We start from the raw sequence: 55,596 nt of genomic DNA, 5'->3' as shown, positions 1-55,596 counted from the left end.
CTCGGTCACGGCGGTGCTGGCGCTGCGGCAGGCCCTGCACGGGACCGGTTCGCGGGTGGAGCTGGCCGGGGTGGCGGTGATCGCGCTGATCTGGGTCGCGTTCCTGTGGGTGGCGCACGTACGGGTCCGGGAGCTGGCCGGGGCACGGCCGGCGGGGCTGTCGCCCCGGGTGGCTCTGGGGGCGGTGCTGTGCTCGGTGGGCCTGGCGGTGTTCGCGATGGCGGTCATCGTCTGAGGCGGGTGGCCGGCGGCCGGGTGGCCAGGCGGCCAGGTGGCCGGGCCGTCCGGACAATGCGATGGCCCTACGGTCCCATTAGGGCCGCGCCACGGGGACGGAACGGGCGAACCCGGAGGTTCCGCACTAGCCTCGGCCGCATGACGACCCTGCACCAGGAACACCCCACGCACGCCCACGAGCACGGCCCCGGCTGCGGGCACACGGCGGTCGAGCACGGCGACCACCTGGACTACGCGCACGACGGCCACCTGCACCGGCAGCACTCGGGGCACTGGGACGAGTGCGAGACCTCCGAGCACGCCCCGCACGAGGGGCACGACCACCGGCACGGCGAGGGCTGCGGGCACGACGCGGTCCCGCACGGCGACCACCTCGACTACCTGCACGACGGACACCGGCACGCCGGGCACGACGGCCACTACGACGACCACTGACGGTCCGCGGCCACCCCCGGCCGTCCCGGCCCGCCCCCGCTCTCCCCGGCCCGGCCCCCGGCTGACAGGATGCTGACCGCCTGTCACAGCGATCCGGGGAGAGCGTCCATGACCGTCGAAGAGCCGTACGTCGTCCAGCCCGCGGCCGGGGTGCACGCCTACGTCCAGCCCGACGGGGGCTGGTGCCTGAACAACGCCGGCTGGATCAGCGACGGCGGGCGCACCCTGCTCGTCGACACCGCCGCCACCGAGCGGCGCGCACTGGCCCTGCGCGAGGCCGTCGCGGCGTCCGGGGTGCCGCTGCCCCGGACCGTGGTCAACACCCACCACCACGGCGACCACACCTACGGCAACGCCACGTTCGCCCCCGAGGCCGTGATCGTCGGCCACGACAACGCGCGCGCCGAGCAGCTCGCCGCCGGGCACCAGCTGGAGCTGATCTGGCCCGCGACCGACTTCGGGGCGATAGAGATCACCGCCCCCGACCTCACGTACTCCGACCGGCTGACGCTGCACGTCGGGGACACCGAGGTGCGGGTGATCCACCCGGGCGTGGCGCACACCACCGGGGACTCGGTCGTGTGGCTGCCCCGCCAGCGGGTGGTGTTCACCGGCGACCTGGTCTTCGCCGGCGGCACCCCGTTCCTGGCGATGGGCTCCCTCGCCGGTTCGCTGCGCGCGCTGGAGCTGCTGCGCTCGCTGGGCGCGGAGACGGTCGTACCGGGGCACGGGCCGCTGACCGACGCCTCCGCGTACGACGCGACCGAGCGCTACCTGCGGTACGTGGCCCAGCTGGCCGGGGAGGGCCGGGAGAAGGGGCTGACCCCGCTGCAGGCGGCGCAGGGGGCGGACCTCGGGGAGTTCGCGGCCTGGCGGGAGAGCGAGCGGCTGGTGGCCAACCTGCACCGGGCGTACGCCGAGCTGGCCGGGGAGCCGGAGGGGGCGCCGCTGGACATCATGGCGGTGCTGCGGGACATGACGGTGATGAACGGCGGGACGCCGATCCTGTGCCACGCGTGAGCTGAGCGAGGCCGGCCGGAGGGATTCTTCCGGCCACCCCCTGGACGGCATACCGACTGGTCGGCATGATGGCCCCGGACCGAGAATCCCGTCGTCGACTCGTACGGAGGCGCGCGCCATGACCCCAGCCGAGACCCCAGCCGATCCCCGAGGCCTCGATCTGCGGAGGCTGCGCGGCCATCTGGACGCCGCGCGGCCCGGGCTCACGGCGGGGCCGCTGAGCGGCCGGCTGATCGAGGGGGGCCGGTCGAACCTGACGTACGCGGTCACCGACGGCACCTCCCGCTGGGTGGTGCGGCGCCCGCCGCTGGGGCACGTCCTGGCCACCGCGCACGACATGCGCCGCGAGCACCGGGTGATCTCGGCCCTGCACGGGACGGCCGTGCCGGTGCCCGAGCCGCTGCTGCTGTGCGAGGACGAGGAGGTGCTGGGGGCGCCGTTCTACGTCATGGAGCACGTGGACGGGACCCCGTACCGGACCGCCGGGCAGCTCGCTGAGCTCGGCCCCGAGCGCACCCGGCGGGCGGTGCTGGGCCTGGTGGACACCCTGGTCGACCTGCACGCGGTGGACGCGGACGCGGTGGGCCTGGGTGATTTCGGCCGGCCCGAGGGCTTCCTGGACCGGCAGCTGCGCCGCTGGGGGAAGCAGCTCGCGGCCTCCCGGGGCCGGGAGCTCGCTGGGATCGACGAGCTGCACGGGGCGCTGGGACGGGCCCTGCCGCACTCCCCCGCGCCGACCGTGGTGCACGGGGACTTCCGGCTGGACAACGTCCTGATCGGCGGGCCGGACGACACGGTCCGGGCGGTGCTGGACTGGGAGATGTCCACGCTGGGCGATCCGCTGACGGACCTCGGCCTGCTGGTGATGTACAGCTCCGACCTGGGCCTGGCCGATTCCCCGGTCAGCACGACGAGCGGGGCGCCCGGCCACCCGGCGCCCGCCGAGCTCGTCGAGCGGTACGCCGCCCGCTCGGGGCGGGACACCGCGTCGATCGCCTGGTACACGGCCTTCGCCTGGTTCAAGCTCGCCGTGATCCTCGAAGGCATCCACTACCGGTACGTGCTCGGGCAGACGGTCGGCGCGGGCTTCGACCGGATCGGCGAACTCGTCCCGGTCTTCATCGAGCACGGACTGACCACCCTCCAGGAAGGCTGAGGAGCCGCACGGCATGGACTTCGCATTCGACACCCGGACCGAGGAACTCCGCGGGCGGCTGCTCGCGTTCATGGAGGAGTACGTCTACCCGGCGGAAGCCGTCGCCGCCGAGCAGCGCGCACGGCTGGCCTCGCCCTGGGACACCCCGGCCGTCTTCGGTGAACTGAAGGCCGAGGCGCGCCGCCAGGGGCTGTGGAACCTCTTCCTTCCCGATGCCGAGTACGGTGCCGGGCTGACCAACCTCCAGTACGCCCCGCTCGCCGAGATCACCGGCCGCAGCCCGCACCTGGCGCCGATGGCCACCAACTGCGCGGCCCCGGACACCGGGAACATGGAGCTGCTCGCGCAGTTCGGCGACGAGGCGCAGAAGAAGCAGTGGCTGGAGCCGCTGCTGGCCGGGGAGATCCGCTCCGCCTTCGCGATGACCGAGCCCGAGGTGGCCTCCTCGGACGCGTCGAACATCGAGACGCGCATCGAGCGCGACGGCGACTCGTACGTGGTCACGGGGCGCAAGTGGTACATCTCGGGAGCGATGAACCCGGACTGCAAGGTCTTCATCGTGATGGGCAAGACCGACCCGGACGGCGCCGATCCGCGCCGCCGGCAGTCGATGATGCTGGTCCCGCGCGACACCCCGGGCGTGGAGGTGCGCCGGGCGATGACGGTGTACGGGTACGCGGACCACGACCACGGCGGCCACGCCGAGGTGGTCTTCGACGGGGCCCGGGTCCCGGCGGGGAACCTGATCGGCGGGGAGGGCGCCGGCTTCGCCATCGCCCAGGCCCGGCTCGGTCCGGGCCGGATCCACCACTGCATGCGGCTGATCGGGATGGCGGAGCGGGCCGTGGAGCTGATGTGCCGGCGCGCGGTGGCGCGTACGGCCTTCGGGAAGGAGCTGGCCGCGCAGGGCGTCGTGCAGAACTGGATCGCGGACGCCCGGGTCACCATCGAGCAGCTGCGGCTGCTGGTGCTGAAGACGGCCTGGCTGATGGACACGGTCGGCAACCGGGGCGCGCACACCGAGATCCAGGCCATCAAGATCGCGACCCCGCGCGCGGTCGTGGGGATCCTGGACCAGGCGGTGCAGTTGCACGGCGCGGGCGGGGTCAGCCAGGACTTCCCGCTCGCCGAACTGTGGGCGGCGGCGCGGACCCTGCGCCTGGCGGACGGGCCGGACGAGGTGCACCAGCGTTCGCTGGCGCACCGCGAGCTGCGGCCGTACCGGGTCTGACCCGGCCGCGCGCCGCGGGGCATGCCCTGCGGCGCGCGGCGGGCGGCACCCGGTGCGGGTTCAGCGCGACCGGTGGGGACGCGCGGAGTCGGACACCGCGTGTGAAACCGTCGACGGCCGTCCGTCGGCCTCCCGTGGTCCCGGAACCGGATCGGACGTCACGACGGATCACGCGCCGGCGGAGCTGCGGGAGGCCGTGGAGGGGCCGGACGCCGTGGGGAGGCCGGACGCCGCCGCGATGACCTCGTCCAGGACCTCGCGGGAGCGCAGGAGGTCGCCGATCATCCGGTCGATGCGGTCCCGTTCGCCGGACAGTTCGGCCACCAGGGCCGGGGTGGCGCGCACCGAGGGGCCGCCGTCCTCGTCGCGCATGCAGGGCAGGATCTGCCTGATCCTGGAGCTGTTCAGGCCGGCCGCGTAGAGCTCCTGGATCCGGATGACCCGGTCGACGGCCCGCTCGGGGAAGTCCCGGTGGCCGCCGGGCGTCCGGTCGGACGCCAGCAGGCCCTGCTCCTCGTAGTAGCGCAGCGAACGCTCACCGACCCCGGTGCGCGCCGCCAGTTCACCGATCCGCACGGCCACCTCCCGGGCTCCCGCCCTTGAACTTGACACCGGTGTCAGGTTCTACGGTACCGGCATGACGCAGACACGACAGACCCCCGCCGCATCCCGCCTCTTCGAACCCGCCCGCCTCGGCGGCCTGGAGCTGTCCAGCCGCCTGGTGATGGCCCCGCTGACCCGCAATCGCGCCGGGGCCGACGGGGTGCCCGGAGAGCTCATGGCCATCCACTACGCGCAGCGCGCCTCGGCCGGCCTGATCATCGCCGAGGGCACCACCCCGAACGCCGTCGGGCAGACCTACCCGCACATCCCCGGCATCCACACCCCGGCCCAGATCGCCGGGTGGCGCCGGGTCACCGACGCCGTGCACGCCGCCGGCGGGCGGATGTTCCTCCAGCTCCAGCACGGCGGCCGGGTCGGGCACCCCGCCACCAGCGGGCACGTACCGCTCGCCCCGTCCGCCGTGCGCTTCCCGGAGCCGCTGCAGACCCCGGGCGGGCTCCGGGAGGGCGTCACACCCCGGGTGATGAGCGAGGAGGACGTCCGCTCCACCATCGCCGACTTCGCGAGCGCCGCACTGGGCGCCGTCGAGGCGGGCTTCGACGGGGTCGAGGTGCACTCGGCCAACGGCCACCTGCTCCACCAGTTCCTCGCCGGGAACACCAACCTGCGCACCGACGCGTGGGGCGGGTCCGTCGCGAACCGGATCCGGTTCCCCGTCGAGGTGGTCCGGGCCGTCGCCGAGGCCGTCGGGCCGGAGCGGGTCGGCGTACGGATCTCCCCCGGGACGAACGTCAACGGCGTACGGGAGGACGACACCGAGCTGCTCTACCCGGCGCTGGTCGCGGCCCTCGCGGAGGTGGGGCCGGCCTACCTGCACCAGGTCCACGCCGACCCGGACCAGCCCCTCTTCGCCGAGATCCGCAGGGCCTGGCCCGGCACCCTGATCGCCAACCCCCGGCTCTCCCACGAGGAACTCGCCGCCGACGCGGGCCGGCCGGCGGGCGAGCGGCTGCTGGCCGCGGGCGCCGACCTGGTCGCGCTGGGGCGGGGCTTCCTGGCCAACCCCGACCTGGTGGAACGGCTGCGCACGGGCGCGCCGCTCAACGCGCTCCGCCCGGAGTTCCTGATGCACGTACAGGGGGCCGAGGGCTACAACGACTACCCGGCGCTGGCCCCCGCCCTCGCCTAGGGGCGCAGGGAGCGCAGCAGTAGGTCGGCGAGGTGGTCGGCGACCTGGTGCGGGGTGAGCGGGCCGTCCGTGCGGTACCAGGTGGACAGGTGGTGCACGGAGCCGAAGTAGTAGTCGACCACCAGGTCGGCGGGCGTGGCCGTGGCGAAGACCCCGCCGCGCATGCCTTCCTCGACCAGGGCCCGGAACCGCTCGTGGTAGCGCCGGCGCTCGGCCCGTACCTGCTTGTACTTCTCGGGGCTGAGCTGGTGCATCGACCGGAAGAAGATCATCGCGTCGTCGAGGTTCTCGATGGTGGTGACCACGACGTCGGCCGCGGCCGCGCGGAGCCGCTCCTCGACGGGGGCGTCGGAGTCGGCCACGGCGTCGAGCCGCTGCTGCTGGAGGCGCAGCATCCGCGCGTACACCTCGTGCAGCAGGTCGTCCTTGGAGCCGAAGTAGTGGTAGAGGGCGCCCTTGGTCACCCCGGCCGCCTCGACGATCTCCTGGACGGAGGTGCGGTCGTAGCCGCGTTCGGCGAAGAGCCGGGTGGCGACGGCCAGCAGCCGCTGCGGCACCGGGGTCTCCCGGTTTCCGTCCTCGGGGCCCTCGGTGGTCCTGGCGGCCATGGCGCTCGCCTTCCTCTCCTGATCCTCCGACTGTTTTCAGCCGCGGTCGCGCAATTCTCGTCGCAGGATCTTGCCACTGGTGGTCTGCGGAAGGACAGGCAGGATCTCGACCTGGCGCGGGTACTTGTACGCGGCCAGGCGGTCGGCGCAGTACGCGGCGAGTTCCGCCGGCTCGGCCGAGGCCCCCGGCCGCAGGCTCACGTACGCCTTCACCGTCTCCCCCCGGTAGGGGTCGGGCACGCCGACCACGGCCGCCTCGCGTACGGCGGGGTGGCTGTAGAGCACGTCCTCCACCTCCCGGGGCCAGACCTTGAACCCGGAGGTGTTGATCATGTCCTTCTTGCGGTCGACGACGTAGAGCCAGCCGTCGGGGTCCATGAACCCGATGTCCCCGGTGCGCAGTTCGCCGTCCGGGAAGGCGGCGGCGGTGGCGTCGGGCAGCCCCCAGTAGCCGGGGACGACCTGCGGCCCGCGCACGGCTATCTCGCCGGTCTCCCCGAGCGGGAGCTCGGCGCCGTGCTCGTCGAGGATCCGTACGAGGGTCTGCGCGCCGGGGACACCGACGGAGAGGGTGCCGGTGGCGGGGTCGACGGGCGCTTCGAGGTGGGCGGGGACCGAGGCGCAGGGGGCGGTGCACTCGGTGAGGCCGTAGCCGTTGCGCAGGTAGAACCCGTAGGAGGCGCGGAGGCGTTCGACGAGGGCGGGCGGGAGGGGTGCGCCGCCGGAGGAGAGCACCTGGAAGGAGGCGAAGTGGTCCCGGGTGGCGTCGGGGTGCGCGGCGAGGGCCGTGAAGGCGGTGGCCGGGCCGATGGCGTAGGCGGGGCGGTGTTCGAGGAAGGCGTCGAGGACGACCCCGGGGTGGAAGCGGTGCGTGAGGACGAGGGTGCCGGCGTTGACGAAGCAGGCGGCGAGCTCGCAGACCAGGCCGGTGATGTGGAAGAGCGGGGCGAGCGCGAAGTACCCGGCGCCCTCGGGGACGGGGTGGCCGGTGACCTGCCGGGTGGCGTTGTAGGTGATCGCCCCGTGCGGGTTCATGGCGCCCTTGGGGGTGCCGGAGGTGCCGGAGGTGTAGCTGATGAGGGCGGTGTCGGCGGCGGCGAGCCGGGGATCCGCCGGAGCGGGGTGCCCCTGCCGGGCCACGCCGACCAGATCAGCGGCATCCGGCCCCGCCGGCGTTCGAGGCGCGGGGGTGCGGGGGCGGAGCCCCCCGGCTTGTGGAGCCGCGCCGGCGACTGAGGCGGGAACGGTGGAAGGGCGGGTAGGGGACGGCTCCGCGCAGCGGGACCCGGCGGCCGGGAAGGCCCGGGGGTCGTTGCGGGTCTGGAAGTCGGTGGGCCGGGCCGTCAGGACCGTGCGGACGGCGGAGTCGGACACCGCCTCGCGCAGGTACTCCTCCCACGCCCCCGCCCCGCACACCAGCGCCACCGCCCCGGAATCCCGCAGGACGTGCCCGGCCTCCCCCGCCTTGTACATCGGGTTCACCGGGACGACCACCGCCCCGGCCTTCCACGCGCCCAGCACCGCGAGCACGAAGTGCGGGGTGTTCTGCAGCATGACCGCCACCCGGTCGCCCCGCCCGACCCCCCGCCCCGCGAGGTACCCGGCGAGGGAGTCGGACAGCGCGTCGGCCTCGGCGTAGGAGATCCGGCCGTCGAAATACGCGAGGGCCGTGCGCCCCGGCGCCCGGGCCGCGGCGGCCCGGAAGGCGTCCGCCACGCTCGCCGGCGGCGTCACCGGATCCAGCTGGGCGGGGCTGAGCCGGCCCAGCCACGGCCGGGCGGCGTACGGCGACCCGGAGGGGGCCGTCACGAGCCCTCCCACTTGCGCTGGAGGCGGTTCATTCCACGCAGCCACCGCTCGGGGTCGCTCGCGCGGGCGGCGTGGAAGTCCGCCACCTCGGGGTGCGGGAGGATCAAGAACCGGCCCTTCTCCATGCCGTCGAACAGTGCTTCGGCGACCGTTTCCGGCTCGATCGCGGTCGGCGCCAGGACCAGCTCCCCCGCCGAACCGGAGGCGGTCAGCATGTCGGTGCGCACCCCCTGCGGGCAGATGGCGTGGACCTGGACGCCCCGGTGGCGGTAGGTCAGCGACAGCCATTCCGCGAAGGCGAGGGCACCGTGCTTGGTGACACTGTACGGGGCCGCTCCGATCATGGTCAGCAGCCCGGCGGCGGAGACCGTGGACACGAAGCGGCCGCTGCCGCGCTCCAGCCAGCCGGGCAGCAGGGCCCGCGCGGCCCGTACGTGCGCCATGACGTTGGTGTCCCAGGCGGCCTCCCAGACGGCCTCGTCGGCGAAGGCGTCGCCGCCCGAGGCGAGTCCGGCGTTGGCGCAGTACACGTCGACCGTGCCGCCGAGGGCCTCGCGGGCCTCCCCGACGACCGCGGAGGCGTCGCCGGGGACGGCGATCGCCCGGGCTCCGGTCGCGGCGATGGCCCCGGCCACGGAGGCGGCCTTGGCGGCGTCGAGGTCGTTGACGACGACGGTGGCCCCCTCGGCGGCGAAGCGGTGGGCGAGGGCCGCGCCGATGCCGCCGCCCGCGCCGGTGACGACGACTCGCTGGTCCTGGTACGCGCTCGCGCTCACGTGGGTCACCTTTCGTCACTGCCAACTGCCGACTGAAGACCGCCGGCCGGAGCGGCCGGATCCCGGCAGACTAACCAGTCGGTATGTGACGGCGGAAGGGGTGCGGGCCCTAGCGTGGCGGGATGACGCTGTCGCGACGCGGGGTGCTGGGGATGGCGGGGGCCGTGGGGGCCGCGGGGGCCCTGGGGGGCCCGGCGGCGGGCCCGGCGGCCGCCGACGGACGGGTGCGCACCGGCTTCGAGCGGCTCGCCGCCGACGGGTACGCCGAACTCGCCGGGCAGCGGATCGGGGTGGTCACCAACCCCACCGGGATCACCGCCGACGCCCGCCACCTGGTCGACGTACTGCACGCCGACGAACGGGTGGACCTGGTCGCGGTGTTCGGGCCGGAGCACGGCTTCCGCGGGACGGCGCAGGCCGGCGGCTCCGAGGCGGCCGGCCGCGATCCGGCGACGGGGCTGCCGGTGTACGACACGTACGGCAGGAGCGGGCAGCGGCTCGCGGACGTGTTCACGGCGGCGGGCGTCGACACGGTCGTCTTCGACATCCAGGACGTCGGGGCGCGCTTCTACACCTACATCTGGACCCTGTACGACTGCATGCGCGCGGCCGCGCTCGCCCGCAAGGCGGTGGTGGTGCTGGACCGGCCCAACCCGGTCGGCGGGCGGCGGGCGGCCGGGCCGGTACTGGAGCGGGCGTACGCGAGCTTCGTGGGCCGGGAGCCGATCGCGCTGGCGCACGGGATGACGGCGGGCGAACTGGCCCTGCTGTTCAACGGGGAGTTCCTGAAGGGCGCCGGCCCCCGGCTGGGGGTGGTGGCGATGTCGGGGTGGCGGCGCGGGTCCTTCTTCGGGGAGACCGGCCTGCCGTGGCTGCCGCCGAGCCCGAACATGCCGACCCCGGACACGGCGCTCGCGTACGCGGGGACCTGCCTCTTCGAGGGGACCACCCTGTCCGAGGGCCGGGGCACGACCACGCCCTTCGAGGTGCTCGGCGCCGAGGGGGTCGACCGGCGGTGGGCGGAGGCGGCGAACGGGCTGGGGCTGCCCGGGGTGTGGTTCCGGGAGACCTGGTTCACCCCCGCCTTCTCGAAGCACGCCGGCAAGGTCTGCGGCGGGGTCCGGCTGGTCGTGCACGACCGGGAGGCCTTCGATCCGGTCCGGGCGGGGATCGGGCTGCTGGTGACGGCGCGGCGGGTGTGGAGCGGGTTCGGGTGGCGTGCGGACCACTGGATCGACCGGCTGACCGGCTCGGACCGGGTGCGGACGATGGTGGACGCGGGCGCGGGGGTGGACGAGATCGCGGGCGCCTGGGCCGCCGGGCTGGACGGGTTCTCCGCGGTCCGGGCGGGGTATCTCCTCTATCCCTGACCCGGACCGGGGCCTTGCCGCCCTCCCCCCGGACCCGTGCCGGACCTCCCCGCGGACCGGTGCCGTCACGGGTCTGGCCGACGCGGCCCGGCGGCGGGATGCTGCGAGCACCGGAGGCGGCGCGCGGGAAGGGGGAGGCCATGGCGGACAGCGGTGGTGCGGCGGCGTTCGGAGCCGGGATCGGGGTGGGGCCGTACCAGGAGCTGACCTTCGACGCCCAGGGCGACGTGGATCCCGCGACGCGGGCGGCGGTGGCCCGGATCGAGGCGACGGACCTGCTGGTCTTCGCGCACGGCTGGAACAGCGACCGGTCCACCTCGGCCCGGCTCTTCGACCGCTTCTTCGCCCCCTTCCCGGGGCTGGTGGGGGCGGGGGTGCGGCTGGGGTACGTGGGGGTGGTGTGGCCTTCGATCCGCTTCCCGGACGAACCGATCCCGGACTTCGACCCGCACGGCGCCCTGCCGGACGCGGGGGCCGGGACGGCTCTCGACGACGCCACGCGCGCGGCCCTCGGGGTGTTCTGGCCGGGGCGGGAGGCGGAGCTCGACCAGGTCGCCGCGCTGCTCGCGGAGCAGCCCGAACCGCTCGCCGCGCTGGACGGGTTCGGGGCACTGGTACGCCGGCTCGTGGACGCCGACCCGGCGGGCGCGGCCGTCTCCCCGGAGGTACCGGCCGTCTTCGCACGGGACGCCGTGGAGGTGTGCCGGGCCCTGGCGGAGGCCCTGGCCGAGGCGGGGGGCGCTCCGGCGGTCGCGCTCGGCGACGGAGCGCGCGCCCTGTGGGGCGGGGCCAAGGAGCTGCTGCGCCAGGCCACGTACTACGAGATGAAGAAGCGGGCCGGAGTGGTCGGCGAGCACGGGCTCGGGCCGGTCCTCACCGACCTCGCGGGCCGTCGGCCGGCCCTGCGCGTCCACCTGGTCGGCCACAGCTTCGGGGCCCGGGTGGTGTCCTTCTCCCTGCGGGCCGTGCCGGACGGGGCGCGGCACGTGAAGTCGCTGACGCTGCTCCAGGGGGCCTTCTCCCACTACGCGTTCAGCGAGCGGCTCCCCCACGACCGGCGGCGCGGCGGGGCCCTGGGCGGGCTCCAGCGCCGGGTGGACGGACCGGTGGTGGCCTGCCATTCCGCCCACGACTCCGCGCTGCGCGTGTTCTACCCGCTGGCCTCCCGGATGGCGGGGGATTCGGCCGGTCTGCTCGGCTTCGACGAGCGGTGGGGCGCGGTCGGGCACGACGGGGTGCAGGCGGTGCCCGGCGCGCCGCGGCTGAGCCTGGAGGCGGCCCTGCGGGGCGGGCTGCCGGAGGCCGGTTGCGTCAGCGTGGACGCGGGCTCCGTGGTGCGCCGCGGCGGTGCTCCGTCGGGGGCGCACAGCGACATCTGCCACGAGGAACTGGCCCGGATCGTGGTCGGGGCGGGGCGCATGGGGCGCTGAGTTCCGGCCATGTGCCACCCGCACGCCTCGACCGCCCCCGCATGCGCCCACATCCTGCCGGGCATGTTGGGCACGTCGCGGGGGGTCGCTTCGTTCGACGGAGTGAGGCGGTCGGTGGTGTGGGCATGGCACGGCGGAGGTGAAGGTACGGTGGCAGGTTTTCGGAGTCTCGCCTATCAGGTGCGCGACGCGCGCAACGACCGGGCCCTGCGGCGCCATTCGCTGCGCCGCTGCCTGGAGCGCTTCGCGCCCTACGGGCACCGGGCGACGTGGTGGCACCTGTGCGACCGGCACGGGATCGCCCCCGAGGACCGGGGCGCGGACCCGCTGCGGCTGGTCGCGGCGCTGGAGGAGCTGGAGGAGGCGCGGGCGGTCTGGCTGGAGTACGAGCGGCAGTTCGCGGAGCGGCGCAGACGTGAGAAGCACGACGGGGTACGGCGGCCGGAGTGGGCCTGGGGCGGCAGCGGGGACGCCGTGGTGCGGTGCGCCGACCCGGATGTGCGGCCGGAGGGGACGCTGGGCGAGGTGCTGCGGCGGCTGATCGCGGCCCTGGAGTCGGAGCCGGGGACCGCGTGCCCGGTCTGCGGCGAGGAGGAGCTGCGCTGGCCGGCCGCACCATCGGGGCCGTCGGCGTGGGCCGGTGCGTGGTCGTGGGACGGGCCGGTGTGCGGGGGCTGCGGGATCGTGGTGCCCCGGCCGGCGCTGGCGGAGGCGGCGGTGGGACACCAGGCGGCGGGCGCGGCGTGAGCGGTACGGGCGGTGGCGGCCGGGCGGGCGCGGTGACCCGGGGCGCGGTGCTCCGGGGCGCGGTGCTCCAGGTCGCGCTGAACGGCTCTCGGGACGCGGCCGACGGGGCGGCGGTGCCGCTGTCCCCGGGGGATCTGGCCCGGTCGGCTCTGGAGGCGGTGGCCGCCGGGGCGGGCGAGGTGCTGGTGCACCCGCGGACCCCGTGCGGGCGGGAGAGCCTTTCGCCCCGGGTGGTGGGGCCCCTGCTGGAGGAGATGCGCGGCGCGGGGGTGCGCGTACCTCTGACGGTGCCGGCGGGGGTCGCCGCCGAGCCGGATCCGGCGGGGCGGCTGGAGCGGGTGCGGTCCTGGACGGTGCTGCCGGACCGGGCGGCGGTGCCGTTCGCGGAGCCCGGGGCCCGGGAGCTGGCGGCGGCCCTGCTGGAGCGCGGGGTGGCGGTGGACGCGGTGGTCCCGCTGGGCGGCGGGACCGGGCCGGAGCCGCTGGCGCGGTTCCTGGAGTGGGCCGCGCCGGAACCGTCCCGGGTCCGGCTGGTGGCGGAGCTGGCGGAGGCCGATCCGGCGCTGGTGGCGGGGCTGCGGTGGCTGCCGCCGGTGCCGGTGGTGCTGTACGGGCGGGAGGCCGCCGCCTGGCCGGTGCTGCGGCTGGCCGCGCGGTGCGGGGCGGGCTCGCGGATCGGCGTGGCCCAGGTGCTGCGGCTCCCGGACGGGAGGGCGGCGCGGTCGAACGCCGAACTGGTGGCGGCCGCCCTCGACTTGCGGCGCGGGGCCGCCACCGGGACGGCTAGTGGGACAGCCGGGAGCCGGTGATGCGCTCGCCGAAGACGTCGTCCGGGTTGGACAGTGCGCAGCTCTTCAGCGAGAGGCAGCCGCAGCCGATGCATTCGTCCAAGTGGTCGCGCAGGCTGCTGAGTTGCTGGATCCGCTGGTCCAGTACGGAGCGCCAGTTCTCGGACAGCCGCGCCCAGTCCTCGCGCGTGGGGGTGCGCTCCTCCGGCAGCTGGGCCAGCGCCTCGCGGATGCTGGCGAGCGGTATGCCCACGCGCTGGGCGGCCCGCACGAAGGCGACCCGGCGCAGCGCTTCGCGGCTGTAGCGGCGCTGGTTGCCGGAGGTGCGGCGGCTGCTGATCAGCCCCTTGGCCTCGTAGAAGTGCAGGGCGGAGACGGCCGCTCCGCTGCGCGCGGACAGCTGACCGACGGTGAGTTCGTGGACTTTCTCGGGAATCTGCGGCACACGGCCGAGCCTAGTCGGACGTCCGTTGACAGACGTACCAGGACCCCAGCATGCTGAGCAAGCGCTTATTCGACTGAGGGGCCGGAAACGGCAGTGGACAGCGGAAGACAGGGGCAGGGCATGGCCGGACCGAGGATCTTCACATCCGCCGACGAGCTGCGCGCCGGCATCGGCGAGCCGCTCGGCCCGAGCGGCTGGCTGGAGGTGGACCAGAAGCGGATCGACCTCTTCGCGGACGCGACCGGCGACCACCAGTGGATCCACGTGGACCCGGAGCGCGCCGCCTCCGGACCCTTCGGCTCCACCATCGCGCACGGCTATCTGACGCTGTCCCTGCTGCCGAGCCTCGTTCCGCAGATCATGCGGGTCGAGGGCATGCGGATGGGCATCAACTACGGCACGGACAAGGTGCGTTTCCCCGCCACGGTCCCGGTCGGCTCGCGGCTGCGCGCCACCGCCGTGATCACCTCGGTCACCGAGGCGGGCGGCGGCGTACAGGTCGCGGCGACGGTGACCGTGGAGCGCGAGGGCGGCGAGAAGCCGGTGTGCGTCGCGGAGTCGGTGTCCCGCTACTACTTCTGAGCCGCGCCGGCGGCCGGGCGCGCGCCCACCATCCGGAGCACGAGGTCGGCGTAGAGCGCGCCGACCTCGTCGGGCGTGCGCTGCCCGGCGGTGCTGAACCAGCGGGCGACGTCGATGCACAGCGACAGCACGGCCAGCGTGGTGCCCGGGACGTCGGGGACGTCGAACTCCCCGGCCCGCACGCCGTCCGCGAGGATCCGGCGCACGGCGGCGTCGCTCAGCCGGCGCAGGGCGACGATCTCGGTGCGGTGCTCCGGGGCGAGCGCGTCGAGCTCGTACTGCACGACGCGGGCGGTGGTGTGGTGCGCGGCGTGCCAGCGCACGAAGGACCGCACGGCCGCGTCCAGCCGGTCGGCGGCGGCCCCCGGGCCGGAGGCGGCGGTCTCCAGGATCTCCAGCGCCTTGTCGTGACCTATCCGGCTGATCCGGTGGAGCAGCTCTTCCTTGGTCTTGTAGTGGATGTAGAGCGCGGCCGGGCTCATGCCGGCGCGGCCGGCGATGTCGCGCGTCGTGGTCGCGTGGTACCCGCGCTCGGCGAAGGCGTCGACGGCCGCCACGAGCAGCCGCCGCGCGGCGTCGGGGGTGACCTCCGACCACGGCACGTAGCCGCCGCTCGTCTCCGCCGCGCTGTCCATCGCTCGCCCACCCTCTTCGCCCTGTAGGAAGACACCAGCTTACCGGAGGGTGAGCAAGCGCTTAGGGGAGTCGGCGTCCGGCGGCTATTTCGGCGAGAAGGGGTCGTACTCCGCCATGATCTTCTCCATCCGGGCCTGGTCGACGCGGCTGACGATCTGCGTCGCCTCCTGCCGGTCGCGGACCACCTTGGCCAGGGTGAAGGCGGAAGTGGTCAGATAGAGGACGGCGATCCCGAGGAAGGCCCGGACCCAGCCGTCCACGTCCATGTTGTAGATCCCCACGGCGACCGCGGCCAGGGCGATGCCGAAGGAGGCGACGGCCTGGCCGTAATAGGCGCCCGTGTTCTGCTGCTTGACCGGTGTCTCGTTCATCGGCCCAGCATCGGGCGCCGTGACGCGGGCCACATCCGCACGGGTACTCAGACGGGTACTCAGAAGGCGGAGACCCCGGTGCGGGCGCGGCCGATGAGCAGCTTCTGGATCTGGCTGGTGCCCTCGTAGAGGGTCATGACCCGGGCGTCGCGCAGCAGTTTGCCGGCCGGGTACTCGTCGACGTAGCCGTAGCCGCCGTGCACCTGGAGGGCGTTGCTCGCGGCGCGCACCGCGGCTTCGGAGGCGAAGAGCTTGGCGGTGGAGGACTCGGTGGCGAAGGGCCGCCCGCGGTCGATCAGGTCGGCGACCCGCCAGGTCAGCAGGCGGGCCGCGTCGACGTCGACCGAGATGTCGGCGATCAGTTCCTGCACCAGCTGGTGGTGGGCGATCGGCTTGCCGAACTGCTCGCGCCGGGCCGCGTACGAGACCGCCGCGTCCAGCGCCGCCTGGGCGATGCCGACGCAGCCGGCGGCCACCGACATCCGGCCCTTGGCCAGCGCGGACATCGCCACGGAGAAGCCCTTGCCCTCGGGGCCGAGCATCGCGGAGGCGGGGACGCGGACCGCGTCGAGGGTGAGTTCGGCGGTGGCCTGGCCGCGCAGGCCGAGCTTGCCGTGCACCTCGCGACGGGTCAGGCCGGGGCTGTCGGCGGGGACCAGGAAGGCGGAGATGCCCCGGTGGCCGGGGATCGCCGGGTCGGTCCGGGCGAAGAGGAGCACCACGTCGGCCCAGGTGCCGTTGGTGATGAACATCTTGCTGCCGCTGATGACGTACGCGTCCCCCTCGCGCACGGCGCGCGTGGTGAGGGCGGCCGCGTCGGAGCCGGTGCCGGGCTCGGTCAGGCCGAAGCAGCCGAGCGCCTCACCGGAGCACAGCCGGGGCAGCCAGGTCCGCTTCTGCTCCTCGGTGCCCCACGCGGCGACGGTCTTGGCGACCAGGCCGAGGGAGACGGAGACGATGCCGCGCACGGCGGAGTCCCCGCGGCCGAGTTCCTCGGTGACGAGGACGTAGGAGAGGTGGTCGCCGCCGGAGCCGCCGTACTCCTCGGGGACGGTGAGGCCGAGGAAGCCCAGGTCGCCGAGCTTCTTCACGATCGAGCGGTCCACGCTCTCGGCGCGGTCCCACTCGGCGGCGTACGGGGCGATCTCGCGGTCGGTGAACGCGCGGGCCAGGCGGCGCACGGCCTCCTGCTCCTCGCTCAGCTCCAGGTTCACGGGGCCCTCCGGGGCGTGGTCCGGCCGCTCGCGGGGCTCTTAAACTAGCGGCGGTAGTTTATGGCGGGGCAGGGCCTACTATGTGGCGCATGGCCAGACCGCGCAAGCCCCTCCTCAGCAGAGACCGCATCGTCGAGGCGGCGGGCGTGCTCGTGGACGAGGAAGGGCTGGAGGCGGTCTCGACGCGGCGGCTGGCCGCCGCCCTCGGGGTGAGCGGGCCCTCGCTCTACAACCACTTCCGGACCAAGGACGCGATCCTGGAGGCCGTCGCGGACGCGGTGAGCGCGAAGGTCGACCTGTCGATGTTCGACGGCGTGTCCGACGGCGGATCCGACGGCGGATCCGACGGCGTGTCCGACACCAGGTCCGACACCAGGTCCGACAGCGGCAAGGACTGGCGGGGCGCACTGTACGACTGGGCGCACTCGTACCGCGAGGCCCTGGCGGACCACCCGAACATCGTGCCGGTGCTGGCCCGCGGGCCGGGCCGGCGCCCGGCGGGGCTGCGGCTGGCGGACGCGGTGTTCGGGGCCATGACCGCGGCGGGATGGCCCCCGGCCCAGGCGACCCGGATCGGCGCGCTGATGCGGTACTTCATCCTGGGGTCGGCGGTGGCCTCGTTCGCCGGCGGCTTCGTGGACGACGAGACGGCGTACGACCCGGCGGACTACCCCCACCTGGGCCAGGCCCACCTGCTGGCGGAACGCCGGCGGGAGGTGGACGAGGGCGCCTTCGAGACGGGCCTGACGGCCCTCCTGGACGGCCTGACGCTCCAGTACGAGGCCCTGCGGGCGGGCGCACCGGGGGCGTAGGGCCCGGACCGGCGTGCCCCCGGACCGGCCGGCGCGCCCCCGGACCGGCTAGAACACCACCAGGGAGCGGCCGCCCTTGCCCGCGACCATCGCGTCGAAGGCCGCCGGGATGCCGTCCAGGGTGATGCGGTCGGTGACCATGGAGCCGAGGTCGAGGCGGCCTGCCCGGACGTGCTCGGCGATCACCGGGAGGTCGCGGGCCGGGTCGCTGTTGCCGTACACGCAGCCGCTGAGGGTGCGGGCGAAGTGGAAGATCTCCAGCGCGTGGAAGGCCACCTGCTGGTCCTTGCCGCCGATGCCGACGACCGTGGTGCGGCCGCCCCGGCGGGTGGACTCCCAGGCCGTGCGGATGGTCGCGGCGCGGCCCACGCATTCCACGGCCACATCGGCGCCCTGCCCGCCGGTGAGGCCGCGGATCTGCTTGGCCGTGGTGTCGGAGGCGACGACGAAGTCGGTGGCCCCGGCGGCCCGGGCCAGCTCCTCCTTGGCCGGGGAGACGTCCACGGCCACGATCGGCCCGGCCCCGGCGATGCGGGCGGCCTGGAGGGCCGCGAGGCCGACCCCGCCGACACCGAACACCGCGACCGACTCGCCCGGGCGGACCTGGGCGCTGTGGTGCACGGCGCCGTAGCCGGTCAGGACGGCGCAGCCGAGGAGGGCGGCCTCGGGGAGCGGGATCCCGGCGGGCGCGGGCAGTACGCAGTTCGCCGCGACGACGGTCTCCTCCGCGAAGGCGGCGACGTTGAGCCCGGGGTGCAGCTCGTTCCCGTCGGCGTCGTGGGCGTGGACCGCGCCGACCCCGGTCAGGGCCTTGGCGCAGAGCCAGACCTCGCCGATCCGGCAGTGGTGGCACTCCCCGCAGGACGGCGCCCAGTTGAGCACCACCCCGTCACCCGGGGAGACGTGGGTCACGCCCTCGCCGACGGCGAGGACCGTGCCCGCGCCCTCGTGGCCGAGGACGGCGGGGACGGGCACCCGCATGGTGCCGTCGGTGAGGGACAGGTCGGAGTGGCAGACCCCGGCGGCGGCGAGCCGGACCCGGACCTGCCCGGGTCCGGGGTCGGGCAGCACGATGTCCCGTATCTCCAGCGGGGCTCCGACGGCGGGCAGGATGGCGGCGCGGACCATGGTCGTCGTCTCCGTGTCTTCGGGGCTTCGGGGGCTTCGGGGGAACTGCGGGGGCTTCGGCGGAGCTTCGGGGCTTCGGCGGGTCAGAACTGCAGGGACTTGGTCTGGAGGTACTCCCCCAGCCCGTGCGCGCCCAGCTCGCGGCCGACGCCCGACTGCTTGTAGCCGCCGAAGGGCGCGAGCACGTTGAAGCGGCCGCCGTTGATGTCCACCTGGCCGGTGTCCATCCGGCGGGCGAACGCCACGGCCGTCTCCTCGTCCGCCGCCCACACCGCGCCGCCCAGGCCGTAGACAGTGCCGTTGGCGATGCGCAGGGCGTCGTCGTGGTCCTCGTAGGGGAGGATCGCCAGCACGGGGCCGAAGATCTCCTCCTGGGCGATGGTCATGTCGGGGGTGACGTCCGCGAAGACCGTCGGCGCGATGAAGTACCCGCGCTCGTGGGGCGCGTCGAGCCCGCCCGCGACGAGGCGCGCGCCTTCCGCGACGCCCTTGTGGATGTACGAGCGCACGCGGTCGCGCTGGGTGGCGTTGACGACCGGCCCGAGGCGGGTGGCCCGGTCGCGGGGGTCGCCCGAGGGGTACCCGGCGACGGCGGCGGCCGCGAGGGCGACGGCCTCCTCGTGCTGGTCCCGGTGGACGAGCATGCGGGTGAGCGCGTTGCAGCTCTGGCCGGTGTTGTTCATGACGTGTCCGACGCCCGCCGCGACGGCCTTGGCCAGGTCGGCCCCGGGCAGGATGACGTTCGCCGACTTGCCGCCCAGTTCGAGGGCGACGCGCTTGACGGCGGCGCCGGCGATGGCGCCGATCTTCCTGCCGACGGCGGTCGAGCCGGTGAAGGAGACGAGGTCGACCCCCTCGTGCTCGGCCAGCGCCTGGCCGGCGACCGGGCCGGTGCCGGTCACCAGGTTGAACACTCCGGCCGGGACGCCCGCCTCGTGCACGGCTTCGGCGAAGAGCTGTGCGGTCAGCGGGGTGTCCTCGGCGGGCTTGAGGACGACGGTGCAGCCGGCGGCGAGAGCGGGTGCCACCTTGGCAACGACCTGGTGCAGGGGATAGTTCCAGGGCGTGATGGCCCCGACCACGCCGACCGGCTCCATGAAGACGGTGGAGTTCCCGATCCGCTCCTCGAAGGCGTAGGAGCCGGCGAGTTCGGCGTACGAGGAGGCCACCGCGACCGGGGCGCCCACGTGCACCGCCTCAGCGAAGCCGAGCGGGGAGCCCAGCTCGGCGGTGATGGTGTCGGTGAACTCTCCCTTGCGGGCCACGAGCACGTCGCGCAGGGCGCCGATCAGCGCGGCCCGCTCGACCGGAGCCGTGGCCGCCCAGCCGGGGAAGGCCGCGCGGGCCGCGCGTACCGCCGCGTCCACGTCCTCGGCCGTCCCGGCCGGAACGCTGCCGATGACCTGCTCGTCGGCCGGGTTGACCACCTCGATCCGGCCGGTCCCGGCGGCGGGCCGCCATTCCCCGCCGATGTACATCCCGTCGTGGGCCTTCATGGCATTCCTCCCGAGCACCTACGAGCGCGTGGACCTGACCTCGCCACCACACCCTACAAACTAGCGCCGGTAGTTTTCGGCCCGCCAGAGGCCCGGGAGGTCAGATGATGCCGAAAACCATCCCTGCGGCCAGGACCACGACGGAGGCGAGGGCCGCCCATTTCACGGTGAAGCGCGTGTGGTCGCCGAATTCGACCCTGGCCATGCCGACGAGGACGTAGACGGCCGGAACCAGCGGGCTGGACATGTGCAGGGCCTGCCCGACGAGGGAGGCGCGGGCGATCTCCAGCGGGGAGACCCCGTGCGCGGCGCCCGCCTCGGCCAGTACCGGCAGGACGCCGAAGTAGAAGCCGTCGTTGGACATGAAGTAGGTGAGGGGCAGGCTCAGCAGGCCGGTGACCAGGGCCATGTGCGGGCCCATCCCCTCGGGGATGGCGCCGACGAGCCAGTCGGCCATGTGCTTGACCATGCCGGTGCCGGTGAGGACGCCGGTGAAGACGGCGGCGGCGAAGACCATGCCGGCGACGTTGAGGACGTTGTCCGCGTGGGCGGCGATGCGGGCCTTCTGGTCCGGCATGTGGGGGAAGTTCACGGTGAGGGCGAGGGCCGCGCCGAGCAGGAACAGCACCGGGATGGGCAGCAGCTCCATGATCATCGCGGTGAGCAGGGCGACGGTGAGGCCCGCGTTGAACCAGTAGAGGTGCGGACGCAGCGTCGGGCGCCGGGGGTCCAGCCCCTGGAAGCCGTCGCCGTCGGCCGGGGCGGCATCGGCGGCTCCGGCGGCGGGGGCTCCGGCGCCCGGCGCGGGGGCTCCGGCGCCGGGCGCGGGGGCCGAGCCGGCGGTACCGGTGTCCTGGGCGGCCTCCCCGGCGCCCGGACCCGCCGCCACCAGGGACTCCTCCACGGTCTCCGCGCCGGGCATCACCAGGGAACCGATCCGGCGGCGCTCCCGGACGCCGAGGACGTAGGCCAGGACGAAGACGAACAGCAGGCCGACCGCGAGGGCCGGGATCATCGGGACGAAGATGTCCGCCGCGTCGAGCTTGAGGGCCGTGGCCGCGCGGGCCGTGGGGCCGCCCCAGGGCAGGGTGTTCATCACCCCGTTGGCGGTCGCGGCGACACCGGTCATGACCACCAGGCTCAGTCCCAGCCGCTTGTACAGCGGATACATGGCCGAGACCGTGATCATGAACGTGGTCGATCCGTCCCCGTCGAGCGAGACGATCGCGGCGAGGACGGCCGTACCGACCACCACCCGGACGGGGTCCGCCTTGCAGAAGCGCAGGATGGCCCGGACGATCGGGTCGAAGAGGCCGACGTCGATCATCACGCCGAAGTAGACGATGGCGAACATCAGCATGGCGGCGGTCGGGGCGAGCTTGCCGACGCCGTCGATGACGTAGTCCCCCAGGTGCGCGCCCTTTCCGGCGAACACGCAGAAGAGCGCGGGGATGAGGACGAGCGCCGCGATGGGCGACATTTTCTTCAGCATGATCAGGACCAGGAAGGTCGCGATCATGGCGAAGCCGAGGAAGGTCAGCATGCAGGGAAGGTAGGTGCCGCCTCCTTGCGCCAACAAGACGTCCACGCGTGAGCAATACGAGCAAAACCCCAGCTCAGGGCAGGGGTGTCAGAGTGACGGGGAAGCCGTTGAGGACCGCTGTGCCCGACAGCGGGTCGAGGCGGGTGCCGTCGAGCAGCTGGTTGACGTTGACCCCCGGGTCGGCTCCGGCCACCGCGAGCCGGGTGCCGTCCCGGTCGTGGCCCCAGCCGTGCGGGAGGCTGACCACGCCCGTGCGGACGGCGTCGGTGACCTCCACCGGCGCCTCCAGGCTGCCGCCGTCGGCGGTGATCCGGGCGCGGCCGCCGTCGGCCAGGCCGAGCCGGTCCGCGTCGGCGGGATGGACCTGGAGGGTGCACCGGTTGGAACCTCCGGTGAGGGCCGGGACGTTGTGCAGCCAGCTGTTGTTGGAGCGCAGGTGGCGGCGGCCCACGAGCACCAGGGCGGCGGGGCGGGCGGCGAGCGCCTCGCGCAGCCCGGGGAGCTCGGCCGCGATCGGCTCCGGGAGCAGCTCGATCCTGCCGCTGCGGGTCCGGAGCAGGCCCGGCAGGCGGGGCCGCAGCGGGCCCAGGTCGATGCCGTGCGGGTGGGCGAGGAGCCGCTCCAGGCTGAGCCCGGCCGGGCGGTCGGCGGCGCCGAACATGTCTCCGTACGGGCCCAGCCGGAGCATCAGGTCGAGCCGGCGTTCCGGTCCGGACTCGCCGGTGAGGAGCCCGGCCAGGGTTGCCGGGTCCGCTCCGTGCAGCGGGGAGCGTCGGTCGGCGGTCTCCTTGGCGAGGGCGGCCCCGATCGCCATGTCGTCGACGGCGGACGGCTGGGCGGAGCCGTGCATGCCGGAGACGGCCAGGACGAGTCGCGCGTGGATCTCGCACTCGTCGAGCCGGTCCGCTTCGAGGGGGACGGCGGGCCGGGTGTAGCGGACCTGGTTGCGGACGGCGAACCCGTTGAAGGCGAAGTCGTGGTGGGCGCTCTGCGAGGGCGGCGGCGGGGGCAGGACGACGTGGGCGTGGCGCGAGGTCTCGTTGAGGTACGGGTCGACGCTGACCATGAAGTCGAGCCCGGCGAGGGCCGCGTCGAGTCGCCGGCCGTCGGGGGCGGACAGCACGGGGTTGGCCGCGATGGCGATCAGGGCGCGGATGCGTCCCTCTCCCGGGGTCTCGATCTCCTCGGCCAGGGCGGCGGTGGGCAGTTCGCTCTTGACCTCGGGGTGCCCGCTGACCCGGCTGTGCCAGCGGCCGAGGGCGAACCCCCTGCCGGGCCCGGCGGGCCGGGGGCGCGGACCGGCCGCCGGGAGCGGGAAGAGGGCTCCGCCGGGGCGGTCGAGGTTGCCCGTGAGGATGTTCAGTACGTCCACCAGCCAGCTGGCGAGCGTCCCGTGCTCGACGGTGCAGCTGCCGATCCGCCCGTAGACGGCGGCGGTCGGCGCGGTCGCCAGCTCCCGGGCGAGGGCGCGGATCCGGTCGGCCGGCAGGTCGCAGGCGGGGGCGACCGCCTCAGGAGTGAAACTCCCGAGGGCGTCTGCGAGTTCCCGGAGTCCTTCGGTGTGTTCCGTGAGCGCTCCGGGGTCGGCGAGCTTCTCGGCGAGCAGGGTGTGGGCGAGCGCGGCGAGCAGCAGGGCGTCGCTGCCGGGGCGCGGCGCGAGGTGCGTGTCGGCGAGCCTGGCGGTGCGCGTGCGGCGCGGGTCGACGACGACGAGCGTGCCGCCCCGGGCCCTGAGCGCCTTGAGCTTGCCGGGGAAGTCGGGGGCGGTGCACAGGGAGCCGTTGGATTCGACCGGGTTGGCGCCGACGATCAGGAGGAAGTCGGTCCGGTCGAGGTCGGGCACGGGGATGGCGAAGGGGTCGCCGAACAGGAGCCCGCTGGAGACGTGTTTGGGCATCTGGTCGAGGGTGCTGGCGGTGAAGAGGTTGCGGGTGCCGAGGGTGTTGACGAGGAGCGGCGGGTAGAGGGCGCCGGCCATGGTGTGGACGTTGGGGTTGCCGAGCACGACGCCGACGGACTGGGGGCCGTGGTCCCGGACGAGGGCGGGGACGGCGGCGGCGACGGCGTCGTAGGCCTCTTCCCAGGTGGCCTCGCGGAGTCGTCCGGCGCGGCGGACGAGGGGGGTGCGCAGCCGGTCGGGGTCGGCGTCGAGGGCGCCGAAGGCGGCCCCCTTGGGGCAGATGAAGCCGCGGCTGAAGACGTCGTCACGATCGCCCCGGGCGCCGGTGACGGTCGTGCCCTCGATGGTGAGGGTGAGGCCGCAGGTGGCCTCGCAGAGGGGGCAGATGCGCGGGGCGGTGCGGGGCATGGGCCCTCCTGGGGGCGGCAGGCTGCGGCGCGGGCACGGCGGGGCCCGAGCATACCGACCGGTAGGCACGGTGGGGAGGGGGTTGCGGCACCCGGTTGCGGCACCTCGTTGCGCCGAGCGGGATCCGGCAGGGCCGGGGGGCGGCGGGGGCGGCGGCGGATCCGGTCAGGGGTCCGGCCCCGGGGTCAGTCCAGGACGCGGGACAGGTAGGCGTGCATCATCGCCCGGGTTTCGGCGACGATGCCGGGGTCGCCGGCCGGGTCGGCCCGGAACGCCAGCTGGACCAGCGCGTCGGTCGCCTCGACGGCCACCAGGACCGCCCGGGACAGCACGGGGTCCGGGGTGAGCCCGAGGTGGGTGCACAGCAGCCCGGTCAGGCGTGCGGCGACCAGGTGGTTGGGGTCGGAGGCGGGGCCTTCGGAGGGCGGGGCGGGCACGCCGAAGTCCACCAGGGCGAAGCCGGGGACGCTGCGCTTCATGGCCAGGTACTCGTCCAGCACGGCGTCCACGACGGGCCGCCAGTGCGCGGCCGGGAGCAGGGCGAGCCGCCGCTCGATGCCCTCGGCGTACTGCTCCAGGTTGCGCTGGGCCAGGGCGACGGCCATGGCCCGCTTGTTCCCGAAGAAGCGGTAGACCGAGCCGATGGGCACGCCGGCCCGCAGGGCGACGGCGCGGGTGCTGAGGTTCTCGTAGCCGGTCTCGTCGAGGAGTTCGGCGCAGGCGTCGAGGATCCGGGCGAGGCGGTCGGCGCTGCGCTGCTGGACCGGGGTCCTGCGCAGGGGGTGGGCGGGAGGCACGGGGTCCATCATGCCGCTCCTGGCTCGTGGGTCCAGTGGTGCGGGCGCCCGCTCCTCAGTTCAGGAGGAGGGTCAGCCCGCCGATCGTGTACGTGATCATCAGCGCGAGCAGCGGCAGTTGGCCCGCCACCGCCTTCGCCGGGGGGAAGAGGCGTACGGAACGGTCGTGCGCGGCGATCACACCGAGTACGTGGCCGGCCACGACGGAGATCACCTGGAGGGCCGCGAGACCGCCCGGACCCAAGGGGGGACTGGGATCGGGGGCGTTGTCAGTGCCGAGTGCCATGCTTACCGTACGTGGTCCTTCGGTGACGAGGAGGGAGAAGTAATGGGCGGTGAGATAGCCGAGGGCGATCGGCACGAGTGAGTGCGCGAAGGCGGTCAGCGGTCGGGGGTGCGGGCCGCTGACGAGGCGGGTGGCCGCCGCGCACAGGCAGTACAGGGTGGCGACGAGGGCGACGGAGGCGAGCAGTCCGAGCGTGGCCGTGGGGGTACGGCCGAGGGGGGAGGTCTGGAGGGTGTTGATCCAGGCGGGGTTGTCGGAGTAGCCGTCGTAGGCGGTGGAGCCGAGCAGGACGCAGACGGTGGCGACGAGTCCGGGCCGCTCGGGCGTCGCGTCGAGTCCGTGGAAGGGGTTGCGCAGGACCAGGCGGCCGTCGCTGCGGCGGCCGAGGGGGGAGAGCCCGGCCAGGAGGCCGGAGTAGACCTCGAAGGCGTCGGCTTCGGCGAACCAGCTCTCGCCGAAGCGGGCAGCGAGCAGCAGGTGGGCGGCGGTGTAGGCGGTGAGGGCACACAGGAGGGTGGTGGTCGATGCGGGATCGGGAGCGACGAGTTCGAGCCAGGTGAAGCCGAACAGGCCGGCGGCGGCGGGCCATTGACCGGTCCGGGGCGGCAGGGGGCGGCCGGCCCCGGGCGGGCGGCGGCGGGCCCGGGCGAGGAGGCGGTGCAGGGTGCGCAGCGGGCTGAGGAGGCGCCAGACGGGGCCGAGGAGAAGGGAGGCGGGCACGATCCCGACCCACAGCAGGACGTAGACGGCGCCGGGAGCGGGGTTGCGGTCGGGGTCGTCGGGACCGATGAGGAGGTGGAGGAGCACGGCGAGGGCTGCGGCCAGGCCCAGTCCGCGCAGGGCGGTGCGGGTGGCCGGCGCGTCGGCCACCCGCTGGAGTCCGGCGGGCAGGGCGAGGCCGGAGCGGTCGCCGCGGAAGCGGGAGACGGACCAGAGGAGGCCGAGTGCGAGGAAGGAGACGAAGAGAGCGGTGAAGGCGCCGGCGAAGGCGTAGAAGGGGGAGACCGGCAGGTCGTGCTGGGAGCCGATCCCGTGCGCGAGCAGGGTCGAGGGGCCGGGCGGGGCGAGGACCACGGGTTCCGTCGGGCTCATCGGACGAGGAGCTGGGTCAGGACGAGACGGGACTCGTGGGTCTCGACCTCGAAGAGGCCCGTGCGGTCGGCCGTCAGGACCAGGGTGGCCTCCTGGCCTGCGGGCAGGGCGAGTTCCTTGTCGTAGCCGTGGACGTGCAGGGTGTCGGCGCGGTCGCTGGTGACGCGCAGGGCCAGGCGCTCGCCGCGCTTCAGCTCGGTGCGGCCGGTGGCCGGCACCACCTTTCCGCCCCGGACGGCGAGGGTGACGGTCCGGTCGGCAGGCGGGGCCGGCGGGGCCGCCTGTGGCGCCGGCGTCGCCGAGGAACCGGTCGGGGCGGGTGCGGGGTGGCTGTGGGTTCCCTGGCCCGGGGGGCCCGCGGTCAGCTCGACGGCCGCCTCGACCGGCTTGCCGGCGACGGCCCAGGCGGTGTGGTCGTCGGCGTACAGGCGGACGGTCAGGGTGTGCGTGCCCTCGGGCACCTGCGTCGCGGGCAGGTGGAACCAGGGGCCGTACACCCGGGCCAGCTTGCGGCCGTCGAGCTCCAGGTGGGCGTGGCCGGCGCCGGTCAGCGCCGCGCCGCCGGCGCTGTCGGGGGTGAAGCGGAAGCCGGTCACGGCCAGTTGGAGGTTCCAGCCGTCCTCGGAGTCGGGGCGGGCGGTGAGCCCCACCTGGGGTGCGCCCTGGGCCGGGACCTCGCGCAGGCGGTGGCCGGCCGCGTCCTGGGTGTCGAGGAGGGTGCCGGCGCCGCCAGTGGCCTGTTCGTGGGTGGTGCCGGGTTTGTGGTGGGTGGTGGCCCGGCCGCCGCAGCCCGTCGCCGCACCGCCCGCGAGCAGCAGGAGCAGGGCCACCAGCGCCGCCGTGCGGGCGGAGCGCCGGTGCGGGCGGGTCCGGGGTGCAGGGGTCCGGCACACGTCGCACCGGATGCGGGTCTCTGCGGGCACGTTCACTGCGGGCCTCCGGTCATGGGGCGGGCCGCCGCGGCCGGGCGGTGCTGGGGGGCGGGGCTGGGGGGTGGCGGCCCCGCTGCGGGCGGGGCGGGGCCCGCCGGCGTCCTCGCCGCGGATGGGGACGGGGGTCAGGCGGTGCTGCCGCCAGGGTCGGGGGTGGGGGCCGGGGGCTCGGCGGTGGCGCTCAGGGCGGGGGCCGGGCCCGCCGGGACGGGGGTGCGGTCGCCGGCCGGGTCGTCGCCCGGGCCGGCCGGCCGGGCGGGGGCGGCCGGGCCCGGGCGGGCCGACGCGACGACCGCCCACAGCACCCACACCACCGCGACCAGGGCCCGTACCCAGGCGGGGCTGAGCGGGATCCACGGGATCATCAGGACCGCCTTGTCGAAGGCGTCCAGCAGGGTCAGGGCGCCCAGGAGCAGGGTGAGGCGCGCCAGCCAGCGGCGTTCGGGGCGCAGCGCCAGGCCGGCGCCGGTCCACCACAGGCCGAGCAGGAGCAGGGCGAGTGCCGGGACGGGGGTGCCGGTCAGGGGCGTCGTGGAGCCGGCCACGTCCAGGGCCAGCCCGGCCAGGCCGCACAGCGAGGCCGCCGTGCCCAGCCGGGAGCCGCGCAGGCGCCGCCACCACAGGGTGCCGCCGACCAGCAGCAGCACCGCCGCCACCGCGACCGCGATCTGCGTCTCCACCCGCTCCAGGCCCCGGGCGCCGTACCAGTCGCAGCCCGCCGGGAGCTTGCGGGCCTGGACGTTGTAGTCGGCGCAGACCATCAGCTGGGTCAGCTTCACCGGTTCGCCCAACAGCCGGGCCGAGGAGCCGCTGACCTGTCCGCGTTCCTTCCCGCACTGCGGGAGCGTGCCCGGGGTGGAGCCGTCGGGGCCGTCCTGCCAGCAGTTCCCGCGGCCCTGGCCGTCCCACCACACGTCGGTGCCGTTGGGCCTGGAGGCGCCGGACCTGTCCTTGCCGAGCACGTTGCCCGCGTACCGGTTGTGGTGGGAGGTGTCGGTCTGCTTCGACCACTTCTCCTCGCCCCGGATGAAGGCCGGGACGGCGCTGAGGAAGAAGCCCGCGCGCCGGTGTCCGTAGACCCAGTTGCCCTCGTAGAGGTTCCAGTTGCCGCCGGCGGTGATGATGCCGGTGCCGGGCGGCATGGAGATCTGCGGGCAGACGACCCCCTGCTCGTAGCCGCGTTCGGCGGGCGGTCTGGCGCAGGTGCCGTCGGCTACGTAGTGGTAGTAGTCGGCGTTGTTGTCGTGGATGAGGTTGCGTTCGAAGCGGGCGTGGTTCTGCGGGAGTCCGGGGTGTCCGGGGAAGGCGCTGTCCATCGAGGCGCCGCCCATGTTCTGGTCGAACTCGTTGTCGTGGACCCACACCGAGTCCCCGGCGGTGCCGGAGTAGCCGACCATGTTGTGGTGGCTGCGGCAGCCGGTGATCTCGATGGAGTAGCGGGGCACGTCGTAGCCGCGGCCGTCGTTGATGTCGGAGGCGCTGCCGGGGTAGATCCCGGAGTCGCCGTTGCCGTAGGACTCGCAGTTCTTGTAGAGGCCGTGGTCGCTGGCGAAGGTCAGGAAGCCGTACTCGTCGTTCCAGCGGGTCAGGACGTCGTCGATGACGAAGCCGTCGCCGGCGAGCACGTACAGCGAGTTGAAGGTGGTGCGCTGCGCGGTGAAGTTCCGGAAGTAGATCCCGTTGGACCGGTCGGCGCGGATGGCGTTCAGCTTCTGGTAGCCGGCGTCGATGACGACGTCGAGGCGGTTGGCTCCGGTGCCCTCGATCTGGAGGTTGGTCTTGCCGAGGATGGCCACCAGGTTCTGGTTGTGGCGGCACTTCTCCTGCTGCTCGTAGGACAGGATCTGGTAGCCCAGTGAGGAGTCGGGGGCCTTGAGGTTCGCGCACTCCCCCGCCGGTGCGGGGCGGGAGGGCTCCTCCTCGTAGAGGCCGGGCAGGATCGCGATGTTCATCCCCGGCCGGTCGACGGCGTCCACGGCCTGCTGGAGGTGGCGGTAGCCGCTCTTCTCGCAGCGCTCGTAGAGGTCGAGGTTGCGCTGGCGGAGCTGCGGCGGGAAGCCGGCCACGCGGCGTTCGAAGGCGGGCCGGTCGGTCTTGCAGACCAGCAGGTCGGGCTCGGCGGCCGCCCGGTGGACGGGGACGGATCCGGTGCCGTCGGGGAGGGCGACGGGGCGCTCCTCGTGCGCGCGGGCGGCGGGCGCGGCGGCGAGGAGGGACAGGAGGGCGAGGAGGGCGGCGAGGAGCGCCGCCGGCACGGCAGGGAACCTGCGGGTCCACGACATGCGCGAGAGAGTAGAGCAATGTTCACCTTTTTGGATCCCCCCGTGCGGATTCCCTCCGAGCGGTGACCGGATCGTTGTGCCGGGCGGCTCCCGCCGGGTGGCGGGGTGGGGCGCGGTGCCGACGGGCGACAGGGCGGGGCGGGGCGGGAGCACGGCGGACCCGGCCGCACCCCGGCCAGCTGTACCCCGCCCCGGCGGGGGTTTGGGGCGGTGGTCGCAAGAGGGCGTTGACGGGGAGGGGCTCGGAATCCTACTGTCGACCATAGGATTCCTTCGAGGGAGCGGGAGCAGCCCATGAGTGAGCAGGCCAGGAAGACGGCGGAGGCGCTGGAGTACCTCACCGGCTTCGGGAACGAGCACAGCTCGGAGGCCGTGCCCGGCGCGCTCCCGCTCGGCCGCAACTCCCCCCAGCGCGCCGCCCTCGGCCTCTACGCCGAGCAGCTCAGCGGCAGCGCCTTCACCGAGCCGCGCCGCCACAACCGCCGGTCGTGGCTCTACCGGATCCGCCCCTCCGCGGCGCACCCGGCCTTCACCCGCGTGGACAACGGCGCCCTGCGCACCGCGCCCTTCACCGACGCCGTCCCGGACCCCAACCGGCTGCGCTGGAACCCGCTGCCCGACCCGGCGCCCGGCACCGACTTCCTGGCCGGCCTGTGGACCCTCGGCGGCAACGGCGACGCCACCCAGCGCACCGGCATGGCCGTCCACCTCTACTCCGCCAACGCCGACATGACCGACCGGGTCTTCAGCGACTCCGACGGCGAGCTGCTGATCGTCCCCGAGCGCGGCGGCCTGCTGCTGCGCACCGAGCTCGGCCTGCTGAGCGCCGGCCCCGGCGAGGTGGCGCTGATCCCGCGCGGCGTCCGGTTCCGCGTCGAGCTGCTGGACGGCGACGCCCGCGGCTACGTCTGCGAGAACTACGGGCAGCCCTTCGAGCTGCCGGACCTCGGCCCGATCGGCGCCAACGGCCTTGCGGCGGCGCGGGACTTCCGGGCGCCGGTGGCCGCGTACGAGGACGTGGAGCGTCCGACCGAGGTGGTCAACAAGTTCTGCGGCAACCTCTGGTCCGCGACCTACGGCCACTCGCCGCTCGACGTCGTCGCCTGGCACGGCACGCACGTCCCGTACGTCTACGACCTGCGCAAGTTCAACGTGATCGGGTCCATCAGCTACGACCACCCCGACCCGTCGATCTTCACCGTGCTGACCTCGCCCTCCGACACCCCGGGGCTGGCGGGCGTGGACTTCGTGGTGTTCGCCCCGCGCTGGCTGGTCGGCGAGGACACCTTCCGCCCGCCGTACTTCCACCGCAACGTGATGAGCGAGTACATGGGCCTGATCGAGGGCGCCTACGACGCCAAGGCCGAGGGGTTCGTCCCGGGCGGCGGCTCGCTGCACAACATGATGTCCGCGCACGGCCCGGACCGGGAGACCTTCGACAAGGCCAGCGCCGCCGAGCTGAAGCCGCAGAAGATCGACGACGGCCTCGCGTTCATGTTCGAGACCCGCTGGCCGATCACCGCCACCCCGCAGGCGGCGGGGGCGGAGCACCTCCAGCGCGGTTACGACGACGTATGGGAGGGTCTCCAGCGCCACTTCCGCGCCTAACATGCCGGTGTCCCCCTGCGCACCGCCCCGCCCCGTCGTCCGATGACGGCCGGCCCGTACGGAGAACGACCCGTGACCGCCTTCGCCCCCGACTCCCTGGTACTCAACCGGAAGCTTCCGCTCTGGTACCAGGTGTCCCAGTCCCTGCGCGCCTCGATACTGGGGCGCACCCCGGACGCCTCGCTGCGGCTGCCCACCGAGGAGCAGCTCGCCGAGCACTACGGGGTGAGCGTGCTGACCATGCGCCAGGCGCTCAAGGAGCTGGAGGGCGAGGGCCTGATCAGCCGGCACCGGCGGCGCGGGACCTTCATCGAGCCGGGCGCGATGCGCAGCGCCCCGGTGCGGCTGCTCGGCTCGGTGGACGCGATCGTGGCCCAGCAGTCGGGTGACCTGACGACGGTGCTGGGCCGCGAGCGCACGCCCGTGGCCGGGGAGTTGCTGGAGCACTTCCCGGACACGGCGGAGGTGGTCACCTACCGCAGGCTCCGGCGCGACGGCGAGAGCGGGGAGCCCACCAACTGGGCGGAGAACGCGGTCCGTCCGGAGCTCGCCGACGCCGTGGACCTGGCCGACCTGGAGCGCTGGCCGATGACCAAGGTGCTGCGCGACGTGGTCGGCGTACGGATCAGCCGGATCACGGACACCGTGGAGGCCCGGCTCGCCGACCCGGTCACGGCCGAGCTGCTGGAGGTCCCGCTGCTCAGCCCGATCCTGCACTACACCGGCGTGACCTACGACGAGGACGGCCGGGTCGTGGACGTGGCCCGGATCCGCTACCGGGGCGACCGGTTCTCCTTCACGGTGACCGTCGAAGCACCCTGAGCCCGCCACGCGGGGCCCGGACCCGGGCCTCCCCGCGCACCTACTTCTGCTCTTCGTTCTCCTCCGTCAGGCGCTCGCCCTCGGCCTGCGAGGGTGTGGTGCGCATCGTCTGGGGGTGGTGGCGCTGCTCCCTCTCCCGCTCGTCCATGTCCTCGTCGAGCCGCTCGCCCTCGGCCTGCGACGGGGTCGAATACTCGTCGTACATGCTCATCGCCGGCTCCTCGGTCGGTACGGGTGCGTCCGCCGGTCGGTACGGAACCGTACGTACACGGCGTATACCCATATAAGGAGCGTAACGCTTCAGCCGGGACGCGGCCCCGCCCCGGCGGGCCGTCGCTACCATCTGCCGGGTGAGCGCTGACGTACCGCTGCTGGACGATCTGATGCCCTGGGCCGTGGACGGCCTGCGCCTGGGCCGGGACTGGGTGGCCGCGCCCGATCCCGCCACCCTGCGCGCCCGCTGGACGGCCCTGACCGGCGCCGAAGGGGCGGAGCGGGAGCGGCTGTTCCGCCCGAGCCGGACCCGTACGCCCTCCGCCGGGGCGGCCGCGCTGCCCGGCCAGCGCTCGGCCACCGCCCGCTTCGCCGACGCGCCCGGAGCGTTCCCGGACCCCGTACGGGTGCTCCGCGCGCCCTTCGACGAGCAGTGGCTGCTGCCCGACCAGCGGCTCATCGACTCCGCCCGCCCGGAGCTGTGGCGGGTGCGCGACCCGCAGCAGGTGTTCCTGCTGGAGGCCCCCGGACTGCTGGCCACCGCCCACCTCCCGGCGGGCCGGCTCGGCCGGATCCGCCCGCTGCACCGGCGCCCCGGCGGGGCCGAGCCGAACCTCGCGCCCGGCCTCCTGCCCCTGCTGGGCGGGCGCCACGGCGGCTGGGTCACCCCGGAGGACGTGCTGTGCTGGATCCTCGCCGCCGGCCGGCCGGGACCCCGGGGCTACGAGGTCCCGCTGGCGGCCGACCCGGAGCGCTGGCGGGCCGGCCTGGAGCTGGGCCACCGGCTGCTGACGGTCCAGCTGCGCGGGGCGCGCGGCGGGGAGCCGCCCCGCCTGCCGGGCGGGCGGCGGCCGTACGTCCGGGCGGCGGTCACGGCCTGGCCGGCGGGGCTCGGCCACGACGCGGAGTCCGAGACGCTGACCCTCGGGGACGGGGCCGTCTCCCCCGTCCCGGTGGAGGCCTGGGAGTACGAGGTGCAGGGGGTCCGGGTGCTGGAGGCGTGGTTCGCCGCCCGCTGCGCGCACCGGGATCCGGGGGCCGGGGGCCTGGAGGGGCTGGGGCCGGCCGAGTGGCCGCAGTCCTGGACCTCGGAGCTGCTGGCCCTGGTGACGACGCTGGCGCTGCTGGCCGCGCTGGCGCCGGAGCGGGCGGCGTTCACCCCCGGGCCGCTGCTGCCGGCCGCGGAGCTGGAGGCAGCCGGGGTGCTGCCGCCACCGCGCTGGGCCCGGCGTCCGGCGTCGGTGCTGGACCACCAGGAGGAGGGGCCGGGCGGGCAGTTCGCGCTGCTCTGACACCGCCTACGGGGTACTCCTCAGGACCACCCCGCCAGCAGCCGAGACACGGCGCGGTCGAAGACGTCCGTCATGTCCGTCCCGGCGGCGGTGACCGGGGTGCCCGCGGTGAGGGCCGCCGTGAGCCTCGGGTACTCCCCCGTCGCCAGCCGGGAGCCGAGCCAGGCCGTCCGTACGCCTTCCTCGGCGGCCTCGCTCCAGGGCAGCGAGCGGGCCCGTTCGGCCAGGGCCAGTTCCCCCGCCACGAAGGTGGCCACCGTGCCGTTGACGGAGGCGATGAGCTCCAGCTTCTCGGCCCCGGACGCCTCCAGCGGCTCCAGGCAGGCCAGGCTGTGCTCCAGGTACCGCAGGGCGTTGGGGCTGAAGCCGTAGACCGGGCTCAGCAGCCGGGGCAGCCAGGGGTGGCGGCGCATCAGGGCCCGGGTCTGCCGGGCCAGGGCGAGCAGGTCGTCCCGCCAGCGGCCGCTGGGCGGGCTGAGGTCGTACTCCCCGCTGACCGCGTCGACCATCAGCTCGTACAGGTCCTCCTTGCGGGGGACGTAGTTGTACAGGGACATCGTCCCGGCGCCGATCCCGGCCGCCACCCGCCGCATGGATACGGCCTCGATCCCCTCCGCGTCGGCGATCCGCACGGCCTCCGCGGCGATCGAGTCGCGGCTGTGCGCGGGCCGGGGCCCGCGGCCGGCCCGCTGCGGGCGGGCCCAGATCACTTCGGGTTCGGCGGGGCGCCCACCGGCTGTCATCGGTCACATCACCTCGTCGTCGTCTCCGCCCCATCTTAGTTACGTACACCGTACGCAGTGCGGTAGGGTGCGGCACATGACGACTACGTACGCTGTACTTAGTGAAGGTCTGGAGAAGCACTACGGCAAGGTGCACGCCCTGCGCGGGCTCGACCTGGCCGTGCCGGAGGGCACCGTCTGCGGACTGCTGGGCCCCAACGGCGCGGGCAAGACCACCGCCGTGCGGATCCTCACCACCCTCACCGCACCCACCGCCGGACGCGCCCTGGTCGCCGGCCACGAGGTCACCGCCGACCCGGCCGCCGTACGCCGCGCCATCGGCGCCACCGGCCAGTACGCCTCCGTCGACGGGGACCTGACCGGCCGGGAGAACCTCCGGCTGTTCGCCCGCCTCGCCGGACTGCGGGGGCGGGCCGGGCGCGAGCGCGCGGACGGACTGCTGGAGCGCTTCGGGCTCGGCGAGGCCGCGGACCGGGTGGCCGGCACCTGGTCGGGCGGCATGAGGCGGCGCCTCGACCTGGCCGCCGGCCTGGTCACCCGCCCCCGGGTGCTCTTCCTCGACGAGCCCACCACCGGGCTGGACCCGGCGGCCCGCGAACAGATCTGGACGGCGGTGCGCGACCTCGCCGACGAGGGCACCACGGTGCTGCTGACCACCCAGTACCTGGAGGAGGCCGACCGGCTCGCCGACGACATCACCGTCGTGGACCGGGGCCGGGCCGTCGCCACCGGCACCCCGGCCGGCCTCAAGGCCCGGATCGGCGCCCGGGCCGAGGTCACCGTCGCCGGGACGGCCGCCCTCGCGGGGGCGGCCGCGGTCCTCGACCGGCTCACGGGCGGGCGGCCCGCCCTGGACGAGGAGCGGCTCACCGTCGGCGTGACCGTCCTCGACGGCGGGCTCACCCTGCCCCGGATCATCCGCGAGCTCGACACCGCCGGGATCCCGGTGACCGACGCGAGCCTGCGCCCGCCGACCCTGGACGAGGTGTTCCTGCGCCTGACCCGGATCCCCTCCGCCACCCCCGACGAGAAGGAGAACGCGGCATGACCACCCTGCTGTCGGACGGCGGCGCCGTCCTCACCCGCCAGCTCCAGAAGGCCCGGCACGCGCCGGCCCTGCTGGTGCTGACCCAGACCATGCCGATCGTGATGCTGCTCTTCTTCGGCTACGTGTTCGGCAGCGCGCTCGCCATGCCGGGCGCCGAGTACCGCGAGTTCCTGGTGCCCGGGCTGCTCGCCGCGACCGCCGCGAACGGCCTGATGACCGGCATGTTCACGGCCGCGCAGGACGCCCACCGGGGCGTCATGGACCGCTTCCGGACGCTGCCGATGAGCCGGGCCGCGGTCCCGTTGGGGCAGACGGCCGCCGACCTGCTGACCACGGCGGTGTCGATGGTGCCGCTGATGCTGGTGGGGCTGGCGATGGGCTGGCGGGTGGAGAACGGCCTGCCCGGGGCCCTGGGGGCGCTCGGCGTGCTGCTGCTGTTCCGGTTCGCCGCCGCATGGGTGGGCACGTACCTGGGGCTGGTGAGCCGCAGCGAGGAGGCCGCGGGCCAGCTCGGCAGCGCCACCTTCATGCTGCCGATGCTGTCCAGCGCGTACCTGCCGACGGCCGGACTGCCCGGCTGGCTGCGGACGGTCGCGGAGTGGAACCCGATCAGCGCCGTCGCCACCGCCGTCCGGGAGCTGTGCGGCAACGCGGGCGGCGCGGCCACGGCACCGGGCGCGGCCTGGCCCGCGTCGCATCCGGTGGCGGGCGCGGTGCTGTGGTCGCTGCTGCTCCTGCTCCTTGCCGTACCGCCGGCCACGCGCCGGTTCGCGCGCGGCCGGGGCTGAGAGCCCCTCAGGAAGGGGCCCTCCGGCAGCCGTCAGGGCAGCGGCGTGACGGGCACCTGCACGGCCACCGGGACCGCCTCCGTGTGGAGGTTGCCGTCGAGCGCGTCCGTCAGGGACGTCTGCGTGTTGGCGGTGAACCGGCAGCCGACGACGGCGATCCCGCACACCCGGTAGCGGACGACCACGGAGGCGGTGGCGCCGGAGCGGATCGAGCCGACCGTCTGCGGCACCGGGCCGAGCCGGGTGATCCCGGACCCCGCGGGCAGGGCGTCGAGGAGCTTGACGTTGAAGGCGTCGCCGGAGCCGGTGTTCCGGATCCGGTACTCCACGCTCAGCGTGCGGGAGAGGTAGTTGCCGAGGCCGCCCCAGTAGGCGCGGTGGGTCACGGCCAGCTGCGGCTGGAGGAGCGAGACGGAGTCGGTGAGGCTCAGGCTCCACGACTTGCCGGTGCCGGGGGTGAGATCGGCCGTCACGAGGAACGATCCTGTGCCGGTGGCGCCCCGGTAGGCGTTCGCCGGGGTGGAGTCCGGGACGACGGTCCAGGTGCCGGTCCCCGTCACCGTGGACCCGCTGTACGAGAGGGCCGGGGAGGAGCAGGTCCCGGCCTTCAGGGCCAGGGTCAGGGTCCCCCTGGGATTGACCAGCACCACCCGGGTGTCGTCCTGGGGGAGCGCGGCCTGGCCGGCGCCGACCCGGAACGGCAGGCTGACGCCCATCTGCGCGGCGAGCGAGGAGAATTGACCAGGGCCCAGCGAGGCGCTGCCGAGGAGCAGCCTGCCGTCGGCGAGCAGGCCCGAGGAACAGCCGGAGTCGCCCCCCACGGCACCGTCGGAACTGGAGGCGGTCACGTTCAGCGGGTCCGGTACGCGGCCCGCCGCGCCTGCCGGAGCCGCCGTCACCGCCACGGCCGCCAGCAGCGCCATGGCGGCGACCGCCGTCCGTCGGACTGCGGAGCGAGCGGGGGGTACGGCGGCGGTCGGGGCTCTCATGGGCGACCCTTCGGTACGGCGCGACGGCGGACGCCCGCACCTTACGCATACAATCCGGACATTCCACCGGACCTGGGATCCGGACACGGGTGACAGACCCGGCTTCCACCCGGTAGGCAGACCCCATGGCTACCGAACCCCTCCCCCTCGCCGGCCTCACCGTCGTCGCCGTCGAACAGGCCGTCTCGGCCCCCTTCGCCACCCGCCAGCTCGCCGACCTCGGCGCCAGGGTGATCAAGGTCGAGCGGCCCGACGGCGGCGACTTCGCGCGCGCCTACGACACCGCCGCCCAGGGCCTGGCCTCGCACTTCGTGTGGGCCAACCGCGGCAAGGAGTCCCTCGCCCTCGACCTGAAGGACCCGCGCGGGCTGGAGGTGCTCCACGGCCTGCTCGACGGCGCCGACGTCTTCGTGCAGAACCTCGCGCACGGGGCCGCCGCCCGGCTCGGCATCGACGCGGCCTCGCTGTGCGCCCGTTACCCGCGGCTGGTCGCCGTGGACGTCTCCGGCTACGGCCCCGAGGGCCCGTACGCCCACAAGCGCGCCTACGACATGCTCGTGCAGTGCGAGGCGGGGCTGGTCTCGGTGACCGGCACCCCCGAGCGGCCGGTGAAGGCGGGCATCCCGGCGGCGGACATCGCGGCCGCCATGTACGCCTTCTCCGGGGTGCTGGCCGCCCTGCTGCGCCGCGGCGTCACCGGGCGCGGCGGGCCGGTGGAGGTGTCGATGCTGGACGCGCTCGCCGAGTGGATGGGGCATCCGCTCCACCACACGATGCACGGCGGGGAGCAGCCCGTGCGGACCGGTCTCGCGCACGCGGTGATCGCGCCGTACGACGCCTACCCGACGGCCGACGGGGACCGGGTGCTGCTGTCGGTGCAGAACGACCGGGAGTGGCGGCGCCTCGCGGTCCAGGTGCTGGACCGGCCGGACCTGGCGGAGGATCCGGCGTACGCGACGAACGCGGCCCGCACGCGGGGGCGGGAGAAGACGGACGCGGTGGTGGCGGAGGCCCTCGGCCGGCTCGGCGCGGACGAGGCCGTGGCACGGCTGGAGGCGGCCGGGATCGCCTGCGCGCGGCTCAACTCGGTGGCACAGCTGGCCGGGCACCCGCAGCTGGCGGCGCGGGACCGCTGGCGGGAGGTGGATTCGCCGGCGGGCCCGCTGCGGGCGCTGCTGCCGCCGATCGGGCTGCCGGGCGGCGCGGAACCGCGGATGGGTGCGGTGCCCGCGCTCGGCGAACACACCGACGCCCTGCTGCACGCCCTGGGGATGACGGACGCGCAGATCACGGCACTGCGCCGGGACGGTGTGGTCGCCTGAGGCCGGGGTGGCGCCGGGGGTTCCCGGAAGACGCCGGACGGGGGGACGGGGCCGGGTCGCAGCCGGACGGGGGACCGGCTGCGCGGACGGTCAGGTGCGGCGGCTGCCGAAGAGCGTGCGCCGCAGCCTGCGCAGCGGTGCGAAGAGCGCGACGCGCGCGCTCCGGCTCCGCTGGACGTGGGTGTGGTCGCGCGAGGTGAGCTCGCGCATCAGCAGGGTCGCCTCGGCGACCTCGTGGCGCGGGGCGGCGGGACCGCCCAGCACGGCGAGGTGGCGGTCGAGGCGCGAGCTGACCGCGCTGCTGCCGCAGGTGATGGCAGGCACGCGGGGCGGCCTGCTGCGCATCGTTATCTGTTCCATGTCTCTCCCCACCCGTACGAGGGCACCCGGCCCGGGCAGGGTAACCCTATCGCCCCCGCAACGCCCGCGGGTATCCCGGTGGTGTGAATTACCCCTGTAATTACGGGTAGTTGACGATTACTCAGCGGAGTCGACCGTCACTCTCCGTACCAACGGGCCCACTTGGGGGGCCCTGCACAGCAGTCGGTGACAGTGTCGTCACGACGGGGGCCGCACGCCGGGTCCTGCGCTAACTTGGAGTGATCACCCGGTGACGCAGGGGGTTTCGCGTGAACGGTAACGAAAGCGGGGACGCCGGGCGTGTCATCGCCGGCCGGTACCGGCTGCTCGGCCAGTTGGGGCGCGGCGGCATGGGTGTGGTGTGGCGGGCCCGTGACGAGGTGCTGGGCCGCGAGGTCGCCGTCAAGGAGGTGCGGGCCCCCGCCGGGCTGGACGCGGCCGAGGTCGAGCGGATGTACCGGCGGCTGGAGCGGGAGGCCTGGGCGGCCGCCCGCGTCTCGCACCGCGGGGTGGTCACGGTCTACGACGTCGCGAGCGAGGAGGGCCGCCCGTGGATCGTGATGGAGCTGGTGCGCGGCCTCTCCCTGGCGGAGGTGCTGGAGGGCGAGGGCCCGATGACCCCTCAGCGGGCCGCGCACGTCGGCGAACAGGTACTGGCCGCGCTGCGCTCCGCGCACGCCGCCGGGGTGCTGCACCGGGACGTGAAGCCGGCCAACGTGCTGGTCGCCAATGACGGCCGGGTGGTGCTGAGCGACTTCGGGATCGCCCGGCTGGAGGGCTCCGCCGCGCTCACCATGACCGGCGAGGTGGTCGGATCCCCCGAGTTCCTGGCCCCGGAGCGGGCGCTGGGGAACGAGCCCGGCCCGGAGTCGGACCTGTGGTCGCTCGGGGTGATGCTCTACGCGGCCGTGGAGGGGGTCTCGCCCTTCCGCAAGGACACCCCGCTGTCCACCCTGCAGGCGGTCGTCGACGCGGAGTTGCCCCCGCCGCGCCGGGCCGGGCCACTGGAGCCGGTGCTGGAGGGGCTGCTGCGCAAGGATCCGGCCGAGCGGCTGTCCGCCGCGGAGGCCGCCCGGATGCTGCGCATCATCGGCGCGGGCGGGGCGGTACGGGACCCCGGCGGGCCGGTGTCGCCGGTGTCGGGGCCGGGCGCGCCGACGGTTGCCGCACGGGCGGGCTCCGGGGCGGGGTACGGGCCGGGATCCGGGCCGGGATCCGGGGCCGGGTACGGGCAGACCCCTGCGGCGCCGGTGCCGGTGGCCGCGCCTCCGGAACCCGGGGGCGGCTCCCGCGGGCCGGCGGGGGCGGTGCTGGCCCTCGGGATCGCGGTGCTGCTGCTGGGGCTGGTCCTGCTGGGGTGGCTGCTGCTGCGGGACACCTGGGGCGGGGAGGGGTCGGGAGGCACCCCTTCACCCTCGGCGTCCCCCTCGGCGTCCGCGTCGCCCTCCGCGTCGGCGTCCGCGTCCGCGTCGGCCTCGGCGTCCGCCGGTGCCACCGCCGCGCAGGGCGTCACCCTGTACGCCCACGCCACGCGCCCCGAGTACCGCGGGAGCTGCCCGCCGGCCGGGGCGGCCGCGCCCGCCTTCACCGGGACCATCGAGGTGGCCCGGACCCCGGCGGTGGTGGAGTACCGCTGGGTCCGGCGCGGTGCGGGCGGAGGGCCGGCCTCCGACTGGCAGAGCATCGTGTACGAGGAGGGCGGGGCGCGCACCCGCCAGCTCGACCACACCGAGCCGGGCGATCCGGCCGGCGCGAGCTTCCGCGACGCGGTCCGGCTGGAGGTCCGGGCGCCGGCGCAGACGGCTTCGGCGTGGCTGGAGTACTCCCTGACGTGCGTGAAGGAGACCCCGACGGGCGGGGCCTCCTCCCCCGGCTCTCCCGGGCCCTCCGGTTCCCCGGCCGGGACCCCGGCGCCGACGCCGACGCCCGCGCCCACACCGAGCGCGGGCGTCAGCCCCTAGGGACGGGTCCCGCGGATCAGACCTTGCCGGAGAAGACGGGCAGGTAGCCGCCGGACTGCCCGGCGGCCGTGGGGTGGTACGACTCGCCGATGTTGGTCCAGTTGACGCTGTGCAGCCAGGCACTGCCGGAGCAGATCTCGTGGCCGGTGAAGGCTCCGACGACCGAGGCGAAGGTGTAGCCGTGGTCGGCGGCGCGCTTGGCGATGGCGGCGTTGAGGTAGTCCGCCGCGCCGTTGATGGCGGTCCGCTCGCCCTCGGTCAGGCCGGCGACGCAGGTGCCGTTCAGCTTGTAGAAGCGGGGATAGCCGAGGACGACGACCCTGGCGGAGGGGGCACGGCCCCGGATCGCGTCGTAGACCTGGTCGAGCTGGCCGGGGAGGGTGGTGTCGACGTACCGCTTGGCCTCGTTGACCCGGTTGACGCAGGTGGATTCGGACTGCAGGACGCAGGTCGTCATCACGTCCGAGAACCCCGCGTCGTTGCCGCCCACGGTGATGCTGACGAGGTCGGTGCCGGAGTTGAGGGGGCCGAGCTGGTTCGAGAGGACGTCGCCGGTGCGGGCGCCCGAACACGCGGTGAAGGAGAAGGTCTGCGGGGAATGGGCGGCGGCCCACAGGGCCGGGTAGGCGCGGCTGGTGCGCTTGCAACTGCCGCTGGAGCTGTCGTAGTTGCCGGCGCCGACGCCGGAGGAGTACGAGTCGCCGAGGGCCACGTAGCCGAAGTCGGCCTGCGCGGCGGACGCCTGGCCGGCGCCGAACAGGGCGGCGCCCGCGGCGAGTAACAGGGAGGAGGTCAAGGCGGCGAAACGCGACATTCTCATGCTCATGTGTGTGCGGCTCCTTGTGGGGGGTTACTACTGAGTCCGTGGTACAAGCAGCCGGGGATGTCTGGAAGTGTTCATGCCAAGGAGGTTCGGGGCGGGAATCTTCACCCCGAGTGGGTTTGAAGAGGGAACCGGGCCACCCGATCCGGCGAAACACGGGTGCACGGGGGCACTTCGTGCCGGATCATGGGCGCCATGCCAGCAGACCCGCATGACGCGCTGCCGATCCGGCTCCATGTCGACGACAGCGACTCACCGTCGGATGTCGTCGACGCGCTGTTCCTCGGCCGGTTCGCGACCGGCGAGCAGCCGTACGCGCAGAGCGTCACGATCGAGCGGGTGAAGGCGGAAGCCACCCTGCTGCCCCCGCGCGCCACCGTGCTCCGCGCGGCCCGCGACACCGACCGCAGCGCCACGCTCGCCGAGGGCGAGGGCTGGACGGTCCTGGTCTCCCGCTGGAGCCGGGGGGCGGACGTGACCGTGACGGCGGTCAGCGACGAACTCGCGGAGAAGGTGCTCGGCGAGGCCACGGAGGGGGCGCGGGACGAGCCCGAACCGCAGCCGGAGAACGTCACGATGGGCTTCTGGTACGTCTCCCCGCGCCGCGGCCCGTACCGCACGACCCGGCAGATCTCCGCGGGCACGTGGGAGGACGTCCGGCCGAACTACACGGCACCGGTGGCGCTGGCGATGGACCGGCTGATGAAGGTCACCCCGGACGACATCGCCGGCCGGCTGCTCCTGCTGCACGGGCCGCCGGGCACCGGCAAGACCTCGGCGCTGCGGACGCTGGCGCGGTCGTGGCGGGACTGGTGCCAGGTGGACTGCGTCCTGGACCCGGAGCGGCTGTTCAACGACGTGGGCTACCTCATGGACATCGCCATCGGCGAGGACGAGGGCACCGCGAAGGGCCGGTGGCGGCTGCTGCTGCTGGAGGACTGCGACGAGCTGATCCGCGGCGAGGCCCGGCACACGGCGGGTCAGGCGCTGTCCCGGCTGCTGAACCTGACGGACGGTCTGCTGGGGCAGGGCCGCAACGTCCTGGTCGGCGTCACGACGAACGAGGACCTCGAACGCCTCCACCCCGCGGTGGTCCGCCCGGGGCGCTGCCTGGCCCGCATCGAGGTCGGCCGGCTGACCCACCGGGAGGCGGTGGACTGGCTCGGCACGGACGAGGGCGTCTCCCGCGAGGGCGCCACCCTGGCCGAACTCTTCGCCCTCCGGCGGGGGACGGGGCCGGCGGCCGTGCTGCCGGCGCAGCCGTCGTCGGAGGCGGGCCTGTACCTGTAACTCCTCCCGGGCGCGGATACCGCTGCGCGGGCCACTCCCCGCCCCACCCTTCGCCCGTTCCCTGGGGGCTCCGCCCCCAGACCCCCGCGTCCCAAACGCCGGCGGGGCTATAAATAGCCCCGCCGGCGTTTGAGGCGACGGGCGCGCAGCGCCCGTACGGGGTCAGGGGCGGAGCCCCTGGGAACGGTGGAAGGGCGGGTAGGGGCCCCGGCCCCGCGCAGCGGCCCACCCGCCCGCACCCGACCCACCGGCCCCAGCCACGCGAACCGACCCCGCCCCACGTCCGCCGGCCGGAGGCCGGCGCAGCGGCGCGAAGCCGGCAAGGCGCCCCGGCGCCGCACCGCGCAAGCGGCGCGTCAAGAACGGCCGGCGTAGCGGGCGCGGACGGCTTCCGTCGCGGCCGCCACGGCTTCCACCTCCGTGAGGCCCAGCCGGTGCGCACGGTCCGCGAACGCCTGCGCGGCGGCAGCCGCCTCCCGCGAGGAGCCCTCCGCCGCCGCGACGAACGTCCCGTTCCGGCCGCGCGTCTCGATCAGCCCGTCGGCCTCCAGCGCCCGGTACGCCTTCGCGACGGTGTTCGCGGCCAGCCCCAGTTCCTCCGCCAGCCCCCGCACGGTCGGCAGCTTGTAGCCCGCCGGCAGCGCTCCCGACCGGGCCCGGTCCGCGATCTGCGCGCGCAGCTGTTCGTACGGGGCGGCCGAGCCGGCCGAGCCGTCGATCCTGATCCTGAGGTTGGTCGAGGTCACGGGCCGATTCTCCCCCATCCGGCGGGTAATTCGCAGGCGCCGCAGGGATCTCCGCCCGTAACGTCCGCCCCATGACCATCCTTGTCCGCGGCGTCCGCCCCGAAGACATCCCGGCCGCCGAGGCCGTCGTACGGATCCGCCGTGCGGCGCTGCCCTTCATGATCAGCACCCCCTCGGGCGTAGCCCATGAACTCACCTCCGCCCACCCGGAGAAGCACTACCTGCTGCTCCTGGCCGAGACCCCCGGCGGACGTCCCGTCGGCACCGCGCAGGCCGGGCTCGCGTACGACAGCCCGCAGCCGGGGCTGTCCTTCGTGAACGTGCACGTCGACCCAGCGCACCAGGGCCTCGGCGCGGGGACCGCGCTGCTGCGCGCCGCCGAGGAGCACCTGGTGGCGCGGGGCGCGGTGGACGCGTACGCCTGGGTGCTGGACGGGCCCGCGCACCGGGGCTTCGCCGAGCGGCACGGCTACCGTCCCAGCCGCAGCGCGCACTTCCTGCGGCTGGACCTGGCGGCGGGCGCCCTGCCGCCGCTCCCGGGGGAGCTGCCCGCAGGGGTGGAGCTGCGGCCCGGGTCGGCCTTCGCCGCCGATCCGCGCCCGCTGTACGAGGCCGACGCCGAGGTGACGGCCGACGAGCCGGGCGACGTGCCGATCGAGCTGGACGACTACGAGGACTGGCTGGACACCGTCTGGCACCAGCCGACCCTGGACCACGAGCTGACGACGGTCGTCCTCGTCGACGGGGCCGTGGCGGCCTTCACCGCGGCGCGGACGGACGGCGCGACCCGCTACGGCACGGCGATGACCGGCACCCGGCGTGCCTTCCGCGGCCGCGGGCTGGCCAAGCTCGCCAAGACCGACTCGCTGCACCGGGCCCGCGCGGCCGGGTACACCGAGGCCTTCACCGGCAACGATGCCGGGAACGGCCCGATGCTCGCGATCAACGCGTGGTTCGGGTACGAGACCTGCGCGACCGAGACGCGCTTCACCAAGCAGCTGGGAGCCGCCCGATGACCGGGACCTGGACCGTGACCCTGACCAAGGCCGGCCGCACCAAGATCAGCTACCCGGCGGTCCGGCTGGCCGACGACGGGGACCGGATCTCGGTGCGCGCGCCCTGGGCGGCCGAGGGGGTGAAGGACTTCGGGTTCGTCCGCTTCGAGCCCGGGGACGTGTTCGTGGAGCACTTCTGGCGGACGCGCTGGTTCGCGGTCAAGGAGGTGTGGACCGGGGAGGGCGTCCTCAAGGGCTGGTACTGCGACGTGACGCGGCCCGCCGTGGTCCGCGGCGGCGAGATCGTGGTCGACGACCTGGACCTCGACCTGTGGGTGTCCGCGGACGGGAAGTCCGTACTGCGGCTGGACGAGGACGAGTTCGCGGCGAGCGGGCTGGCCGCGGGCGACCCGGAGGCGGCGGCCCGGGCCGTGCGGGCGCTGGACTGGCTGGAGGAGCGGGCCCGCACGCCGGAGGGGCTCGCCGGACTCCTCGGGCAGGGGTCGGGCGGGGGTTCCTGTGGGCCCGCTTAGGCCTTCCTTAAAGGGACCCTAAGGATCCCCTCGCGGGGCCGCATCCGGGCCGGACCGGCTTTTCCGCGGGCTAGCTTGGCGGGGCCAGACAGGGCCGCCGGCCGGTTCCGCTGGCGCTCCCCCGCCTTGCGCCCGAAGGAGATCCACCCATGCCCGCACGCCGTTCCCGCACCGCCGTCCGTATCGCCGCCGCCGGTCTGGCCCCGCTCGCGGTGGCCGCGTACGCCGCCGGGCCGGCGGCCGCCCACGGTTCGATGACGGACCCGGTCAGCCGGGTGGCGGCGTGCTACGCGGAGGGTCCCGAGGCCCCGAAGTCGGCGGCGTGCAAGGCGGCCGTCGCGGCGGCCGGGCCGCAGGCGTTCTACGACTGGAACGGGGTGAACATCGCCAACGCGGCCGGGCAGCACAAGTCTCTGATCCCGGACGGCCAGCTGTGCTCGGCGGGCAACGCCAAGTACAAGGGGCTGGACCTGGCCCGCGCCGACTGGCCGGCCTCCCCGATGACGGCCGGCGCACACACCTTCCGCTACAAGGGGACCGCCCCGCACAAGGGCTCCTTCGAGCTGTACGTGACGAAGGACGGCTACGACCCCTCGAAGCCGCTGAAGTGGTCCGACCTGGAGCCGGCTCCGTTCGCGAAGGCCACCGACCCGGGCATGCAGAACGGCGACTACGTCTTCGGCGGCACGGTCCCGAAGAAGACCGGCCGCCACCTGATCTTCAGCATCTGGCAGCGCTCGGACAGCCCGGAGGCGTTCTACACCTGCTCGGACGTGGTCTTCGGCAAGGACGGCGGCAGCAGCAGCGGTACGGCGCCCGGTACCGGGACCGCTCCGAGCGCGAAGCCGTCCGCCGGCTCCTCCGCCAAGCCCGTGGAGCCGCCCAAGGCGCCGACGGACCAGCAGATCTCCGACGGCTCGGGCAAGTCCACGATCGAGCACAACGGCCACGGGGACAACGACCCGAAGACGAACGGCCGTGCGGCCGCCTCCCCGGTCGCCGCCGCCCCGGTCTCCGGCGGGTCCTCCGCCGCGCCCTCGCCGGCCGGCGCCGGTGCCGGCACCGGCGGGGACCTCGCCGCGACCGGCGGCAGCTCCGCGACCCCGCTGATCGCCGTCGCCGGGGCCGGGGCGCTCGCCGCCGGTGCGGCGGTGCTGTTCGCCATGGCCCGCCGCCGGGCGACGGCGACGGCCGGCCGGCACGGGCGCTAGGGTCGGCGGGACGATCCGGCGAGGGGCGGCCGCCCCCGCCCCGACCGGAGGACCGCGGAACCCCTGATGAACGCCCTCGACAGCACCGCCCGGGAAGACGGCACCGCCTGGGAAGCCGCACTGGTACGCCTCCTGGACGACGTCTACACCTTCGCCCGGAGCGGCCCCCGGCTGCGCGGGGACTGGGCCGAGGACGTCCTCGCCGTCATGGCGCGGGCGGTCGCCGACCCGCGGGGCTGGGCCTCCCTGGAATGGCGGATGGACGGCGCCGTGCGGGAGGCCGGCCATCCCTTCCACCCGTTCCGCGCGATGGCCGCCGAGGAGGTTCGCGGCGGGCTCCGGCCGGTCCCGGCCGGAGCCGCCGTCGAACTGCTCGCCTCGCTCGCGCAGGAGTGGTTCTTCGAGGCGTCCCCGGTCCGGACCCGGGAGGACCGCGACGCGGTGCTCGCGGACGCCCGGACCGTGCTGGACCGGTTCGGCCCCGATGCGGCGTTCTGGACCTCCTCCGACCTCGCCCGCGGCTGCGACGCGCCCGACTTCCTGGCGCGGGACCTCGAAGGCGGGCGGCCCTTCACCGGCTACCTGATGGATCTCGGCCTGGTCGCGGTGTCCGCGGACGAGGTCGGCGTCTTCTGGTCGTTCAACGCTCTGTGAGGACGGTCCGCGCCCGGTCTCAGTCGAAGACCGAGGCGCAGGTGGTGCGTTCGGCGTGCGCCGGGTCGAGGGCGTTGAGCGCCTCGTGCCAGGCGATCCGGTCGGTCAGGCCGATGGCCACGTGCTCCGAGAGGTCCAGCGGGCACAGGTCCTGGAGTACGACGTTGCGCACGTCCGGCCCGTCCAGGAAGGCGCTCCGGTAGGGGGTGACCACCTCGTCGTACTTGGTGGCGATGACCGTGTACTTCACCCCGGGGACGGTGTCGCCGCCCGCGTTCAGCTTCTGCTGGAAGGCGGAGCCGGCGATCTGGTCGGCGAGTCCGGGGGTGGCGGTGCTGATCAGGTCCTCGGCTCCGGGGAAGTACGGGAGCAGCTGGGTGAGTCCGGACAGGGTGGTGCCGTGGTTGTCGGGGGCGAGGCCGACGAGGGCGTTGACCTTGGCGGCGCCGCCGAGGAACTTGAGGTAGTAGCGGGGCATCATGCCGCCCTGGGAGTGGCCGACCAGGTCGGCCTTGGCGGCGCCGGTGGAGGCGAGGACCTTGTCGACGAAGGCGTCGAGCTGGCCGGCGGACTTGTCGATGGGCCCGAGGCCGTTGAAGAAGGGCACGCCGGGCAGCTGGCCGTAGTCGAGCGAGTAGACGCAGTAGCCGCGGTGGACCAGGTAGGGGGCGAATCCGAGCCAGTTGTCGACGGAGTTCCCGAAGGTGCCGTGGACCAGGACGACGGGCCGGGGATGGGCGGCGGACGGCTTGCAGGACCAGTTGTTCCAGCCGCTGCTGGGGGCTGACGCGGCCTGTGCGGCGCCGGTGGGGGCGACGAGGGCGGCTGCGGTGAGGGCGAGGACGGCCAGCGGGCGGAGCAGGCGTCTCCAGGGCAGCATCGTGTGATCTCCTTGCGGGTCAAGGGGAATGCGTGGGGGTTCGTCCCGTGATCCGGATCACAAGGGGGGCTGCTGTGGCTAAATTACGGTCCAGTAGCAAAACTTGGAAGTTACGCGCGGGTAAAAACTGGTGTGTCGACCCTTCCTCCAGTCCCGCTCAGGAACAATGGACGCCCCCGCACACGGACTTGAGGTGAACCCGCACCATGCAGAGGGCCCCCGGAGCCGGTACCGCCCTGGCCGCCCCGCCCCGGCTGGCGGCCGATCCACTGGTCGCCGCCGTCACGGACGCCGCCGTACGCGTACTGGCGCCGGAGGCGGAGCGGACCGCCGTGGACGGGGTGCCGCGCACGCACCTGGACGCGCTCGCCGCCGCCGGCGCCTACGGGCTGATCGGATACGAACCGGACCCCGCCGAGGGGCTGACGGCCCGCCAGGTGTTCCGGGAGGTGCACGAGGTACTGGCGGCGGTGGACCCCTCGACCTGGTTCGTGTGGACCCAGCACGTCCCGCTGGCCAAGGCCCTGCAGCAGGCGTCCGGCCCAGCCGGGGACGCCCTGCGCGAGGGCCGGCTGCCGGACCTCGCCTCCGGGAAGACGCGCGCCACCGCCGGCTTCGCCTTCCTGCGCCATCCGCGCCCGCCCGTCACCGCCCGCCGGGTCCCGGGCGGCTGGCGGCTCGACGGGCGGATGCCCTGGGTGACCGGGTGGGACCTGGCCGACACCGTGTTCGCCGGCGCGGTCGGCCCGTCCGACGAGGCGGTCCTCGCCCTGGTCGACCGCACCGACAGCGGCCTGGGCTCCGTCCCGGGAGCCCCCCTGTGGGCGATGGGCGGCACGCACACCGCCACCGTCGAACTGCGCGACGTCCGCGTACCCGACGAGCGGGTGGTCGGGCTGCTGCCGAGGGCCGACTGGATCCGCGCCTACGACCTGGAGAACGCCGACGCGCAGCCCGCCGTCTTCGGCCAGCTGCGCGCCACCGCCGCCTTCCTCCTCCAGTCACCCCCGTACGAGGACCTCGGCCTGCACCTCGCCGAGCGCACCGCCCGGCTGCGCGCCGAGGCCTACGCCCTGCGCGACGAGGTCCCGCGCGGGGAGCGCACCGGCGACCGCCTCACCCTGCGGGCCGCCGCCCTGGACCTGGCCGTCCGGGCGGCGGCGACCTGCGTGGCGGTGGCGGGCGGCCGGGCGGTCCAGTACGGGCACACCGCCGGCCGGCTCTCCCGCGAGGCCCAGTTCCACCTGATCCAGGCCCAGACCACCCCGCTGCGCGCGGAGACGGCCCGGCTGATGCTGGACGGCGTCTGAGGCCCGCCGCACCGGCCCCGCGACCGACGCGGGGCGGACCGTGCCGGGGCCGAACCGGGCGTTGGCGCGGTCGATGGCGGCCTCCACCGTCAGCCGGGATTCGCGGACCGGGTCCAGCGTGAGCTGGCGGGCCACGCCCTCCGCGGCCGTGAGGTCCTCCGCGCGCAGCACCATCCCGGTCAGCCGGGCCCGTTGCAGGCCGGCCGCGTCCATCAGGCGGTACGCGAGGGTGCGCAGGTCCTCGTCGTGGGCGGAGGGCTCCGCCAGCCGCCGGGACCTCTCCCACCGGGTGCCGCCCGCGAACTGCAGGGTCAGGGACAGGGACCGGGCGGCCTGGCGGCGTCCGCGCAGGGTGGCGCCGAGCCGGACCACGAGGCCGAGCAGCTCGGCCCGGGCGTGCGGGCCGTCCAGCTCCTGGCGGGTGAACCCGGTGCGGGCGGCGGCCGAGGAGGGCAGGTCGCGCGGGGTGACCGGGCGCGGGTCGATCCCGCGGGCCCGCTCGGCCGCGAGCCGGCCGGCCCGTTTGCCGAGGATCCGCTCGACGACCCCGGGCGGGACGTGGGTGAGCGCCCCGACGGTGTGCAGCCCGTACCGGCGCAGCGCCTCGGCCTGCCGGGAGCCGAGCCCGTACAGCTCCTCCACCGGGAGGGGGTCCAGGAAGCCGGCCACCGCCTCCCCGGGCACGGCCAGGACCCCGCCGGGCCCGGGGATCCGGGCGGAGGCCATGGACGCCACCGCCCAGGTGGCGGCGACCCCGATCCGGACGTCGGTGCCCAGCCGGGCCACCGCGCGCAGCCGGACCACCTCGGCGATGCGGTCGGGGCCGGCGCCGAAGTACCGCTGGGCGCCGCGGACCTGGACCAGCGCGGCGCGCGGCGGCAGGGCCTGGACCAGCGGGGAGAACTCGCGCAGCAGCTCCAGCACCTCGCGGTAGCCCTCCCCGGACAGGGCGGGGGCGCAGCGGACGTGCAGCACGCCGGCCGTCTTCGCGGGGCCCGGCAGGTCAGGGCCCGGCAGGGCGGGGCTCGGCAGGGCGGTGCTCATCCCGCGCTCCCCGGGCTGGAGTGCCACAGCTTGCGGCCGGTGGCGGCGCGTTCCCCGGGCGGCTGGAGGTCGGCCCAGGGGTTCATCTCGTAGCCGGTGGGGAGGTGGATGCGGCGGGCCGTGCCGGCCGCGCCCCCGGTGCCGTCCCCGGTGCCGTCCCCGGCGAGGGGTTCGGCGAGCCGGGCCGTGACCGCCTCCAGGCCGCTGTGCGCGCGCAGTTCGGCCAGCTCGGCGAGGTTCCAGGCGGCGGCCCCGACCACGCTCAGGCTCTGCGGGCCGCGCCGCTGCACGACTCCCCGTACGAGCAGCAGGAAGGAGTGGAAGACGGTGTGCGCGCAGGCCTCCTGGCTGTCGTCGAAGAAGGCCAGGTCGACCAGGCCGGTGCCGTCGTCGAGGGTGGTGAAGATGACGCGGCGGCCGGAGCGGATCGGCGGGGTCTGGGTGGCCGCCTTGGCGCCCGCGACGAGGACGGTCCGCCCGTGCCCGGTGTCCCGCAGGCGGGCGGCCGGGGTCACGCCCAGCTCGGCGAGGAAGGCGTGGTGGTCGTTCATCAGGTGGCGGGAGGCGTCCATGCCGAGGACGCCGAGTTCGGTGCTGAGCCGTTCGGCGTCGGTCAGGTCGGGCAGTCCGACGGGAGCGGTGGACCGGCCGCCGCCGAGGGGCAGTTGGGCCGCACCCCTGGCACCGGCGGCGCGCTGGGCGCCGTGCAGTTCCGTCAAGTGCAGCAGCAGGTCGCGGCGGTTGGCGCCGAACGCGTCCAACGCCCCGACCTGGGCCAGCCGTTCGGCGACCGGTCGGCCCGGGTGGGCGCGGTCCCAGAAGTCGCGCAGGGAGGCGTACGGCTGTCCGTCCTCGATCCGGCGGGCCTCGGCCCCGCTGATGCCGTGGACGTCGGACAGGGCGAGCCGGAGCCCCCAGCGCCCGGGCTCCTGCCGGTCCGGCCCGTCGGACACCAGTTCGATGTGGTGGGCGACCGCCGAGCGGTTCACGTCCAGCGGCAGCACCGGCACGCCCCGCCGCCGGGCGTCCGCCAGCAGCAGCCGCTTCGGGTACATCCCGGGATCGTGGGTGAGCAGCCCCGCGTAGAAGGCCGCCGGGTGGTGGGCCTTGAGCCACGCCGACTGGTAGGTGGGCACGGCGAAGGCCACGGCGTGCGCCTTGCAGAAGCCGTAGCTGCCGAAGGCCTCGACGATCTCCCAGGTCCGGGCGACCACCTCGGGCGCGTAGCCGCGCCCGGCGGCCGTCGCCGCGAACCAGGCCCTGATCCGGCCCTGGGAGTCCGGGTCGGAGAGCCCGCGCCGCACCCGGTCGGCCTCGTCGCGGCCGCAGCCGGTCATGACGTGCACGATCTCGATGATCTGCTCGTGGAAGACCACCACCCCGTACGTCTCGCGCAGCGCGTCGGCCAGGTCCGGGTGCGGGAAGCGGACCGGGGCCCGCCCGTGCCGGGCCTCGATGAAGGGACGCACCATGTCGGCGGCGACGGGGCCGGGCCGGAAGAGGGAGATGTCGACGACCAGGTCGTGGAAGGAGTCGGGCTGGAGCCGGCCCACCAGGTCGCGCTGGCCGGGGGACTCGATCTGGAAGCAGCCCAGCGTCTCGGCGGAGCGGATCAGTTCGTACGTCGGCCCGTCGCCCGGGGGCACCTGCGCGGGGTCGTCGAGGTCGAGGTCGAGGCCCGTCGCCCGCTTGAGCTCGGTGACCGCGTGCGCCATCGCGGACTGCATGCGCACGCCCAGCACGTCGAGTTTGAGCAGCCCGAGGTCCTCCACGTCGTCCTTGTCGAACTGGGACATGGGGAAGCCCTCGCCGCTGGTGGGGACCACCGGGGTGCGGGCGAGCAGCGAGGCGTCGGAGAGCAGCACCCCGCACGGGTGCATGGCGGTCCCGCGCGGCAGCGCGTCGAGCGCCTCGACGAGGTCCCACAGCCGCCCGTGCTCCTGCGCCCGCCCCTCGCGCACCTCGCGGAGTTCGGGCAGTTCGGCCAGGGCCGCGCGGGCGTCGCGGGCCCGGATGTGCGGGAAGGCCTTGGCGAGCCGGTCGACGGCGGCCGGGTCCATGGACAGGGCGGCGCCGACGTCGCGGACGGCGTGGCGGACCCGGTAGGTCTCGGGCATGGCGACGGTGGCGACGCGCTCGGCGCCGAAGCGGCCGATGATCCGGCGGTAGACCTCCAGCCTGCGGGCGGATTCCACGTCGATGTCGATGTCGGGCAGCACGCGGCGGCGCTTGGACAGGAAGCGCTCCATCAGCAGGCCGTGCTCGACGGGGTCGGCGTGCGCGATGCCGAGGAGGTGGTTGACGAGGGAGCCCGCGCCGGAGCCGCGCGCGGCCACCCGGATGCCCATCTCCCGTACGTCGTCCACGACCTGGGCGACCGTCAGGAAGTAGGAGGCGTAGCCGTGGTGGGCGATGACGTCGAGCTCCTCCTCCATCCGGTCCCAGTACGCGCGCCGCCCGGCGTAGCCGCGCAGCACCATGCCGGCCGAGGCGCGGGAGGCGAGCACCCGCTGGGCGGTGCGGTGGGCGGCGCCGACGAGGCGGGCCTCGGGGAAGTGCACGGAGCCGATGCCGAGGTCGTCCTCGGGGTCCACGGAGCAGGCCTCGGCGGTCTCCCGGGTGCGGGCGAGCAGCCGGCGGGCGTCGGCGGCGCGCAGTCCGGCCGCCTCGGCGATCCGCTCGGCCGCCTCGGTCATGGCGGCGGGGTCCTTGAGCCACCGCTCGCCGCTGTCGCGGCTGCCGCGGGGGCCGAGGGGGACGAGCCTGCGGGCGGCGTCGAGGACGTCGGCCACGGGGCCCTGGCCGGGGTCGGCGTACCGGACGGCGTTGGTCAGCACGGCCGTGACGCCCTGCTCGGCGGCGAAGCCGACGGTACGGGCGGCCAGGCGCAGCGAGCCGGGGCCGGTGCCGGTGCGGCCGTGGTGGACGGCCTCCAGGCGCAGGGCGTCTCCGTAGACGTCCCGCCAGGGCGCGAGCAGCCGCGCGGCCCGGTCGGGGCGTCCGGCGGCGAGCGCCCGCCCCACCTCGGACCCGGGCCCGAGCAGCACGAACACCCCTTCCCCGCGCAACGCCCCCCACGACAGCCCGTGGCCCGCGGCGGCGGAACCCGGCCCCGCGAACCGGCCGGCGGCGTCGAACCCGTCCGGCACCACGAGCCCGTCGCCGCCGAAGCCGCCACCGGCACCCACGAACCCGTCGCCGCCGGAGCCGCCCGGTACCAGGATCCCGCCGGAGCCCTCGGCCCGTGCGGTCCCGCCGGCTCCGCGGAGAACCCCGTCGCCGGCCGGCCCGCCCGCGCCGAAGCCGGCGCCGGCGCCCGCGGCCCACGCGGCCCCGGCGCGCCCCTCCCCGGAGCCGGCGCCCCCGGCCCGTGCGGCCCGGCCCGCGCCGAGGAGGGCCCCGTCGGCCCCGCCCGCCCACCCGGCCGCGCCGGAACCGGGGACCGGGCCGGAGTCACCGGTCCCGCCCCCCTCCCCCCGCCCGGCCAGGGCGAAGGCGGCGGTGACCATCCGGCACAGTTCCGCCCAGCCGGCGGCCCCGTCCCGGGCCAGGAAGAGGGCGCGCGGGGCGGATTCGTCCACGAAGGCCCCGCCCCTGACGGGGGTGCGCCTGCGGTACGAGGCCTCGCCGGCCGGACCGGAGCCGGCCCGCCCGCCGGGCGACCCCGCAGGGGAGGCGGCAGGGGGCACGGCCAGGTCCACCCCGAACAGCGGCCGGATCCCGGCCGCGGCGGCCGCCTTCGCGAACCGCACCGCGCCCGCGAGGCTGTCGCGGTCGGTGAGGGCGAGGGCGTCCATGCCCCGCTCGGCGGCTCGTTCCGCCAGCCGCTCCGGGTGCGAGGCCCCGTACCGCACGGAGAACCCCGAAACGGTGTGCAGATGCGTAAAACCAGGCACCCGCGGCCTCCTGCTTCGCTCGACCTTCAACCTCCCCCTTCTCCACCATAGAGCAATTCGAATACCCGTGCGAAACACTTGTTCGATCATCCATTCGGGCCTCCCCTGCTGCGCCGGACCCCCGGCGCGCCGAGCGTGGGCACCATGACCCACCCCGCCAAGAGCAGCGGTTTCCTCGCCGAGATCAAGGACGCCGTGACCGCCCGGGCAGCCCTGCTGGTCGTGGGAGTACTGGCCCTCCAGCTGGCGTTCATCACCTCCTACATCGGGGCCTTCCACCACCCGGAGCCCAGCAGGATCCCGATCGCGGTGGCCGCCCCCGCCGAGGCCGTCGCCGCGCAGACGGCGAAGGCGCTCGACGCCCTGCCCGGCGGGCCGCTCGACCCGCGCGCGGTCGAGGACGAGGCGACGGCGCTCGCGCAGATCCGGAACCGGGACGTGGACGGCGCCCTGGTCGTCGACCCGGCCGGCACCACCGACCGGCTGCTGGTCGCGAGCGGCTCCGGGGCCTCGCTCTCCCAGGCCCTGGAGCAGATCGTCGGCCTGGCCGAGAAGGCGCGGGGCCGCACGGTCCGGGTCGTCGACGTGGCCCCCGCCGACCGGGGCGACAGCCGCGGCCTGAGCTCCTTCTACCTGGTGGTCGGCTGGTGCGTGGGCGGCTACCTGTGCGCCGCGATCCTCGCGATCAGCGCCGGCGCCCGGCCCGCCAACATGCACCGCGCGGTCATCCGGCTCGGTGCGCTGCTCCTGTACTCGATCGCCGCCGGGCTGCTCGGCACGGTCATCGCCGGCCCGGTGCTGGGCGCGCTGCCCGGCCCGCTCATGGCCCTGTGGGGGCTGGGCACCCTGGTGGTCTTCGCCGTCGGCGCGCTCACCCTGGCCCTCCAGGGGGTCGCCGGCGTGGTCGGCATCGGCCTGGCGATCCTGGTGGTCGTGGTGTTCGGCAACCCGAGCGCCGGCGGCGCCTACCCGTACCCGCTGCTGCCGCCGTTCTGGCGGGCGATCGGCCCGGCCCTGCCGCCGGGCGCCGGTACGTACGCCGCGCGTTCCCTCGCGTACTTCAAGGGCAACGGCGCGGCCGGCCCCATGCTGGTGCTGGCCGCCTGGGCGGTGGCCGGCTCCGTGATCACCCTGGCCTGCGCGGTCATGCGCCGCGGCCGCCCCGGCGCCGCGGTGGGCAGCGGCCTCCCCGACGACGCCCCGTCCGTCCCCCGCTCCACCGGGGCGGCGGACCCGCGCTGAGCGGCCCGCAACTGGTACCGATCCCGGCACCGAGGCCCCGGAACGGGTCAGGGCAGGGTCAGGTCAGACCGTGGCCGCGCAGACGACCTCGCCCGCCACCACCGTCTCCGCCACCGTGCCCGGGATCGGCTCCGGGGCGATGCGCAGGATGCCGCGGGACAGGGCCACGAACTCGGCCACCTTGCCCGCCGTGAGGGAACCGCGTTCCTCCAGCCTCCAGGGCGAGGGTGCCGACGACGACGGTGTTGAGGATGGTTTGACGCTCTCCCCCGTGAACGGGGGGAGATTCCCACCGTGCCGCCGCTGCATCCAGCACGTGCGTGGTGGTTCCTGCTTCATCACCCACTGCCCGGCATGCCGGGTCTTACACGGGCTCCACAGGCGTTTTACGTGTCCGGGCGCCCCTCGGCCACGATGCTCCGCCCCTTGCGGCGAATGTTCGGTTCGGCGTTCTCGTCCCGGGGGGGGGGGGGGGGGGGGGGGGGGGGGGGGGAAACAGAGAGCAGAGCCTCTCCTCTCCCCTGGGCCCCCGCGCCAGCGGA

50 protein-coding genes (1 of these 50 cut by a window edge) are annotated in these 55,596 nt (G+C 74.8%); 25 read left to right on the top strand and 25 right to left on the bottom strand.

Annotation, left to right across the window (positions count from 1 at the left end; genetic code table 11):
• The 5 genes from AC07A6_RS19080 to AC07A6_RS19060 form a co-directional block, all read left to right on the top strand.
• Positions 1 to 235, top strand: partial view of a DUF202 domain-containing protein gene (locus tag AC07A6_RS19080; RefSeq protein WP_362456236.1) — the 3' portion only. It extends 86 nt beyond the left edge of the window; only the last 235 of its 321 coding nucleotides appear in the window; its start codon lies beyond the left edge, outside the window; the stop codon is at positions 233 to 235.
• A gap of 140 nt (positions 236 to 375) precedes the next feature.
• Complete coding sequence (locus AC07A6_RS19075) at positions 376 to 672, top strand: hypothetical protein (protein WP_362456233.1); 297 nt, start codon at positions 376 to 378, stop codon at positions 670 to 672.
• A 108-nt stretch (positions 673 to 780) separates the two neighbouring features.
• Positions 781 to 1,692: an MBL fold metallo-hydrolase gene (locus AC07A6_RS19070; protein WP_478777801.1), complete on the top strand. Its 912-nt coding sequence runs from the start codon at positions 781 to 783 to the stop codon at positions 1,690 to 1,692.
• Between the two features lie 118 nt (positions 1,693 to 1,810).
• Positions 1,811 to 2,848: a phosphotransferase family protein gene (locus AC07A6_RS19065; RefSeq protein ID WP_362456227.1), complete on the top strand. Its 1,038-nt coding sequence runs from the start codon at positions 1,811 to 1,813 to the stop codon at positions 2,846 to 2,848.
• 13 nt (positions 2,849 to 2,861) lie between these two features.
• The gene (locus AC07A6_RS19060) at positions 2,862 to 4,079 is read left to right on the top strand and encodes an acyl-CoA dehydrogenase family protein (RefSeq protein ID WP_478777800.1); all 1,218 of its coding nucleotides are present in this window, start codon (positions 2,862 to 2,864) and stop codon (positions 4,077 to 4,079) included.
• 168 nt (positions 4,080 to 4,247) lie between these two features.
• Here the strand turns inward: AC07A6_RS19060 and AC07A6_RS19055 are convergent, their stop codons facing one another.
• Complete coding sequence (locus tag AC07A6_RS19055; protein ID WP_478777799.1) at positions 4,248 to 4,655, bottom strand: MerR family transcriptional regulator; 408 nt, start codon at positions 4,653 to 4,655, stop codon at positions 4,248 to 4,250.
• A gap of 61 nt (positions 4,656 to 4,716) precedes the next feature.
• Here AC07A6_RS19055 and AC07A6_RS19050 point away from each other — a divergent pair, with 61 nt between their 5' ends.
• Positions 4,717 to 5,832, top strand: coding sequence for an alkene reductase (locus AC07A6_RS19050; protein ID WP_478777798.1), 1,116 nt, complete (start codon positions 4,717 to 4,719; stop codon positions 5,830 to 5,832).
• Here the strand turns inward: AC07A6_RS19050 and AC07A6_RS19045 are convergent.
• From AC07A6_RS19045 to AC07A6_RS19035, 3 genes are read right to left on the bottom strand one after another with little or no spacing between them, the layout of a single operon-like run.
• On the bottom strand, positions 5,829 to 6,440 hold the full coding sequence (locus AC07A6_RS19045) for a TetR/AcrR family transcriptional regulator (protein WP_007263226.1): 612 nt from the start codon (positions 6,438 to 6,440) through the stop codon (positions 5,829 to 5,831). The genes AC07A6_RS19050 and AC07A6_RS19045 overlap by 4 nt on opposite strands.
• A 36-nt stretch (positions 6,441 to 6,476) precedes the next feature.
• Positions 6,477 to 8,249, bottom strand: coding sequence for an AMP-binding protein (locus AC07A6_RS19040; RefSeq protein WP_478777797.1), 1,773 nt, complete (start codon positions 8,247 to 8,249; stop codon positions 6,477 to 6,479).
• Positions 8,246 to 9,025 (bottom strand): SDR family NAD(P)-dependent oxidoreductase, encoded by a 780-nt coding sequence (locus AC07A6_RS19035; RefSeq protein WP_362468594.1) that lies wholly within the window; start codon positions 9,023 to 9,025, stop codon positions 8,246 to 8,248. The genes AC07A6_RS19040 and AC07A6_RS19035 overlap by 4 nt, the downstream gene beginning before the upstream one ends.
• 122 nt (positions 9,026 to 9,147) lie before the next feature.
• Between AC07A6_RS19035 and AC07A6_RS19030 the strand changes: the two genes are divergently transcribed.
• The 4 genes from AC07A6_RS19030 to AC07A6_RS19015 all read left to right on the top strand — a co-directional run bounded on the left by AC07A6_RS19030 (position 9,148) and on the right by AC07A6_RS19015 (position 13,381).
• Entirely contained in the window at positions 9,148 to 10,395 is a 1,248-nt protein-coding gene (locus AC07A6_RS19030) for an exo-beta-N-acetylmuramidase NamZ family protein (protein ID WP_478777796.1), read from the top strand.
• A 140-nt stretch (positions 10,396 to 10,535) separates the two neighbouring features.
• On the top strand, positions 10,536 to 11,825 hold the full coding sequence (locus tag AC07A6_RS19025) for a serine-threonine protein kinase (RefSeq protein WP_362468598.1): 1,290 nt from the start codon (positions 10,536 to 10,538) through the stop codon (positions 11,823 to 11,825).
• 150 nt (positions 11,826 to 11,975) lie between these two features.
• On the top strand, positions 11,976 to 12,572 hold the full coding sequence (locus AC07A6_RS19020; RefSeq protein ID WP_362468600.1) for a hypothetical protein: 597 nt from the start codon (positions 11,976 to 11,978) through the stop codon (positions 12,570 to 12,572).
• Positions 12,569 to 13,381, top strand: a complete 813-nt coding sequence (locus tag AC07A6_RS19015) for a 3-keto-5-aminohexanoate cleavage protein (RefSeq protein ID WP_478777795.1) — start codon at positions 12,569 to 12,571, stop codon at positions 13,379 to 13,381. Before AC07A6_RS19020 ends, AC07A6_RS19015 begins: the two co-directional genes overlap by 4 nt.
• On the opposite strand, the gene soxR is transcribed toward AC07A6_RS19015, so the two are convergent.
• Complete coding sequence (gene soxR / locus AC07A6_RS19010; protein WP_362468604.1) at positions 13,356 to 13,805, bottom strand: redox-sensitive transcriptional activator SoxR; 450 nt, start codon at positions 13,803 to 13,805, stop codon at positions 13,356 to 13,358. The two genes, AC07A6_RS19015 and soxR, sit on opposite strands and share 26 nt — an antisense overlap.
• A gap of 120 nt (positions 13,806 to 13,925) precedes the next feature.
• On the opposite strand from soxR, the gene AC07A6_RS19005 reads away from it, so the two are divergent.
• Entirely contained in the window at positions 13,926 to 14,387 is a 462-nt protein-coding gene (locus AC07A6_RS19005) for a MaoC family dehydratase (RefSeq protein ID WP_125816266.1), read from the top strand.
• Here AC07A6_RS19005 and AC07A6_RS19000 read toward each other — a convergent pair.
• From AC07A6_RS19000 to AC07A6_RS18990, 3 genes are all read right to left on the bottom strand, one after another.
• Positions 14,378 to 15,022, bottom strand: coding sequence for a TetR/AcrR family transcriptional regulator (locus AC07A6_RS19000; protein WP_125816267.1), 645 nt, complete (start codon positions 15,020 to 15,022; stop codon positions 14,378 to 14,380). The two genes, AC07A6_RS19005 and AC07A6_RS19000, sit on opposite strands and share 10 nt — an antisense overlap.
• Positions 15,023 to 15,106: 84 nt before the next feature.
• Positions 15,107 to 15,394, bottom strand: a complete 288-nt coding sequence (locus AC07A6_RS18995; RefSeq protein WP_042800694.1) for a YiaA/YiaB family inner membrane protein — start codon at positions 15,392 to 15,394, stop codon at positions 15,107 to 15,109.
• Positions 15,395 to 15,453: 59 nt separating this feature from the next.
• Entirely contained in the window at positions 15,454 to 16,608 is a 1,155-nt protein-coding gene (locus tag AC07A6_RS18990; RefSeq protein ID WP_125816269.1) for an acyl-CoA dehydrogenase family protein, read from the bottom strand.
• A gap of 89 nt (positions 16,609 to 16,697) precedes the next feature.
• Between AC07A6_RS18990 and AC07A6_RS18985 the strand changes: the two genes are divergently transcribed.
• Complete coding sequence (locus AC07A6_RS18985) at positions 16,698 to 17,420, top strand: TetR/AcrR family transcriptional regulator (RefSeq protein ID WP_478777794.1); 723 nt, start codon at positions 16,698 to 16,700, stop codon at positions 17,418 to 17,420.
• Positions 17,421 to 17,468: 48 nt separating this feature from the next.
• On the opposite strand, the gene AC07A6_RS18980 is transcribed toward AC07A6_RS18985, so the two are convergent.
• The 8 genes from AC07A6_RS18980 to AC07A6_RS18945 all read right to left on the bottom strand — a co-directional run bounded on the left by AC07A6_RS18980 (position 17,469) and on the right by AC07A6_RS18945 (position 29,284).
• Positions 17,469 to 18,548 carry a Zn-dependent alcohol dehydrogenase gene (locus AC07A6_RS18980; RefSeq protein ID WP_478777793.1) on the bottom strand — a complete coding sequence of 360 codons (1,080 nt, stop codon included), beginning with the start codon at positions 18,546 to 18,548 and terminating at the stop codon, positions 17,469 to 17,471.
• 83 nt (positions 18,549 to 18,631) lie between these two features.
• Positions 18,632 to 20,044: an aldehyde dehydrogenase family protein gene (locus tag AC07A6_RS18975; protein WP_478777792.1), complete on the bottom strand. Its 1,413-nt coding sequence runs from the start codon at positions 20,042 to 20,044 to the stop codon at positions 18,632 to 18,634.
• A gap of 100 nt (positions 20,045 to 20,144) precedes the next feature.
• Complete coding sequence (locus tag AC07A6_RS18970; RefSeq protein ID WP_478777791.1) at positions 20,145 to 21,587, bottom strand: CitMHS family transporter; 1,443 nt, start codon at positions 21,585 to 21,587, stop codon at positions 20,145 to 20,147.
• 73 nt (positions 21,588 to 21,660) lie between these two features.
• A complete protein-coding gene (locus AC07A6_RS18965; RefSeq protein WP_478777790.1) occupies positions 21,661 to 23,895 on the bottom strand; it encodes a molybdopterin oxidoreductase family protein in 2,235 nt (744 codons plus the stop codon).
• A gap of 185 nt (positions 23,896 to 24,080) precedes the next feature.
• Positions 24,081 to 24,701 carry a TetR/AcrR family transcriptional regulator gene (locus AC07A6_RS18960; RefSeq protein WP_478777789.1) on the bottom strand — a complete coding sequence of 207 codons (621 nt, stop codon included), beginning with the start codon at positions 24,699 to 24,701 and terminating at the stop codon, positions 24,081 to 24,083.
• Positions 24,702 to 24,747: 46 nt separating this feature from the next.
• Positions 24,748 to 26,070, bottom strand: coding sequence for a hypothetical protein (locus tag AC07A6_RS18955; protein ID WP_478777788.1), 1,323 nt, complete (start codon positions 26,068 to 26,070; stop codon positions 24,748 to 24,750).
• Positions 26,067 to 26,963, bottom strand: a complete 897-nt coding sequence (locus AC07A6_RS18950) for a cupredoxin domain-containing protein (RefSeq protein ID WP_478777813.1) — start codon at positions 26,961 to 26,963, stop codon at positions 26,067 to 26,069. The genes AC07A6_RS18955 and AC07A6_RS18950 overlap by 4 nt, the downstream gene beginning before the upstream one ends.
• 164 nt (positions 26,964 to 27,127) lie before the next feature.
• Positions 27,128 to 29,284: a right-handed parallel beta-helix repeat-containing protein gene (locus tag AC07A6_RS18945; protein WP_478777787.1), complete on the bottom strand. Its 2,157-nt coding sequence runs from the start codon at positions 29,282 to 29,284 to the stop codon at positions 27,128 to 27,130.
• A gap of 294 nt (positions 29,285 to 29,578) precedes the next feature.
• On the opposite strand from AC07A6_RS18945, the gene hmgA reads away from it, so the two are divergent.
• Both hmgA and AC07A6_RS18935 read left to right on the top strand, forming a co-directional pair.
• Complete coding sequence (gene hmgA, locus AC07A6_RS18940; RefSeq protein WP_362468626.1) at positions 29,579 to 30,892, top strand: homogentisate 1,2-dioxygenase; 1,314 nt, start codon at positions 29,579 to 29,581, stop codon at positions 30,890 to 30,892.
• A 72-nt stretch (positions 30,893 to 30,964) separates the two neighbouring features.
• On the top strand, positions 30,965 to 31,714 hold the full coding sequence (locus AC07A6_RS18935; RefSeq protein WP_042800699.1) for a GntR family transcriptional regulator: 750 nt from the start codon (positions 30,965 to 30,967) through the stop codon (positions 31,712 to 31,714).
• A gap of 40 nt (positions 31,715 to 31,754) precedes the next feature.
• Here AC07A6_RS18935 and AC07A6_RS18930 read toward each other — a convergent pair whose 3' ends face one another.
• Positions 31,755 to 31,925, bottom strand: a complete 171-nt coding sequence (locus tag AC07A6_RS18930; RefSeq protein ID WP_362468629.1) for a hypothetical protein — start codon at positions 31,923 to 31,925, stop codon at positions 31,755 to 31,757.
• Positions 31,926 to 32,097: 172 nt separating this feature from the next.
• Here AC07A6_RS18930 and AC07A6_RS18925 point away from each other — a divergent pair, with 172 nt between their 5' ends.
• Positions 32,098 to 33,219 (top strand): type ISP restriction/modification enzyme, encoded by a 1,122-nt coding sequence (locus AC07A6_RS18925; protein ID WP_478777812.1) that lies wholly within the window; start codon positions 32,098 to 32,100, stop codon positions 33,217 to 33,219.
• Positions 33,220 to 33,239: 20 nt separating this feature from the next.
• Here AC07A6_RS18925 and AC07A6_RS18920 read toward each other — a convergent pair whose 3' ends face one another.
• Positions 33,240 to 33,962 carry a TetR/AcrR family transcriptional regulator C-terminal domain-containing protein gene (locus AC07A6_RS18920; protein WP_478777786.1) on the bottom strand — a complete coding sequence of 241 codons (723 nt, stop codon included), beginning with the start codon at positions 33,960 to 33,962 and terminating at the stop codon, positions 33,240 to 33,242.
• A 76-nt stretch (positions 33,963 to 34,038) separates the two neighbouring features.
• On the opposite strand from AC07A6_RS18920, the gene AC07A6_RS18915 reads away from it, so the two are divergent.
• Both AC07A6_RS18915 and AC07A6_RS18910 read left to right on the top strand, forming a co-directional pair.
• A complete protein-coding gene (locus tag AC07A6_RS18915) occupies positions 34,039 to 35,010 on the top strand; it encodes an ATP-binding cassette domain-containing protein (protein ID WP_478777785.1) in 972 nt (323 codons plus the stop codon).
• A complete protein-coding gene (locus AC07A6_RS18910; RefSeq protein WP_362468635.1) occupies positions 35,007 to 35,798 on the top strand; it encodes an ABC transporter permease in 792 nt (263 codons plus the stop codon). Before AC07A6_RS18915 ends, AC07A6_RS18910 begins: the two co-directional genes overlap by 4 nt.
• A gap of 32 nt (positions 35,799 to 35,830) precedes the next feature.
• Here the strand turns inward: AC07A6_RS18910 and AC07A6_RS18905 are convergent, their stop codons facing one another.
• Entirely contained in the window at positions 35,831 to 36,787 is a 957-nt protein-coding gene (locus AC07A6_RS18905) for a hypothetical protein (protein WP_478777784.1), read from the bottom strand.
• Between the two features lie 125 nt (positions 36,788 to 36,912).
• On the opposite strand from AC07A6_RS18905, the gene AC07A6_RS18900 reads away from it, so the two are divergent.
• A complete protein-coding gene (locus AC07A6_RS18900; protein WP_478777783.1) occupies positions 36,913 to 38,109 on the top strand; it encodes a CaiB/BaiF CoA transferase family protein in 1,197 nt (398 codons plus the stop codon).
• 90 nt (positions 38,110 to 38,199) lie between these two features.
• On the opposite strand, the gene AC07A6_RS18895 is transcribed toward AC07A6_RS18900, so the two are convergent.
• Positions 38,200 to 38,469 (bottom strand): hypothetical protein, encoded by a 270-nt coding sequence (locus AC07A6_RS18895; protein ID WP_007263256.1) that lies wholly within the window; start codon positions 38,467 to 38,469, stop codon positions 38,200 to 38,202.
• 269 nt (positions 38,470 to 38,738) lie between these two features.
• On the opposite strand from AC07A6_RS18895, the gene AC07A6_RS18890 reads away from it, so the two are divergent.
• Positions 38,739 to 40,430 carry a serine/threonine-protein kinase gene (locus tag AC07A6_RS18890; RefSeq protein WP_478777782.1) on the top strand — a complete coding sequence of 564 codons (1,692 nt, stop codon included), beginning with the start codon at positions 38,739 to 38,741 and terminating at the stop codon, positions 40,428 to 40,430.
• 16 nt (positions 40,431 to 40,446) lie between these two features.
• Here AC07A6_RS18890 and AC07A6_RS18885 read toward each other — a convergent pair whose 3' ends face one another.
• The gene (locus AC07A6_RS18885; RefSeq protein ID WP_478777811.1) at positions 40,447 to 41,250 is read right to left on the bottom strand and encodes an SGNH/GDSL hydrolase family protein; all 804 of its coding nucleotides are present in this window, start codon (positions 41,248 to 41,250) and stop codon (positions 40,447 to 40,449) included.
• A 198-nt stretch (positions 41,251 to 41,448) separates the two neighbouring features.
• Between AC07A6_RS18885 and AC07A6_RS18880 the strand changes: the two genes are divergently transcribed.
• Positions 41,449 to 42,543 carry a DUF5925 domain-containing protein gene (locus AC07A6_RS18880; protein ID WP_386272350.1) on the top strand — a complete coding sequence of 365 codons (1,095 nt, stop codon included), beginning with the start codon at positions 41,449 to 41,451 and terminating at the stop codon, positions 42,541 to 42,543.
• Between the two features lie 356 nt (positions 42,544 to 42,899).
• Here AC07A6_RS18880 and AC07A6_RS18875 read toward each other — a convergent pair whose 3' ends face one another.
• Positions 42,900 to 43,289, bottom strand: coding sequence for a GntR family transcriptional regulator (locus AC07A6_RS18875; RefSeq protein WP_478777781.1), 390 nt, complete (start codon positions 43,287 to 43,289; stop codon positions 42,900 to 42,902).
• Positions 43,290 to 43,360: 71 nt separating this feature from the next.
• Between AC07A6_RS18875 and AC07A6_RS18870 the strand changes: the two genes are divergently transcribed.
• The 4 genes from AC07A6_RS18870 to AC07A6_RS18855 all read left to right on the top strand — a co-directional run bounded on the left by AC07A6_RS18870 (position 43,361) and on the right by AC07A6_RS18855 (position 46,682).
• Complete coding sequence (locus AC07A6_RS18870) at positions 43,361 to 44,305, top strand: N-acetyltransferase family protein (RefSeq protein ID WP_478777780.1); 945 nt, start codon at positions 43,361 to 43,363, stop codon at positions 44,303 to 44,305.
• Entirely contained in the window at positions 44,302 to 44,817 is a 516-nt protein-coding gene (locus AC07A6_RS18865; protein ID WP_362468692.1) for a ribonuclease FAU-1 family protein, read from the top strand. The genes AC07A6_RS18870 and AC07A6_RS18865 overlap by 4 nt, the downstream gene beginning before the upstream one ends.
• 149 nt (positions 44,818 to 44,966) lie before the next feature.
• Positions 44,967 to 46,028, top strand: a complete 1,062-nt coding sequence (locus AC07A6_RS18860) for a lytic polysaccharide monooxygenase auxiliary activity family 9 protein (protein ID WP_478777779.1) — start codon at positions 44,967 to 44,969, stop codon at positions 46,026 to 46,028.
• Between the two features lie 66 nt (positions 46,029 to 46,094).
• Positions 46,095 to 46,682 (top strand): hypothetical protein, encoded by a 588-nt coding sequence (locus AC07A6_RS18855; protein ID WP_478777778.1) that lies wholly within the window; start codon positions 46,095 to 46,097, stop codon positions 46,680 to 46,682.
• 19 nt (positions 46,683 to 46,701) lie between these two features.
• Here AC07A6_RS18855 and AC07A6_RS18850 read toward each other — a convergent pair whose 3' ends face one another.
• The 3 genes from AC07A6_RS18850 to AC07A6_RS18840 form a co-directional block, all read right to left on the bottom strand.
• Positions 46,702 to 47,562 carry an esterase/lipase family protein gene (locus AC07A6_RS18850; RefSeq protein ID WP_125816293.1) on the bottom strand — a complete coding sequence of 287 codons (861 nt, stop codon included), beginning with the start codon at positions 47,560 to 47,562 and terminating at the stop codon, positions 46,702 to 46,704.
• Between the two features lie 1,001 nt (positions 47,563 to 48,563).
• Complete coding sequence (locus AC07A6_RS18845) at positions 48,564 to 49,916, bottom strand: DNA polymerase Y family protein (RefSeq protein ID WP_478777777.1); 1,353 nt, start codon at positions 49,914 to 49,916, stop codon at positions 48,564 to 48,566.
• Positions 49,913 to 53,812 (bottom strand): DNA polymerase III subunit alpha, encoded by a 3,900-nt coding sequence (locus tag AC07A6_RS18840; RefSeq protein ID WP_478777776.1) that lies wholly within the window; start codon positions 53,810 to 53,812, stop codon positions 49,913 to 49,915. Before AC07A6_RS18840 ends, AC07A6_RS18845 begins: the two co-directional genes overlap by 4 nt.
• Before the next feature lie 144 nt (positions 53,813 to 53,956).
• Between AC07A6_RS18840 and AC07A6_RS18835 the strand changes: the two genes are divergently transcribed.
• Positions 53,957 to 55,054 (top strand): DUF3533 domain-containing protein, encoded by a 1,098-nt coding sequence (locus AC07A6_RS18835; protein ID WP_478777775.1) that lies wholly within the window; start codon positions 53,957 to 53,959, stop codon positions 55,052 to 55,054.
• Positions 55,055 to 55,596 lie beyond the last annotated feature (542 nt).

The sequence above is a fragment of the Streptomyces sp. NPDC044002 genome (assembly GCF_056434525.1).
The sequence above is the reverse complement of the archived record's forward strand: the minus strand, read 5'-3'. Positions and strand labels throughout refer to the sequence as shown.

Coding starts and splice junctions, on each gene's coding strand:
- AC07A6_RS19075 (WP_362456233.1), top strand. CDS start 376: ATGACGACCCTGCACCAGGAACACCCCACGCACGCCCACGAGCACGGC.
- AC07A6_RS19070 (WP_478777801.1), top strand. CDS start 781: ATGACCGTCGAAGAGCCGTACGTCGTCCAGCCCGCGGCCGGGGTGCAC.
- AC07A6_RS19065 (WP_362456227.1), top strand. CDS start 1,811: ATGACCCCAGCCGAGACCCCAGCCGATCCCCGAGGCCTCGATCTGCGG.
- AC07A6_RS19060 (WP_478777800.1), top strand. CDS start 2,862: ATGGACTTCGCATTCGACACCCGGACCGAGGAACTCCGCGGGCGGCTG.
- AC07A6_RS19050 (WP_478777798.1), top strand. CDS start 4,717: ATGACGCAGACACGACAGACCCCCGCCGCATCCCGCCTCTTCGAACCC.
- AC07A6_RS19045 (WP_007263226.1), bottom strand. CDS start 6,440: ATGGCCGCCAGGACCACCGAGGGCCCCGAGGACGGAAACCGGGAGACC.
- AC07A6_RS19030 (WP_478777796.1), top strand. CDS start 9,148: ATGACGCTGTCGCGACGCGGGGTGCTGGGGATGGCGGGGGCCGTGGGG.
- AC07A6_RS19025 (WP_362468598.1), top strand. CDS start 10,536: ATGGCGGACAGCGGTGGTGCGGCGGCGTTCGGAGCCGGGATCGGGGTG.
- AC07A6_RS19005 (WP_125816266.1), top strand. CDS start 13,926: ATGGCCGGACCGAGGATCTTCACATCCGCCGACGAGCTGCGCGCCGGC.
- AC07A6_RS19000 (WP_125816267.1), bottom strand. CDS start 15,022: ATGGACAGCGCGGCGGAGACGAGCGGCGGCTACGTGCCGTGGTCGGAG.
- AC07A6_RS18995 (WP_042800694.1), bottom strand. CDS start 15,394: ATGAACGAGACACCGGTCAAGCAGCAGAACACGGGCGCCTATTACGGC.
- AC07A6_RS18985 (WP_478777794.1), top strand. CDS start 16,698: ATGGCCAGACCGCGCAAGCCCCTCCTCAGCAGAGACCGCATCGTCGAG.
- AC07A6_RS18980 (WP_478777793.1), bottom strand. CDS start 18,548: ATGGTCCGCGCCGCCATCCTGCCCGCCGTCGGAGCCCCGCTGGAGATA.
- AC07A6_RS18975 (WP_478777792.1), bottom strand. CDS start 20,044: ATGAAGGCCCACGACGGGATGTACATCGGCGGGGAATGGCGGCCCGCC.
- AC07A6_RS18970 (WP_478777791.1), bottom strand. CDS start 21,587: ATGCTGACCTTCCTCGGCTTCGCCATGATCGCGACCTTCCTGGTCCTG.
- AC07A6_RS18965 (WP_478777790.1), bottom strand. CDS start 23,895: ATGCCCCGCACCGCCCCGCGCATCTGCCCCCTCTGCGAGGCCACCTGC.
- AC07A6_RS18960 (WP_478777789.1), bottom strand. CDS start 24,701: ATGGACCCCGTGCCTCCCGCCCACCCCCTGCGCAGGACCCCGGTCCAG.
- AC07A6_RS18955 (WP_478777788.1), bottom strand. CDS start 26,070: ATGAGCCCGACGGAACCCGTGGTCCTCGCCCCGCCCGGCCCCTCGACC.
- AC07A6_RS18945 (WP_478777787.1), bottom strand. CDS start 29,284: ATGTCGTGGACCCGCAGGTTCCCTGCCGTGCCGGCGGCGCTCCTCGCC.
- hmgA (WP_362468626.1), top strand. CDS start 29,579: ATGAGTGAGCAGGCCAGGAAGACGGCGGAGGCGCTGGAGTACCTCACC.
- AC07A6_RS18930 (WP_362468629.1), bottom strand. CDS start 31,925: ATGAGCATGTACGACGAGTATTCGACCCCGTCGCAGGCCGAGGGCGAG.
- AC07A6_RS18925 (WP_478777812.1), top strand. CDS start 32,098: ATGCCCTGGGCCGTGGACGGCCTGCGCCTGGGCCGGGACTGGGTGGCC.
- AC07A6_RS18920 (WP_478777786.1), bottom strand. CDS start 33,962: ATGACAGCCGGTGGGCGCCCCGCCGAACCCGAAGTGATCTGGGCCCGC.
- AC07A6_RS18915 (WP_478777785.1), top strand. CDS start 34,039: ATGACGACTACGTACGCTGTACTTAGTGAAGGTCTGGAGAAGCACTAC.
- AC07A6_RS18910 (WP_362468635.1), top strand. CDS start 35,007: ATGACCACCCTGCTGTCGGACGGCGGCGCCGTCCTCACCCGCCAGCTC.
- AC07A6_RS18905 (WP_478777784.1), bottom strand. CDS start 36,787: ATGAGAGCCCCGACCGCCGCCGTACCCCCCGCTCGCTCCGCAGTCCGA.
- AC07A6_RS18900 (WP_478777783.1), top strand. CDS start 36,913: ATGGCTACCGAACCCCTCCCCCTCGCCGGCCTCACCGTCGTCGCCGTC.
- AC07A6_RS18895 (WP_007263256.1), bottom strand. CDS start 38,469: ATGGAACAGATAACGATGCGCAGCAGGCCGCCCCGCGTGCCTGCCATC.
- AC07A6_RS18885 (WP_478777811.1), bottom strand. CDS start 41,250: ATGAGAATGTCGCGTTTCGCCGCCTTGACCTCCTCCCTGTTACTCGCC.
- AC07A6_RS18880 (WP_386272350.1), top strand. CDS start 41,449: ATGCCAGCAGACCCGCATGACGCGCTGCCGATCCGGCTCCATGTCGAC.
- AC07A6_RS18870 (WP_478777780.1), top strand. CDS start 43,361: ATGACCATCCTTGTCCGCGGCGTCCGCCCCGAAGACATCCCGGCCGCC.
- AC07A6_RS18865 (WP_362468692.1), top strand. CDS start 44,302: ATGACCGGGACCTGGACCGTGACCCTGACCAAGGCCGGCCGCACCAAG.
- AC07A6_RS18860 (WP_478777779.1), top strand. CDS start 44,967: ATGCCCGCACGCCGTTCCCGCACCGCCGTCCGTATCGCCGCCGCCGGT.
- AC07A6_RS18855 (WP_478777778.1), top strand. CDS start 46,095: ATGAACGCCCTCGACAGCACCGCCCGGGAAGACGGCACCGCCTGGGAA.
- AC07A6_RS18850 (WP_125816293.1), bottom strand. CDS start 47,562: ATGCTGCCCTGGAGACGCCTGCTCCGCCCGCTGGCCGTCCTCGCCCTC.
- AC07A6_RS18845 (WP_478777777.1), bottom strand. CDS start 49,916: ATGAGCACCGCCCTGCCGAGCCCCGCCCTGCCGGGCCCTGACCTGCCG.
- AC07A6_RS18835 (WP_478777775.1), top strand. CDS start 53,957: ATGACCCACCCCGCCAAGAGCAGCGGTTTCCTCGCCGAGATCAAGGAC.